Origin of the sequence: Bifidobacterium choloepi, from assembly GCF_010667615.1 — a bacterium.
In the GTDB taxonomy this organism is placed as follows: Bacteria; Actinomycetota; Actinomycetes; order Actinomycetales; family Bifidobacteriaceae; genus Bifidobacterium; species Bifidobacterium choloepi.
Genome location: NZ_VYSG01000002.1, coordinates 115,343 through 173,013, shown reverse-complemented (window position 1 = coordinate 173,013; position 57,671 = coordinate 115,343). Strand labels below are relative to the sequence as shown.

42 protein-coding genes and 1 other RNA gene (2 of these 43 running past the window's edge) are annotated in these 57,671 nt (G+C 66.4%); 5 read left to right on the top strand and 38 right to left on the bottom strand.

Features of this window, described 5'->3' with window-relative positions:
* Positions 1 to 270: the final stretch of a DUF4491 family protein gene (locus F6S87_RS05905; RefSeq protein WP_163227730.1), read on the top strand. 318 nt of this gene lie to the left of the window's left edge; 270 of the gene's 588 nt are visible here — the last part of the coding sequence; its start codon lies off the left edge, out of view; its stop codon occupies positions 268 to 270.
* A 74-nt stretch (positions 271 to 344) separates the two neighbouring features.
* Here F6S87_RS05905 and trpD read toward each other — a convergent pair whose 3' ends face one another.
* The 3 genes from trpD to hpf all read right to left on the bottom strand — a co-directional run bounded on the left by trpD (position 345) and on the right by hpf (position 5,523).
* Positions 345 to 1,403 carry an anthranilate phosphoribosyltransferase gene (gene trpD / locus F6S87_RS05900; protein ID WP_163227729.1) on the bottom strand — a complete coding sequence of 353 codons (1,059 nt, stop codon included), beginning with the start codon at positions 1,401 to 1,403 and terminating at the stop codon, positions 345 to 347.
* Between the two features lie 242 nt (positions 1,404 to 1,645).
* Positions 1,646 to 4,594: a preprotein translocase subunit SecA gene (gene secA, locus F6S87_RS05895; RefSeq protein ID WP_163227728.1), complete on the bottom strand. Its 2,949-nt coding sequence runs from the start codon at positions 4,592 to 4,594 to the stop codon at positions 1,646 to 1,648.
* Between the two features lie 245 nt (positions 4,595 to 4,839).
* Positions 4,840 to 5,523 (bottom strand): ribosome hibernation-promoting factor, HPF/YfiA family, encoded by a 684-nt coding sequence (gene hpf / locus F6S87_RS05890; protein ID WP_163227727.1) that lies wholly within the window; start codon positions 5,521 to 5,523, stop codon positions 4,840 to 4,842.
* Between the two features lie 191 nt (positions 5,524 to 5,714).
* Here hpf and rnpB point away from each other — a divergent pair.
* Positions 5,715 to 6,099, top strand: an RNA gene (gene rnpB, locus F6S87_RS05885) — RNase P RNA component class A.
* 149 nt (positions 6,100 to 6,248) lie between these two features.
* Here rnpB and F6S87_RS05880 read toward each other — a convergent pair.
* From F6S87_RS05880 to F6S87_RS05820, 13 genes are all read right to left on the bottom strand, one after another.
* Complete coding sequence (locus F6S87_RS05880; RefSeq protein WP_163227726.1) at positions 6,249 to 6,923, bottom strand: regulatory protein RecX; 675 nt, start codon at positions 6,921 to 6,923, stop codon at positions 6,249 to 6,251.
* 7 nt (positions 6,924 to 6,930) lie between these two features.
* Positions 6,931 to 8,103 (bottom strand): recombinase RecA, encoded by a 1,173-nt coding sequence (recA, locus tag F6S87_RS05875; protein WP_163227725.1) that lies wholly within the window; start codon positions 8,101 to 8,103, stop codon positions 6,931 to 6,933.
* Between the two features lie 255 nt (positions 8,104 to 8,358).
* Positions 8,359 to 8,598 carry a DUF3046 domain-containing protein gene (locus F6S87_RS05870; protein WP_163227724.1) on the bottom strand — a complete coding sequence of 80 codons (240 nt, stop codon included), beginning with the start codon at positions 8,596 to 8,598 and terminating at the stop codon, positions 8,359 to 8,361.
* A gap of 191 nt (positions 8,599 to 8,789) precedes the next feature.
* Complete coding sequence (locus F6S87_RS05865) at positions 8,790 to 9,320, bottom strand: helix-turn-helix domain-containing protein (protein ID WP_163227723.1); 531 nt, start codon at positions 9,318 to 9,320, stop codon at positions 8,790 to 8,792.
* 56 nt (positions 9,321 to 9,376) lie between these two features.
* The gene (locus F6S87_RS05860) at positions 9,377 to 9,955 is read right to left on the bottom strand and encodes a CinA family protein (RefSeq protein WP_163227856.1); all 579 of its coding nucleotides are present in this window, start codon (positions 9,953 to 9,955) and stop codon (positions 9,377 to 9,379) included.
* Between the two features lie 144 nt (positions 9,956 to 10,099).
* Positions 10,100 to 10,747: a CDP-diacylglycerol--glycerol-3-phosphate 3-phosphatidyltransferase gene (pgsA, locus tag F6S87_RS05855; protein WP_163227855.1), complete on the bottom strand. Its 648-nt coding sequence runs from the start codon at positions 10,745 to 10,747 to the stop codon at positions 10,100 to 10,102.
* A gap of 212 nt (positions 10,748 to 10,959) precedes the next feature.
* A complete protein-coding gene (locus tag F6S87_RS05850; RefSeq protein ID WP_163227722.1) occupies positions 10,960 to 13,938 on the bottom strand; it encodes a DNA translocase FtsK in 2,979 nt (992 codons plus the stop codon).
* A 164-nt stretch (positions 13,939 to 14,102) separates the two neighbouring features.
* Positions 14,103 to 14,879: a Fic/DOC family protein gene (locus tag F6S87_RS05845; RefSeq protein ID WP_407925112.1), complete on the bottom strand. Its 777-nt coding sequence runs from the start codon at positions 14,877 to 14,879 to the stop codon at positions 14,103 to 14,105.
* Between the two features lie 174 nt (positions 14,880 to 15,053).
* Complete coding sequence (miaA, locus tag F6S87_RS05840) at positions 15,054 to 16,043, bottom strand: tRNA (adenosine(37)-N6)-dimethylallyltransferase MiaA (protein WP_163227720.1); 990 nt, start codon at positions 16,041 to 16,043, stop codon at positions 15,054 to 15,056.
* A 49-nt stretch (positions 16,044 to 16,092) separates the two neighbouring features.
* On the bottom strand, positions 16,093 to 17,541 hold the full coding sequence (gene miaB, locus F6S87_RS05835; RefSeq protein ID WP_163227719.1) for a tRNA (N6-isopentenyl adenosine(37)-C2)-methylthiotransferase MiaB: 1,449 nt from the start codon (positions 17,539 to 17,541) through the stop codon (positions 16,093 to 16,095).
* A gap of 112 nt (positions 17,542 to 17,653) precedes the next feature.
* Complete coding sequence (locus F6S87_RS05830; RefSeq protein ID WP_163227718.1) at positions 17,654 to 18,421, bottom strand: GTP pyrophosphokinase; 768 nt, start codon at positions 18,419 to 18,421, stop codon at positions 17,654 to 17,656.
* Positions 18,422 to 18,571: 150 nt separating this feature from the next.
* A complete protein-coding gene (locus tag F6S87_RS05825; protein ID WP_163227717.1) occupies positions 18,572 to 19,471 on the bottom strand; it encodes a Bax inhibitor-1/YccA family protein in 900 nt (299 codons plus the stop codon).
* A gap of 396 nt (positions 19,472 to 19,867) precedes the next feature.
* On the bottom strand, positions 19,868 to 20,419 hold the full coding sequence (locus F6S87_RS05820; protein ID WP_163227716.1) for a GNAT family N-acetyltransferase: 552 nt from the start codon (positions 20,417 to 20,419) through the stop codon (positions 19,868 to 19,870).
* A 336-nt stretch (positions 20,420 to 20,755) separates the two neighbouring features.
* Here F6S87_RS05820 and F6S87_RS05815 point away from each other — a divergent pair, with 336 nt between their 5' ends.
* The gene (locus F6S87_RS05815; RefSeq protein WP_163227715.1) at positions 20,756 to 21,595 is read left to right on the top strand and encodes an endonuclease domain-containing protein; all 840 of its coding nucleotides are present in this window, start codon (positions 20,756 to 20,758) and stop codon (positions 21,593 to 21,595) included.
* A 172-nt stretch (positions 21,596 to 21,767) separates the two neighbouring features.
* Here F6S87_RS05815 and F6S87_RS05810 read toward each other — a convergent pair whose 3' ends face one another.
* From F6S87_RS05810 to F6S87_RS05720, 19 genes are all read right to left on the bottom strand, one after another.
* Positions 21,768 to 22,526 carry a response regulator transcription factor gene (locus tag F6S87_RS05810; protein ID WP_163227714.1) on the bottom strand — a complete coding sequence of 253 codons (759 nt, stop codon included), beginning with the start codon at positions 22,524 to 22,526 and terminating at the stop codon, positions 21,768 to 21,770.
* Between the two features lie 57 nt (positions 22,527 to 22,583).
* Positions 22,584 to 23,807: a sensor histidine kinase gene (locus F6S87_RS05805; protein WP_163227713.1), complete on the bottom strand. Its 1,224-nt coding sequence runs from the start codon at positions 23,805 to 23,807 to the stop codon at positions 22,584 to 22,586.
* Positions 23,808 to 23,897: 90 nt separating this feature from the next.
* Entirely contained in the window at positions 23,898 to 25,448 is a 1,551-nt protein-coding gene (locus F6S87_RS05800; RefSeq protein ID WP_163227712.1) for an ABC transporter permease, read from the bottom strand.
* Positions 25,435 to 26,742, bottom strand: a complete 1,308-nt coding sequence (locus tag F6S87_RS05795) for an ABC transporter permease (RefSeq protein ID WP_163227711.1) — start codon at positions 26,740 to 26,742, stop codon at positions 25,435 to 25,437. Before F6S87_RS05795 ends, F6S87_RS05800 begins: the two co-directional genes overlap by 14 nt.
* A gap of 39 nt (positions 26,743 to 26,781) precedes the next feature.
* Positions 26,782 to 27,750 (bottom strand): ABC transporter ATP-binding protein, encoded by a 969-nt coding sequence (locus tag F6S87_RS05790; protein WP_231129402.1) that lies wholly within the window; start codon positions 27,748 to 27,750, stop codon positions 26,782 to 26,784.
* A 211-nt stretch (positions 27,751 to 27,961) separates the two neighbouring features.
* Positions 27,962 to 30,733 carry a glycoside hydrolase family 31 protein gene (locus F6S87_RS05785; protein ID WP_231129401.1) on the bottom strand — a complete coding sequence of 924 codons (2,772 nt, stop codon included), beginning with the start codon at positions 30,731 to 30,733 and terminating at the stop codon, positions 27,962 to 27,964.
* A gap of 191 nt (positions 30,734 to 30,924) precedes the next feature.
* Positions 30,925 to 33,132: a GmrSD restriction endonuclease domain-containing protein gene (locus F6S87_RS05780; protein WP_163227709.1), complete on the bottom strand. Its 2,208-nt coding sequence runs from the start codon at positions 33,130 to 33,132 to the stop codon at positions 30,925 to 30,927.
* Positions 33,133 to 33,371: 239 nt separating this feature from the next.
* Positions 33,372 to 36,095 carry an aconitate hydratase AcnA gene (gene acnA, locus F6S87_RS05775; protein ID WP_163227708.1) on the bottom strand — a complete coding sequence of 908 codons (2,724 nt, stop codon included), beginning with the start codon at positions 36,093 to 36,095 and terminating at the stop codon, positions 33,372 to 33,374.
* 154 nt (positions 36,096 to 36,249) lie between these two features.
* Entirely contained in the window at positions 36,250 to 39,003 is a 2,754-nt protein-coding gene (locus F6S87_RS05770) for an HAD-IC family P-type ATPase (protein ID WP_163227707.1), read from the bottom strand.
* Positions 39,004 to 39,148: 145 nt separating this feature from the next.
* Positions 39,149 to 39,784 carry a hypothetical protein gene (locus tag F6S87_RS05765; protein ID WP_163227706.1) on the bottom strand — a complete coding sequence of 212 codons (636 nt, stop codon included), beginning with the start codon at positions 39,782 to 39,784 and terminating at the stop codon, positions 39,149 to 39,151.
* Between the two features lie 7 nt (positions 39,785 to 39,791).
* Positions 39,792 to 41,129, bottom strand: a complete 1,338-nt coding sequence (locus F6S87_RS05760; RefSeq protein ID WP_163227705.1) for a class I SAM-dependent RNA methyltransferase — start codon at positions 41,127 to 41,129, stop codon at positions 39,792 to 39,794.
* Positions 41,130 to 41,137: 8 nt separating this feature from the next.
* Entirely contained in the window at positions 41,138 to 42,025 is an 888-nt protein-coding gene (locus tag F6S87_RS05755) for a DUF3159 domain-containing protein (protein ID WP_163227704.1), read from the bottom strand.
* Between the two features lie 55 nt (positions 42,026 to 42,080).
* Complete coding sequence (locus tag F6S87_RS05750) at positions 42,081 to 42,986, bottom strand: DUF3710 domain-containing protein (RefSeq protein ID WP_163227703.1); 906 nt, start codon at positions 42,984 to 42,986, stop codon at positions 42,081 to 42,083.
* Between the two features lie 288 nt (positions 42,987 to 43,274).
* The gene (locus tag F6S87_RS05745) at positions 43,275 to 44,135 is read right to left on the bottom strand and encodes an exodeoxyribonuclease III (RefSeq protein WP_163227702.1); all 861 of its coding nucleotides are present in this window, start codon (positions 44,133 to 44,135) and stop codon (positions 43,275 to 43,277) included.
* A gap of 191 nt (positions 44,136 to 44,326) precedes the next feature.
* On the bottom strand, positions 44,327 to 46,336 hold the full coding sequence (locus F6S87_RS05740; protein ID WP_231129417.1) for a dipeptide ABC transporter ATP-binding protein: 2,010 nt from the start codon (positions 46,334 to 46,336) through the stop codon (positions 44,327 to 44,329).
* A 45-nt stretch (positions 46,337 to 46,381) separates the two neighbouring features.
* Complete coding sequence (locus F6S87_RS05735) at positions 46,382 to 47,365, bottom strand: ABC transporter permease (RefSeq protein WP_163227700.1); 984 nt, start codon at positions 47,363 to 47,365, stop codon at positions 46,382 to 46,384.
* A 27-nt stretch (positions 47,366 to 47,392) separates the two neighbouring features.
* Positions 47,393 to 48,319: an ABC transporter permease gene (locus F6S87_RS05730; RefSeq protein ID WP_163227699.1), complete on the bottom strand. Its 927-nt coding sequence runs from the start codon at positions 48,317 to 48,319 to the stop codon at positions 47,393 to 47,395.
* A 445-nt stretch (positions 48,320 to 48,764) separates the two neighbouring features.
* On the bottom strand, positions 48,765 to 50,390 hold the full coding sequence (locus F6S87_RS05725; RefSeq protein ID WP_163227853.1) for a peptide ABC transporter substrate-binding protein: 1,626 nt from the start codon (positions 50,388 to 50,390) through the stop codon (positions 48,765 to 48,767).
* 630 nt (positions 50,391 to 51,020) lie between these two features.
* On the bottom strand, positions 51,021 to 52,049 hold the full coding sequence (locus F6S87_RS05720) for a tyrosine recombinase XerC (protein ID WP_163227698.1): 1,029 nt from the start codon (positions 52,047 to 52,049) through the stop codon (positions 51,021 to 51,023).
* Positions 52,050 to 52,184: 135 nt separating this feature from the next.
* Between F6S87_RS05720 and F6S87_RS05715 the strand changes: the two genes are divergently transcribed.
* Both F6S87_RS05715 and F6S87_RS05710 read left to right on the top strand, forming a co-directional pair.
* Positions 52,185 to 53,102 carry an ABC transporter ATP-binding protein gene (locus F6S87_RS05715; RefSeq protein WP_163227697.1) on the top strand — a complete coding sequence of 306 codons (918 nt, stop codon included), beginning with the start codon at positions 52,185 to 52,187 and terminating at the stop codon, positions 53,100 to 53,102.
* A gap of 1 nt (position 53,103) precedes the next feature.
* On the top strand, positions 53,104 to 55,989 hold the full coding sequence (locus F6S87_RS05710) for an ABC transporter permease (protein ID WP_163227696.1): 2,886 nt from the start codon (positions 53,104 to 53,106) through the stop codon (positions 55,987 to 55,989).
* Positions 55,990 to 56,159: 170 nt separating this feature from the next.
* Here the strand turns inward: F6S87_RS05710 and F6S87_RS05705 are convergent, their stop codons facing one another.
* The 3 genes in view from F6S87_RS05705 to F6S87_RS05695 are tightly spaced (at most 35 nt apart) and all read right to left on the bottom strand, a layout consistent with a single transcriptional unit that may run on beyond the window.
* A complete protein-coding gene (locus F6S87_RS05705) occupies positions 56,160 to 56,408 on the bottom strand; it encodes a DUF6725 family protein (RefSeq protein WP_163227695.1) in 249 nt (82 codons plus the stop codon).
* A gap of 5 nt (positions 56,409 to 56,413) precedes the next feature.
* Positions 56,414 to 57,511, bottom strand: coding sequence for a prephenate dehydrogenase (locus tag F6S87_RS05700; protein ID WP_163227694.1), 1,098 nt, complete (start codon positions 57,509 to 57,511; stop codon positions 56,414 to 56,416).
* A gap of 35 nt (positions 57,512 to 57,546) precedes the next feature.
* Positions 57,547 to 57,671: the final stretch of a prephenate dehydratase gene (locus F6S87_RS05695; RefSeq protein ID WP_163227693.1), read on the bottom strand. It continues 919 nt past the right edge of the window; only the last 125 of its 1,044 coding nucleotides appear in the window; its start codon lies beyond the right edge, outside the window — the gene reads right to left on this strand; it ends in the stop codon at positions 57,547 to 57,549.

Here is a 57,671-nt window from a genome sequence, read left to right as displayed (position 1 = left end):
ACCGACGACGTCATGGACCGCTACGGCGAGGACTTCACGCCGCCGAATCCGTCGATCGGGCACGTCTCCCCCGGCCGCGTGGTGCTGTGGATCCTGTTCGTCGCCGGCATCCTCGGCATCATCGCCTCGACGCTGGTGCCGTCGCTCGCCTCGGTGCTCGGCGTGATCTTCGGCCTGTGCCTGATCGTCGGCGCCGGCGGCCTGTTCGCCACTCACCGGGGCCACGACGACACGAAGCGCGACGAGGACGACGACGGCGCGAGAGTGTGAGTGCAGGAGCGTCAATAAAAAATCCCTCCCTGGAGGAGGGATTTTTTTATTGGCTTATTGGCGTATTGACCGGCTCACTCGCCGTCCATTGCCTTCGCCGCCCCGATCCAGCGGTCGAGCAGCGCGCGGGCGCGGCCGGAGTCGACGGCCTCCTGGGCCTGCAGGTAGGCGTCGCGGAAGCGCTCGGCGAGCATGGCTCCGCCGTCGACGTGGCGGCCGTCGGCGACGATCGCCGACGCGGCGTTCAGGATGGCGGTCGTGCGGAACGGCACGTCCTCGCCGTCGAGGAAGTCGAGCATCGCCCTGGCGTTGACGGACGGCTCGCCTCCGCGCAGGTCGTCGACGGTGACCGGATCGAGGTCGAGCTCGGTGATCGGGTCGAACTCCTGCTCGACGATTTCCCTGCCGTGACGGAATTCCCAGACGGTGATCGGACCGGTCGGCGCCATCTCGTCGAGGCCTTCCCTCGACGTGTAGACCATGCCGGTCTGGCCGCGCGACGCGTAGACCTCGGCCATCAGCGGGCTCAGCCGCCGGTCGGCGCAGCCGATCGCGACATGGGCCGGATGGGCCGGATTCGTCAGCGGGCCCAGCACGTTGAAGACGCACGGAATGCCGAGCGCCGCGCGGACCGGTCCGACGAAGCGCATGGCCGGGTGGAACGTCTTCGCGTACGCGAACGTGATGCCGACCTCGTCGGCGATGGCGGCGACGGCCTCGGGCTTCAGGTCGAGCGGCAGTCCGAGTTCCTCGAGGACGTCGGCGGCGCCGCACTTCGACGAGGCGGCGCGGTTGCCGTGCTTGACGATCTTCACGCCGGCGGCGGCCGCGACGACGGCGCCCATCGTCGACAGGTTGACGGTGTGCGCACCGTCGCCGCCGGTGCCGACGATGTCGGTCGTCTCGCCGTCGACGTGCAGCGGCACGGCGTGGGCGACCATCGCCTTCGCCGCGCCGGCGATTTCCTGCGCCGTCAGACCGAGCTGCTGCTCGGTGGCCAGCACGGCGCCGACAGTGACGGGATTGGCGTTGCCTTTCATCAGGTCGTCGACGAACCACTGCGCTTCGTCCATATCGAGATGGTGCCCGTTGACGAGCTTGGTGAGAATCGACTTCCACATGATTTCAGCCATTTGTTCCCTCCTTCACTGTTGTTGCCCAGTGCTGGCCGATGAATAGTGTTCCCGTGCCGCCGTCGCCTCGCCGCGCTGTCCGCCGTCGGAGTTCCGGGCACGATTACTGCATCATTGTAGCGACGCGGCATGGTTGCGCGCCCCGGCGTCCACATGACGACAGGGGGCCGGCTTTTGCCTATCGCAAAAGCCGGCCCCCTGTCGAATAAACAACCCGCGTCAATCGCCGCGCTGGACGGCGATCAGGCCTTCTGTTCGTTCTGGCCGTGGCACAGCTTGTACTTGCGGCCGGAACCGCACGGGCACTGCGCGTTCTTCGGCGTGCCCTCGAACGTGCGGCCGTCGGCCCACGGCGTCTTGAGCTCCTCGGACTTCGGGCGCTTGAACGCCGGCACCTTGCCTTCGGCGTGCGTCAGGGGCTTGGGGCCCATGAGGCCGGACTTCGGGACGCGCTCGTAGTTCTTCTCGGCGGCCTTGACGGCGGCCTCGTTCTCGGCGGTGGCGACCTCGTCGGCCGTCTCGTCGTGGCGGGCGGGCTCGACCGGCTCGTGCAGGCGGGTCGGCACGTTCCTGATCGTGTCTTCCTCGCCGATGTCGTCGCCCATCCTGACCTCGGCGCTGTCGACGGCGGCGATGTCCTGCTCGATGGCGGCGTCGGTGGCCGGGGCGTTCGGATCCTCGGTATGGGCGACGGTCGTCACGTCGATGTTGAACAGCAGCTGGACGGTCTCCTCCTTGATGGCCTCGATCATCGAGTTGTACATCTGGTAGCCCTCGCGCTGGTACTCGACGAGCGGGTCGCGCTGGCCCATGCCACGCAGGCCGATGCCGTCCTTGAGGTAGTCCATCTCGTAGAGGTGCTCGCGCCACTTGCGGTCGAGCACGGCGAGCACCACGCGGCGCTCGAGCGTGCGCAGGTCCTCGTCGGAGAGCATCTCGAAGGCGGAGGCGTACTGGTCCTGCGCGTCCTCGACGAGCACGCGGCGGACGGCGTCCATCGCCTTGTCGCCCTTGAGGCCCTTCGTCGCCAGCTTGACGTCGTCTTCCTCGATCGCCATCGGGTACAGGCCGCGCACGGCCTTGAACAGGCCGTCCCAGTCCCAGTCCTTCGGACGGTCGGAGCCGTTGTTGGCGCCGTGGATGTAGCTGACGAGCGTGTCGTCGATGAACTTCTCGACGTCGTCGTGGATGTCCTCGCCCTTCAGGACGGCCTGGCGCTCGGCGTAGATGACGGTGCGCTGCTTGTTCATGACGTCGTCGTACTTGAGGACGTTCTTGCGGATCTCGAAGTTGCGGGACTCGACGGACTTCTGCGCGGTGCGCACGCCCTTCGAGACGCTCTTCGACTCGATCGGCTCGCCCTCCGGCATGCCCTTGGCCATGACGCGGGCGACGAGCTGCGTGTTGAACAGGCGCATCAGGTCATCCTCGAGGCTCAGGTAGAAGCGGGATTCGCCCGGGTCGCCCTGGCGTCCGGAACGGCCGCGCAGCTGGTTGTCGATGCGGCGCGATTCGTGGCGTTCGGTGCCGAGCACGTACAGGCCGCCGAGCTTGACGACTTCCTCGTGCTCGTCCTTGACCTGCTCCTTGATCTCGGCGAGCGTCGCCGGCCACAGCTTCTCGTATTCTTCCGGCGTGTCTTCCGGCGAGTAGCCCTCGCGCTTGAGCTTGGCGTCGGCGAGGAACTCGACGTTGCCGCCGAGCATGATGTCGGTGCCTCGGCCGGCCATGTTCGTCGCGACGGTGACGGCGCCCTTGCGTCCGGCGACGGCGACGACGGCGGCTTCCTGCTCGTGCTGCTTGGCGTTGAGGACCTTGTGCTCGATGCCGACGACGTCGAGCAGCGACGAGACGACTTCGGACGATTCGACCGACGCGGTGCCGAGCAGGACCGGCTGGCCCTTCTTGTGGCGCTCGGCGACGTCCTTGACGATCGCCGCGAGCTTTTCCTTCTTCGTGCGGTAGATCAGGTCGTCCTTGTCCTGGCGGATCATCGGCTTGTTCGTCGGAATCGGCAGCACGCCGAGCTTGTAGGTGCCCATGAACTCGGCGGCCTCGGTCTCGGCCGTGCCGGTCATGCCGGCGAGCTTGTCGTACATGCGGAAGTAGTTCTGCAGCGTGATCGTCGCGAACGTCTGGTTCTCGGCCTTGACCTCGACGTTCTCCTTCGCCTCGATGGCCTGGTGCAGGCCCTCGTTGTAGCGGCGGCCCGGCAGGATTCGGCCGGTGTGCTCGTCGACGATGAGGACCTCGCCGTTCGTGACGACGTAGTCGCGGTCGCGCAGGAACAGTTCCTTGGCCTTGATGGCGTTGTTGAGGTAGCCGATCAGCGCCGTGTTCGTCGGCTCGTAGAGGTTGTCGATGCCGAGGTAGTCCTCGACCTTCGTGATGCCCGGATCGAGGATGCCGACGACCTTCTTCTTCTCGTCGACCTCGTAGTCGTCGTCGCGGGTGAGCTTGGTGACGAGGCGCGCGAACTGGCGGTACCAGCGCGTCACGTCGCCCTCGGCCGGACCGGAGATGATCAGCGGCGTGCGGGCCTCGTCGATGAGGATGGAGTCGACCTCGTCGACGATGGCGAAGTTGTGGCCGCGCTGGACAAGCTCGCCCTTCTCCCACGCCATGTTGTCGCGCAGGTAGTCGAAGCCGAACTCGTTGTTCGTGCCGTACGTGATGTCGGCGTTGTACTGCTTGCGGCGCTCGGCCGGCTTCTGGTTCGTGATGATGCAGCCGACGTTCATGCCGAGGAAGCGGTAGATGCGGCCCATCAGCTCGCTCTGGTAGCTGGCGAGGTAGTCGTTGACGGTGATGACGTGGACGCCCTTGCCGGTCAGCGCGTTGAGGTAGCTCGGCAGCGTGGCGACCAGCGTCTTGCCCTCACCGGTCTTCATTTCGGCGATGTTGCCCCAGTGCAGCGCGGCGCCGCCCATGAGCTGGACGTCGAAGTGGCGCTGGCCCAGCGTGCGCTTCGAGACCTCGCGCACCGTGGCGAACGCCTCGGCCATGATGTCGTCGAGCGAGGCGCCGTTGTCGAGCTTCTGCTTGAACTTGGCGGTCTGGCCCTTGAGGTCCTCGTCGCTCAGCGCGGAGATCTCGTCCTCGAGCGCGTTGACGGCCTTGGCCACGTCCTCGAGCTTCTTGATCTGGCGGCCCTCGCCCATGCGCAGGGCCTTGTCCACGATATCTACCACTGTCACTCCCTTAGTGTCATGTGCGTCATCGGTCTGTTGGAAAAAGTCTCAACAGTGCAGAGCATAGCGCCTCGGCGACGATCCAGCCTGAGAATTCGTCCATTTTACGTAAATTTTGGAAGAATCATTACAACACCGGCAAAACAAACGGGAGTCCGGCAACATGCCGGACTCCCGAACGACCTTTCACGGCCGGAATGTCGATTCACGACCGCGCTGTCGGTTCACGACGGAATGCCAGGACCTCAGGCCTTCTCCTCCTCGAGCTTCTTGACGTTCTCCGGAGTGTCGATCTCGAAGACGCCGTAGCTCCAGCCGTGACGGTGGTAGACGACCGACGGACGGTTCGTCTCCTTGTTGACGAACAGGAAGAAGTCGTGGCCGATCAGCTCCATCTCGTACAGCGCCTCGTCGATGCTCATCGGCTCGGCGACGTGCAGCTTGCGACGGATGACGATCGGGGTGTCCCCAACCTGGACCTCGACCGACTCGCCCGGGGCGAGTTCCGAAGCGACGGCGGCCTGCGGGCTGTCCATCGGCTCGTCGTTGATGTCGGCTTCCTCCTCGGCCGGCGGGACGACCTTGCCCTCGTCGAACGGAGTGGTGGCCGGCGCGTAGCCCTTGCGATGGTCCTTGCGACGGTCGCGGGCGCGGCGCAGACGCAGCGTCAGCTTGTCGAGCGCCAGGTCCAGGGCCGTGTACATGTCGGCGCTGGACGCTTCGGCGCGCACGACGGTGCTGCCTGCGATCACGGTGATTTCCACGCGCTGGGCCGTGTCGGCCATGCGCGGGTTGCCCTCGTGCGACACCACGATCTGGATGCGCTGCGTGTCGGGGGCGATAGCGGTCACACGATTCATCTTGCTTTCGACGACGTCACGGAACCTCTGCTTGATTTGAGTGTGGCGCCCGGTGATGACGATTTCCATGTGGACCTCCCTAGACTCAAGCGGGTACTACCCGCTATATACGGATCGGATGGGGTTACCCCCAACCGAATATCTAACATTGTAACCGACGATAGCGCAATCGCCCACAAAAAGACCGCCATTCCCAGCAATTGCGAAAACGGCAGTTTCATGGGCGTTTTGCGGTCATCCGTTTGCTATAGTTGGCACTTTGAGACCCCTCGATGGCCGCGGCCTCGTCCCCTGGTTCCAGGAAGACGAGGCTGAGGAACTTCCGGGCTCCGCAGAGCACGATGGCGGATAACGTCCGCCCAGGGCGACCTGAGAGATAGCGCAGCAGAGAACAGACCGCCCCGCTCCTTCGGGAGCGGAGCAAGGGTGAAACGGCGGTGCAAGAGACCACCGGGCCGCTGGTAACAGTCGGTCGCATGGCAAGCCTCATCGGGAGCAAGGCCAAGCAGAAGGCGCACATGGGCTGCTCGTCCATTGCCTTCGGGTAGGCCGCTAGAGCCTGGCAGCAATGTCAGGTCGAGATGGATGGCCATCCGTGCCGGTTCGCCGGCATGACAAAACCCGGGGTATGAGGGGTCTCATTTTTTCTTTCTTTGTGCTTCTCCCCCAAGACGTGTCCATGACGTCCAATGCGGTGACGTCCAGCGCGGGATTCGGGACCGGCAGCTACATTTCGGTGTCGCCGTCCCGCAAAGCGGATTCCAGGACGGCGACACCGGCACGAAGGACAGGTCCTAGTCGTCACGGCCGGAGAACAGCGTGGCGGCGACATCGGCAAGGTCGGCGCCGTCGTGGCCCTTGCGTCCGCCGGCGGCCCAGAAGCGCCGGCGCCGCACGCCGGGGTCGAGGCCTGCCGTCTTCTTCGCGACGGCGCGGCCAAGTTGCCAGGCGGCGTCGACGAAGACGCCCTGTTCCTCGGCCTCGCGCACCACCCGTTGCGCTGTCGCGCGGTCGACGCCCCTGCGGCGCAGCTCGAACTCGGTGCCGCGCCGCCCCATCATCCGGTTGGCACACACGCGCGTCACCGACTCGGCGTAGAGGCGGTCGTCGAGCAGGTGCAGTTCGAGCAGCCGGTCGATCGTCGCGTCGATCGTCGCCGGCTCGTAGCCGCGTTCGGCGAGCTTGTCGCGCAGCGTGCCCGTCGAGCGGGCCGCCGCGTCGAGCAGGCGCAGCGCCGCCTCGCGGCATTCGTCGGCGTCGTCGGGGTGCGCGGCCTGCGCGCAGCGGAACGACCCCCGCCTCGGCGTCGCCCCGCGGGCGCGGGGCCGGCCCTTCTCCCCGGCCGTCGCCTCTCCGGCCGTCGCCTCTCCATCCCTTGTCTTCACGTCCTCCGTCCCCACGTCCTTCGTCTCGCCGTCGTCGACGATGACGGGACGGTGACCGGCGAGAAAGTCCTCGGCGGAGATCATCGGCGGATCACTTTCCGTCGCCGGCCGGCTCGGCCGGGGCGGCACCGGCGGCCGTGGCAACACCGTCGACGGACGCATCGTCGGCGATGACGCCGTCGGCATCGACGCCGTCGTCGACCCCTTCGGTCAGTTCGGACTCGTCGCTGTCGCTCAGCGCGATGCGGACCTTCTCGGAGATCTCGTCGGCGAGCGCCGGATTGTCCTTGAGATACTGGCGCACCTTCTCGCGGCCCTGGCCAAGCTGGTCACCCTCGTACGTGAACCACGAGCCCGACTTCTTGACGACGTCGGCCTGAAGCGCCATGTCGATGATCGAGCCTTCCTTCGAGATGCCCTCGCCGTAGAGCGTGTCGAACTCGGCGGTGCGGAACGGCGGCGCCATCTTGTTCTTGACGACCTTGACGCGCGTACGGTTGCCGATGGCCTGGTCGCCGTCCTTGAGCGTGGTGCCGCGGCGGATATCGAGGCGGACCGACGCGTAGAACTTCAGCGCGTTGCCGCCGGTCGTCGTCTCCGGGTTGCCGAAGAACACGCCGATCTTCTCGCGCAGCTGGTTGATGAAGATGGCGGTGGTGTTGGCCTGGGCCAGCGCTCCGGTCATCTTGCGCAGCGCCTGGCTCATCAGCCTGGCCTGCAGGCCGACGTGGCTGTCGCCCATGTCGCCCTCGATCTCGGCCTTCGGCACGAGCGCGGCGACCGAGTCGATGACGACGACGTCGAGCGCGCCGGAACGGATGAGCATGTCGGCGATCTCGAGCGCCTGCTCGCCATTGTCGGGCTGGGAGACGATCAGCGAGTCGGTGTCGACGCCGAGCTTGCGGGCGTAGACCGGGTCGAGCGCGTGTTCGGCGTCGATAAACGCGGCGACGCCGCCGGCCTTCTGCGCGTTGGCGACGACGTGGAGCGCCAGCGTCGTCTTGCCGGACGATTCGGGACCGTAGATCTCGACGACGCGGCCGCGCGGCAGGCCGCCGATGCCGAGCGCCATGTCGAGGGCCAGCGAGCCGGTCGGAATGACCTCGACATCCTGGACCGGCTTGGCGCCGAGGCGCATGGCCGAGCCCTTGCCGAAGCTCTTCTCCACCTGCTGGAGCGCGGTCTTCAGCGCCGTCTGGCGCTGCGCGTCGATTCCGGGAATGGTGTACTCGTCGTCTTTTTTCTTCGCAGACTTCGCCGCCATGCTTCCTCCTCCATATATATATAAGGTCCGGATGTCCACGTTCGATGGGTCCGTCCCCACGCTAGCCGCGTCCGGCCCGTGACGCCAAGCCGGACATGCGGTGTGGACGGACGCCGCCGATTCCACCGGTTGTCCCGGTAGCGGATGTCATCATGTGTCCTGCCAGCCAGTATACACCACAATCGAACACCTGTTCGAAATTGCGACGAAGCTGTCCAGATTCTTCACCGGCCGGCGTTCCCCCGCGCGAATCGTTCAGCGAAAGTCGACGGGCAGCGGCGGCGCGGCGTGATCCTTGCCCCACCGTTCGGCATCCGGCACGTCCATCTGGTCGCACAGCACGTTCCAGACGACGCGCGGCTCCTCGCCGGCGTCCAGCGCCTCGACGACCGTCATGTTGCCGAGCTTCGTCAGCCGCTGGTCATGGGCCAGCGACCGGCCGTAGGTCCGTCCGAATTCTTCCTCGAGCAACTGCCAGAATTCCCGTTCGCGCATGTCCCCCAGCATACGCGAAAACCCGCCGTTCCCCTCAACGGCGGGTTTTCAAGTCCGCAAGCGGATGACGATCGAGAACACCATGATCATGCTGTTTTCATCCGTACGGCGCAGTGTGTTGCAGTCACGGTCCGCTCGCGCGGCCCGGCTGGTTGTCGCACCCAGGCAATGATGGAACTTGACGGAAAGGCTCAGACCTCGACGGAATCGAGGTAGTCGGCGACGAGACGCAGCATCTGCGACGTCGTCAGGCCGAGGGCCTCGGAGATCGACGCGAGCAGTTCGGAGCTCGCTTCCTTCTGGCCACGCTCCACTTCGGACAGGTAGCCGAGCGAGACGCCCGCCTTCTCGGAGACCTCGCGCAGCGTCTTGTGATCGCGCGTGCGCAGTTCGCGCAGCACATGGCCGATCGCTTCCCTGAGCGACGCCTCCTTGACTTCGCCACCGACGACCTCGCGCTTGTGGACAATGGAACGCGGACGCGTCGTCTCGGCGTCCTCCTCCTGCCACATGCGCGCCAGCGCCGCCTGGCGTTCGTCCTTGGCCTTCTTGGCCGCCCGCGCACGCAGCACCTGCTGCTGGGCGAACATCACGGCACGGCGCTGGGCCGGCGTGAGCTCGCGCATGCGGGCACCGCCCATGCGGACCGAGGTGGAATGTTCCCCAACCTTTTTCACCTCGGACACGGTCTGTTCATCATTGGCAAGTGTAATGGATGCCATTTTCGCCACCCCTTTCATGTTCGACGAAATATCCAATAACTGCTTACAGGACCACACTACACGGGGTTATTCTGAGAGCTTTCTGAGAGTCGACTCAGCGTTCTCAAAACACACCGGACCGTCCCGCGTCTAATTATCTCTCTCGATCCTTGCAATTCCAACTTGATCGTCGGGTTGAGCCTAGGAAATAAATCACGAAAAATACCCGGCAACGACACGCCGATGTATACCAATCCAGCGGGCTTGTCACCGTCCGGACCGGGCCCGGCGACGCCTGTTGTCGAGACACCGATGACGCTATCGCCGTATTCGGGCTGGGCGAACAATTCAGCCGTGCGCCGCGCCATTTGTCTGGCCACTTCGGGGTGAACCGCACCTTCGCGGTCCAGCAGGTCGCGGTCGACGCCGAGCACGCTCGCCTTCGCGGCGATGTCGTAGGTGACGGCCGAGCCGAGAAAGACCCGGGACGCGCCGGGAATCCTGACGAACGCGTCGGCCAGCAGTCCGCCGGTCAGCGACTCGGCGGCGGCGATCTTCAGGCCGCGGCCGGCGCACCAGTCGAGGACGCCGGCGGCCAGCCGGTCGCACTCGCGCCGGATGTCGTCTCCGGTCTCGCCGGCGCCGTTGCCGGGCATTGTCGCGATGCCGTCCGTGAATGCTTCGGTGAATGCTTCCATGGGCACGATTCTACCGTCTCCGGACATGCCACGGCCGCCATGTCCGACCGAATGGTCATGGCATGGCGGCCGCGGAGGTCTGTCAGTTGCGAAGGACGGTCGTCAGTTCCTGGCGGCCGTGCGTCCGAACGTGTTGCGCAGGTATTCCCAGCCGGAGTACAGGCACAGGATCAGCGAGAAGTAGATGAGCGCGTAGGTGACGACGAAGTAGATCGACAGCCAGACGGGCTCGGTGCCCGCCGGCGCGAACGTCCACACCGGCAGCATCAGCATGCCGAGGCCGATGCACTGCGTCAGCGTCTTGTACTTGCCGGCCTGCGAGGCGGCGATGACCTTGCCGCCCGGATGTTCGAGCACGAAGAAGCGCATGACGGTGATGCCGATCTCGCGCACGAGGAACAGGATCGTCACGACCCAGCCGAGCACGGCGTTGCCGAATTCGTTGAAGCAGGCGGCGACGACGAGCGTGCCGAGCGTCAGCAGCTTGTCGGCGATCGGATCCATCAGTTTGCCGAGTTCGGTGACCTGGTTGTACTTGCGGGCCATCCAGCCGTCGATCTTATCGGTGGAGGCCGCGATGATGAAGATGATGCCGGCGGCCCAGCGCATGCCTTCGTTCTTCAAGCCCCACGGACCGGCGCCGATGTAGAGGCCGAGGAAGACGATCACGAGGATGATGCGGCTGAACGTCACGAGGTTCGGCGGGGCGTTCCAGCCGTCCCACAACGAACGCTTTTCCTGCTGATCCATGCTCACGAGTGATTCCCTTTGCTTGGTGGTTCAATGCCTGTGCCGTTCCCTCGCGCCGCGCACGGCTCCTGCGCCCGCGGTTCGCCCCGGGAACGCCGGACACGCCTTCCATGGCCAGTCCGGACGATCGTACAAGACATCCGAGTTTGTTTTAATTCCCCATAGTAGCCGCAGCGCCCCCAAAAATGGACACCGTGCCTGTCATGACGGCGCTACATCGCGAGTTCCTGCGATCCGGACGCCGGCTGCGCGGCGGCCGCGGCGTCGGCCGTCAGCGAATCGGCGTCGCCGCGGATGAACGCGAGCACCTGTGGCAAATCGGCCGGCTGGACGAGGACCTCGCGGGCCTTCGAGCCTTCCGACGGGCCGACGACGCCGCGCGACTCGAGCAGGTCCATCAGCCTGCCGGCCTTCGCGAAGCCGACACGCAGCTTGCGCTGCAGCATCGACGTCGAGCCGAACTGGCTGGTGACGACGAGCTCGGCGGCCTGCAGCAGCACGTCCATGTCGCCGCCGATGTCCTCGGTCGGATCGACCTTGTGCTCGTCCTCCTTCTTCGCCATCTCCTCGATGTCCTCGCGGTAGTGCGGCTTGCGCTGCTGCCGGACGAACTCGACGGCGTCGCGGATCTCGGACTCGTTGACCCACGAGCCCTGCACGCGCAGCGGCTTGGCCATGCCCATCGGCAGGAACAGGCCGTCGCCCTGACCGATCAGCGACTCGGCGCCGGTCGTGTCGAGGATGACGCGCGAATCGGTCGCCGATGACGTCGCGAACGCCAGGCGGGATGGAATGTTCGCCTTGATCAGGCCGGTGACGACGTCGACCGACGGGCGCTGCGTCGCCAGCACGAGGTGGACGCCGGCCGCTCGCGCCAGCTGCGTGATGCGCTGGATGGAGCTCTCGACGTCGTTCTTCGCGACGAGCATCAGGTCGGCCATCTCGTCGACGACGACGAGCAGGTACGGATACGGGGCGACCTTGCGCTTCGAGCCGGCCGGCGCGTGCACCTTGCCGGCGCGCACGGCCTCGTTGAAGTCCTTGACGTGCCTGAAGCCGAAGAACTCGAGATCCGAGTAGCGCGCGTCCATTTCCTTGACCACCCATTCGAGGGCCTGCGCGGCCTTCTTCGGGTCGGTGATGATCGGCGTGAGCAGGTGCGGAATGCCGGCGTAGGCGGTCAGCTCGACGTGCTTCGGATCGACCATGATCATCCTGACCTGGTCGGGCGTGGCCCGCATGATGATCGACGTCAGCATCGAGTTGATGAAGCTCGACTTGCCGGAGCCGGTCGCGCCGGCGACGAGCAGGTGCGGCATCTTCGTCAGGTCGGCCGTCACGACATGGCCCTCGACGTCCTTGCCCAGGCCGACGAGCATCGGGTTCGTGTCCTGGCGGGCGTGCGGGTCGCGCAGCACGTCGCCGAGCTGGACGATCTCGCGCTCGCGGTTCGGGATCTCGACGCCGATCGCCGACTTGCCGGGGATCGGCGACAGGATGCGGACGCGGTCGTCGGCGACGGCGTAGGCGATGTTCTTCTGGAGGTTCGTCACCTTCTCGACCTTGACGCCGGGACCGAGCTCGATCTCGTACTGCGTGACGGACGGGCCGCGCAGGAAGCCGACGACGCGCGCGTCGACCTTGAATTCCTGGAATGTCGTCGTCAGCGCGCGGATGATGCGGTCGTTCTCCGGCGTGCGCTGGGCGTGCGGCTTGCCGGGCTTGAGCAGGTCGAGGCTCGGCAGGCGGTACGGCTGGCTCTCGTCGATCTCGGCGATCGTGCCGGTCTGCGTGCCGCCCTCGCCGCCGGCATTGGCCGTGCCCGCGGACAGCGCCGCGGCGGCGGCCGTTCCCGCGGCGGCGGCCGTGGCCGCACGGGACGATCCGTCCGCCGGAGCCGGCATCGAGCCGGAGGCCGGTCCGACGATCTCGCCGGTTTCGGTGTTGACGACGACGGTGCGGTCGACTTCGGGCTGTTCGGTCGACTCGAGGCCGATCGTCGCCCACGGGTCGGCGCCCCCTGTCGCGGCGGCATTGTCCGGTGCCGTTCCGGACAGGGCTGCCAGGCCGGTGGCGTGCGCGCCGAACGACCCCGACGGCATCGCCGTCGTGTGGCCGTCGCGGCCGTCCGTCGCGTCGACGACGGGCGACTGGCCGGAGGAGGCGGAGAACGTGCCGCTCGTCAACGCCTCGGTCAGTTCTTCGTAGCTGTCGCGGTAGGCGTCGCCGCGGGGACCGTCGAGCCTTGTCTCCTGCGAGCGGCCGTGGCGCGCGGCGCCGTTGAGGAACGCCTCGTCGCCGGCATAGCGGTCGAGCCGTTCGGCGTCGACGTACTTGCCGTGCTTCGAGAACAGGCCGCGCAGCCTGTCGAACAGCGACGGCCTGGCGGACGAATCGTCGCCGGTCTCGTCGCTGCCGTCGTGCAGCGGCACGCCGTCGGCGAACGCGAGCGTGGAGTCACCGGCCTGCATTTCGTTCGGGAACTGCGATTCGCCGGACGAATCGTTCCGATCCCGCTGCCGTCCCATCACCGAGGCGACCTTGTCCGGCAACTCGGTGACGTGCGTGCGGGTGAGCAGCAGCACCGAGAACAGCGCGGCGATGACGAAGACGATGATCGCGAACGTCTGCGACAGGCCCCACGCGAGCGGCGAGCCGATGACGAAGCCGAGCAGGCCGCCGGCCTGCTGCAGGTTCGCCCAGCTGAACGCGCGGCTGTCGGAGGCCATGATGACGTCGATGATCGAGCAGACCGACCACAGCAGCATGATCCAGCCGACGATGACGCGCGGATTGTCGGAACTCTTGCCGGCGTTCCGGATAAGCCGGATGGCGATGACGACGAGCAGGACCGGCAGCACGACCGACATGACGCCGAACACGCTCGACGCGAGCACGTGCAGTCCCTGGCCGAGCGGTCCGGAGACGCGGAACCATTCGGAGGCGCAGAAGAAAATCGCGAGCACGATCAGGAAGAAGCACAGGCCGTCGCGACGGTACGCCGGATCGTATTCGCCGACGCTGATCGTCCTGACGAGCGAGCCGAACGCGCGCGGAATCGCGAGCGCCGCGCGCTTGAACAGCGACTCGTCGGCGCGGCTGTCCGCGGCGTCGCCGCCGGAACCCGAACGCGCCGTGCGCGGCGCCTTACCGCCGCCGGACCTGGAATTCGAAGAAGTAGATCGTGCCATAACAGATACGATTCTACCGGCTGCCGGCGCCGACGCCAGTCTTCGTTTCGCCGGTTTGGTGACGGTTCGGCGGCGACGGCGCCTTCATGACGACGACGCGGCGACGCCACAATGCCATCACAGTACCGCCACAATGCCGTCACAGTGCCGTCGCGGCGACCCGGTCAGTGCGCCGGACCCTGGTCCCAGCCGGCGACGAGGAAGACGCGGCTCGGGTTGGCCGGCCGCACGATCCTGTCGAACATCGCCTCGAATCCGGCCGTGTCGCCGGCGTAGGCGCGCTGCTTGGCGGCCCTGTATTCGTCGCGGCTCACGAGGCCCCAGTCGAGATCCCAGCCGGCGAAGTGCGACAGGCGGCTCGCGAACATGCGCAGCACCGACGCGTTGCCGCCGAGGAACGGATGCAGGTAGCCGAGCTCGTCGTAGATCGTCGCGAGCGCCCGGACGAAGTCGGGACGGTCGAGTGCCTTGAGATTGCGCTGCTCGGCGAGCTGCGACGACAGGTTCGCGGCGCCGGTCTCGATGAGCTGGGCCGGGAAGAACGACATCGGCGTGCCGGCGGCGTGCGCCGACGAGCCGACGCGCGGCGCGTCCTCGGTGCGCAGGCGGCCGGCGTCGGCGAAGACGCCGTCGTAGAGCGCCGCGTGGATGGCGACGAGCTCGTCGAGGTCGCCGCTGCCCTTCCAGCCATGTTCGGCGAGCGCGACGGTGTTCGCGAAGACGCGGTCGGCGCGCACGGTGCGGGCGTCGATACCTGCCTTGCCGCTGGCGGCCCCCTCGCCGCCGGCGTGTTCCCTGCCGGCGGCGGACGATCCGGCGACATCGCCGGTGGCGTCCGCTTCGGCGCGTTCGTTCCGGGCGAAGTCGACCAAGGCGTCCACGCCGGCATGGCCGGCCTCGTGGGATGCGGCGAGCGCCATCATCCCGTCGGACGGCGCCAGCCCTTCCAGTGCGCAGTTCCGGATGGCAAATGCGACTGCGCTCGCACGTTCCGCAGGAGTCATATCGTGTAGTGTAGCAGCATTCCCCCGTCGCGGGGGTCCCGATCGCTCCCTGAACGATATCCGGACGCTTCCCGGACGCTTTCCGAACGTCGCTTGGACGCTCCCCGAACGTTACTCGAGCTCGCCGAGGTGATGCTGGACATAGTCGTCGGCGCGCTCGTCGATGGCATCGTAGTCGCCGGCGTCGGCGTGGTCGATGACGGCCATCGCGTTGTCGACGAGCGCCGGGTTGAGTGCGCTGAGCCAGTGGATGCGCGGGTCGCGGCCGAACCAGCCCATCTGCTTGCGGGCGAGCCGCTTCGTCTTCTGCGCGATCAGCGCCGTCGTCTCGCCGAGCGACATCATGCCGTCGAGGTAGTCGGCGACCTGCTGGTAGCCGAGCGCGCGGGCGGCTGTCGGGCCCAGGCGCGGCCGCAGCCGCTCGACCTCGTCGACGAAGCCGTCTTCCATCATCTGCGCGGTGCGCCGGTCGATGAGCCGGTCGAGATCCTCGCGCGGCAGGTCGAGGCCGATCTGTACCGACGGGATGACGTAGCGGTAGCGCGGCAGCGTCGCCGAATACGGACGGCCGGTCAACTCGATGACCTCGAGCGCGCGGATGGTGCGACGCGGGTTGCGGGCATCCATGTGCGCGGCGGCCTCGGGATCCTTCCGCTCGAGTTCGGCGAACAGCGCGGCGCCGCCCTCGGTCCGTTCGCGTTCCTCGAGGCGCCTGCGGATGTCCGGGTCGGTGCCCGGGAACGAGATGTCGTCGATGGCCGCGCGGGCGTACAGGCCGGAGCCGCCGACGAGGATCGGACGGATGCCGTCGGCCTGCAGTTCGGCGATCTTGTCGCGGGCGAGCTGCTGGAACCAGGCGACCGTCATCGTCTCGGTCGGCTCGACGATGTCGATCAGGTGATGCCTGACGGCGGCGCGTTCCTCCGCGCTCGCCTTGGCCGTGCCGATGTCCATGCCGCGGTACATCTGGTAGGCGTCGGCGTTGACGATCTCGGCCCGCTCGCCGCGCGCGGCGAGGCGCTGCGCGACGGCGATGCCGAGTCCGGTCTTGCCGGACGCCGTCGGCCCGACAATCGAGACGACGCGTGGTTGCGACGACATGATGGAACATCCTTTCTCCCGGCTCCCTCCCCGAAGGGCGCCAAGTCCGTCAGTGACGGATTGCGTACGTCTGTCCTGCGGCCAGGTCGGGATCGGCGATCAGGTTGTGGCGACCGGCGTGCGTGACGGTGACGGTGACGACGTCGCCGATCGACGGCGTCTCGCAACCGTCCGGCACACCGATGTGGACGAGCTGGCCGGTGCGCTCGCGACCGGTGTAGCGGTGCGTATCGGCGTCCTTCTTGCCGGTCGAGCCGGTGATGAGCACCTCGACGTCGCGGCCCTCGAACTTCGCGAGCTCCTCGGCCGTGATTTCCTCCTGCAGCGCGACGAGCCGGTTGAGGCGGTCCAGCGAGACCTCGTACGGTATCTGTTCCATCTCGGCGGCCGGCGTGCCCGGGCGCGGCGAGTAGATGAACGTGAACGCCGACGAGAATCGCGCCTGGCGCACGATGTCGAGCGTCTGCTGGAAGTCCTCCTCGGTCTCCCCCGGGAAGCCGACGATGATGTCGGTGGAGATCTGGGCGTCCGGCATCGCCTCGCGGATCCTGCCGAGAATCGTCATGAACTTCGACGTGCGGTAGGAACGGCGCATGGCCCTGAGAATCCTGTCGGAACCCGACTGCAGCGGGAAATGCAGCTGGTGCATGACGTTCGGCGTCTCGGCCATCGCGGCGATGACGTCGTCGGTGAACGCGGCCGGATGCGGCGACGTGAAGCGCACGCGCTCCAGACCATCGATCGTGCCGCAGGCGCGCAGCAGCTTCGAGAACGCGTAGCGGTCGCCGTGACCGTAGCCGAACGAGTTGACGTTCTGGCCGAGCAGCGTCACTTCCTTGGCGCCATCGTCGACACACTGCCGGATCTCGGCGAGGATGTCGCCGGGGCGGCGATCGTGTTCCTTGCCGCGCGTCGTCGGCACTATGCAGAACGTGCACGTGTTGTTGCAGCCGACAGAGATCGCCACCCAGTCGGAGACACGCGAGGCGCGGTCGACCGGCAGGTCGCTCGGGAAATGCTTGAAGTCGTTGTTGATGTCGACCTGCGGCTCGCCGGTCATGCGCGCCTGCTCGAGTAGCCGTGGCAGCGATTCGATGTTCTTCGTGCCGAACACGGCGTCGACCCACGGCGCCTTGTGCGCGATCTTCTCGCGGTCGAGCTGCGCCATGCAGCCGCCGATCGCGATCTGCAGGTTCGGGCGCTCGCGCTTCATCTTGGCCCACAGGCCGATCGTGCCGTACATGCGTTCGGCGGCGTTCTCCCTGACGGCGCAGGTGTTCATGACGATCAGGTCGATGTCGTGCGTCAGGTACTGTTCCTCGGTGGCGGGAACGTAGCCGGCCTGCTCGAGGACGCCGGCAATGCGTTCGGAATCATGCACGTTCATCTGGCAGCCCAGCGTGTGCACGTAGAACACGCCGTTGCCACGGTCGCCGGACTCCCGTTCGTCGCCGACCGTCGTCAGGCGCTCTTCTTCCGTCATCATCTCTTCGTTCATAACGGACCATCCTACCGGCCAGCCGTCCCAGACGGCGGCCTTGCGGGGCGCCGCGGAAGCCATGCACGATTCCTCCGCGTCGGGGCGGATGCGGGAAGCGGAACCGGCGCCTTCAGTTCAGCGGGACGGCGCTGTGCGTGTGCGGCGGCTCGGCGACCTGCGGGGCGCCGTTGATGTCGCGGTGGATCGACTGCATCTGCGTCTCGACGTTCTGCAGCGAACGCGCGCAGTCGAGCAGCGTCTGCGCGTGCTCGGCGTACTTGTCGTCCTCGAGGTCGGTCTTGTAGCGCAGCGCATGCTCGAGCGACGCCCAGTAGTCCATTGCAATGGTCCTGAACTGCACCTCGACCGGCGTGTAGTGGGCGCCGCTCGACAGGAACACCGGGACGGCGTAGATGACGTGCAGCGAACGGTAGCCGTTCTGCTTGGGATTCTTGATGTAGTCCTTGACGCGCAGGACCTGGATGTCGCTCTGCGCCGACAGGTAGTTCGAGACCGAGTAGACGTCGTCGCGGTAGTTGCAGATGACGCGGATGCCGGCGACGTCGAACAGGTTGTCGCGGATGGAATTGATCGAGACCGGCAGCCCCTTGCGCTGCAGCTTCTCGAGGATGGAGTCGACCGACTTGAGGCGGCGTTCCATGTGATGGATCGGATCGTGCGAGAACCTCACCTGGAATTCGCTGTCGAGAATCTCGAGCTTCGTGCTCAGCTCGTACATCGCCCCTTCGTAGACCTGCATCTGGTTGATGAAGTCGATGACCTCCTCGCCCGGCGTCTCCCCCGAGTCGGGTGCGAAACGGTTGACGAGTTGGTTCAGGCGGGCCCGGAGCTCGGCGCTGTTGATTCGGCTTTGTCGGTCAAGTATCACGTTCCCCATTGTACGCAGGGCACCCCGATCCGGCTAGGAAACGGTTGAAAGTCGTCGGGAAAATGCCCTGCGGCCGCAAACGGCGGCGCCCGCGCCGCCGGGGGCGGACGCGGGCACCGGGAAGAATCGTTCTTCTGTCCTTCTATTTCCTGGTCGCCGTCAACGACGGTCGCCGAAGATCTGCAGCAGGTAGAGGAACATGTTGACGAAGTCAAGGTACAGGTTCAGCGCGCAGATGATCGAGATCTTCTTGATCGTCTCCGGGTCGGCGTTGCGATACTGCGCGAAGATCTTCTTCGTGAACTGGCCGTCATAGATCGTCATGCCGGCGAACAGGATGACGCCGAGCGCGGAGATCAGCATGAGGTTCGTGGCCGTCGGCGCGAAGATGTAGATGAGCAGCTCCGCGACGATCAGCACGATCAGGCCGACCATCAGCACGGTGCCGAACTTCATCAGGTTAATCTTCGTCGTCATGCCGAGCATCGTCAGGACGAAGAAGAAGCCGGCGCAGACGAGCAGCGTGATGCCGATCGTGCCGAGATCATAAGCCACGAAGATCGTGCTCAGCGTCACGCCCATCAACGCCGCGAAGACATAGAACATCACGCGTGCCGTGCTCGCCTTCATCTGCATGATGCGGGCGCCCAGATAGATGGCCAGGCCGATCTGGACGATCGCGAAGATCCAGCAACCGATGCCGCCGGTTGCGGCAGCAAAACTGAGATACCAACCGGAAGCCTGCGTCAGGATGGCGACGACGGCGGTGACCAGCAGGCCGAGCGTCATCTCGCCATAGGCGCGCGTCACCGAGACGCGCTGCGCCTGCTCGCGGGCGTAGACGGCCTGCGTGTCCACCGGCGCGCCACCGTTGCCATACGGGTTGTACGGCTGGCCATAGCCCGGCTGCTGGTAACCGTTGTAGCCCTGCTGGTAGCCGTTGTTGTAGTACTGGTTGCCGTTGTACTGGCCGTTATTGTACTGATTGCCATTGCTGTAATACTGAGGCGAGCCGTTGTTCCGGGAGCCGTTCCCGTTCGGCTGCTGACCATACGTCATCTGGACTCCTTCTATTCCGGGACCGTCGTGCCGACGCCCCCGACCCTTCGCATCCGCATGCGGACAAGTCTGCGATCAAGTCTATGGAAAGTCTATCGCCGCTTCCGGCCCATCTTGGGAGATGAACCTCGATGTTGCCTTGGAACCCGGCGGCTTTCACAATACCCACACCAATAGCGGGGCCGGCTGTTCTATTCCCGGCCGCCAAAAGGTCTCGCGCAAGGCGAAAAAGGAAGGCCTCCGCACTTTCCGGAAGGTCATTTGGAAAGTGCGAAGGTCTTCCTCTTTCCGTCATCCCCAAGGACTCATTTTCCGAAGAAATGACCCTGTGAAAATGTCCCTCTCCGGGAAGAATCTTCGCACTTTCCCAATGCCACTTTGGAAAGTGCGAAGTCGTTACTTCCCCAATTCGATCCAGTACCTCTTCATGACGGTTCCGTCGTCCTCGGCAACCTCGTTTTCCAGGGCGCCGCCGTTGGCCTCGATGACCTTGGCCGACGCGACATTGTCACGGGCGCAGGTGACGAGGATGCGGTCGAGTCCCCAGTCATGGCCGATGGCCTTCGCCTCGTCGAGCATCGCCGTGGCGTAGCCCCGGCGCCTTTCTTCCGGCAGCACCGAATAGCCGATGTGGCCGCCAAACCGGAACAGGAAATCGTTGAGTTCATGCCGGAAGTCGAGAAATCCGACCAGCCGCTCGGCACCGTCGTCGCCGGTCGCGACGGCCAGGAACGTCGTCGACGGCATGTAGCCGTCACCGTACGCCCGCCGTCCGCGACCTTCGAAATCGACCCATTCGTCGAAACTCGCGCAGTCCTGCAGGTCGGCGGTGCCGTCGAGATATTCGCCGCTGGCCACCGAATAGTCACGGGCGGCCAGGACCGCCTGCTTCAAGTCTTGAGAAATGCTGTCGTTCGCCTCGACGAGACGCAGGGTTTCGCTGGTCATGTCATTCCTTTCCGAATGTGCCGAATATGTCTTCAATTCAAAGAGGGGCTGCAGTGCCTGCAGCCGCTGTCGACGGTACTCGCCGTTGAGGGTATCCGCGCATGGCAGGTCCGAAATGAGGACTTCGCACTTTCCAAATGCCCCTCCGGAAAGTGCGAAGCGTCATGAGACGAGGCATAAGAAAATCCCTGGAATCCCGGCACTCCAATACTCTCGTGCCGCATCATGTCGGAAGAATCGTTCGCACTTTCCAAATGCTCCTCTGGAAAGTGCGGCATTCGTCCACAAGTCTCCCGCGAATTATGTCAGCGTCTTTCTGCCATCTAGCGTGGGATCATGAGTGCAATCATGGAAGAAGAGGCCATCAGTCGGCACCTGCGCATGAAGGCGGAATTTGAGGCGTTCGCGAGACGCGCGAAGTTCACACCGGTGTTTTCGCATCGTTCGGCCATGGAATTCTACGGGTACCCGATCCCGGAATCGTGTCCTGCTACTTCATCGCCGCCGCATCTGGCATTTTCGACACGTAATGCCCGTCATGCCATGCGAGGCTCCGTCAGCCACTTGTGGTCGGCGTCGATGGACACCATCGAGGTCGACCAGCATGATCCGCAGGAAATACATTATGAAGTGGTCACGCCTGTCGTCGCATGGGCCCAGATGGCGACCTGCATGACGGAAGAGGACCTGGCGGTGCTGGGATGCTCGCTGACCTGTCGAAATCGCAGGCTGCATGCGTGCACCGTCGAGACTCTCGAGGAGTATGTCGAGAACAACCCTCATTTTCATGGTCGCCAGCGCTGCCGCAAGGCGCTCGAATGGATTGTGAATGGGACCGATTCACCACCGGAAGCCGTCCTGTACGGCGTGCTCAAGAGAAACGGGCTGAACGATTTTGTCCCCAATGTAGAGGTGAAGACACCCCGCGGAACTTATCGGATCGACCTTGCATGGCCCAGATTGAAAGTCGGTCTGGAATATCAGGGCTCCTATCATGCCGAAACGATGCAGATGCGCCGCGACATTCAGCGCGATCACGACCTCAAGATGGCAGGCTGGCAGATTATCTACGTCTGCAAGGACGACTTGTCCACTGACCAGTCCAGGACGACCTTGCTGAGGTTGATTCGCCGGATTATTGAAGCCCAGCGGGCAACCTTGGTGTTTCTGGCATAGCTGACTTCGCACTTTTCAGATGGTCATTTGAAAAGTGCGAAAGATTCTTCCCGGACAATGCGTCGCAAGAGTAGTCAAGTGCTGGAATCCAAGGATTTCCATGTCGTACCGGCGACCTGCCTTGTCGGGCTTGTTCGCACTTTCCAAATGACCTTCCGGAAAGTGCGAAACCTTACATGTAGACATTCCATTCCAGGGCCAGCTGGGTGCGAGTCTTGAGGTTGGTTTTGGCGAGGATGCCGGAAAGACGGTTGCGGACGGTGCCTTCGCTCAGGTTCAGTTTCATGGCGATGGACCGGTTGTCGAGGCCTTCGGCGACCAGCTCGGCAATATCGTGTTCGCGGGGTGTCAGGAACGCGAAACGTTCGCCGCCGCTCGTGTCCCCGTTGCCGTCGGCGCCGCGCGGTTCCCGGGCGTCTGCGTTGGCTTTCCCGCGCACGCTGTCGGGAGTGCACGATTCCGCTTTCTTGCCGGCGCCGCCAAGTCGGACACGGCTCGCATCGTTGTTTCTCTCCCGACCTACGCCGCCTGTAATCTTGTCGAGAATTTCGGAACCGAGGACGATCTGACCGGCGGCGACGGACTGGACGGCGGGGATGACGGAGGCGACATCCTGCTTGATCAGGTAGCCTCGCGTGCCGAGCTGCACAGCGCGGGCGATGTAGTCGGCGTCGGCGAATGTCGTGAGGACAAGGATCTTTGCGTCCGGATGGGTCCCGAGAATGGCGCCGGCTGCCGTCAGGCCGTCCATGCCGGGCATCTGGACGTCGAGGAGCAGGACATCGGGGGCAATCCGCCCGTATTTGGCGACGGCGTCGGCGCCATCGTTGGCCGTCCAGACGACGTCGGCCGTGGCCGTGGTCTCGAGGATGGTCCTGATCGAGGAGCAGACGATCGGATCGTCATCGGCAATGGCGACAGTGAGAGTCATGTGGCACGATTCCTTTCAGGATGGACGATGGCGGTCCATAATGACAGACGGCAGCCATCAGGTTTCCGGCGGTTTCGGAATGCCGACGAAGACACGCCAGCCGGCGCCATTGGGACCGCAGGTTGCCGAGCCGTCAAGCATGCGGACGCGCTCCTCGATGCCGATGATGCCGATGCCGTCGAATGCCCCGTCATGGCAGGCGACAACCGCCGGCCCTCCTGCCGGTACCACCGCCCCGTTATCCTGCACGACGAGCTGCCAGAGTGTCGGCAGGTCGCGCAACGTCACGGTGACGCGGGTCACCGCCGGACCGTGCTTGCGCACGTTGGTCAACGATTCGCGGATGGTCGTGGCCAGCACATGACAGACGGAGGCCGGCGGCGCGTCATGAATGCCGTTGGCGAGGACGATGTCGAAATGGTCGTCGGGACTGCCGGCCGCCGCTTCGGCAATCTGGTCCGCGAAGTCGGTACCGCGTTCGTTGAGGTCGTGGACGGAACGGCGCACCATCGTCATCGCCTCGTCGAGCGTGACGCCCATCTGCTCGACCAGCCCGACATGCACGGCATCGGCGTCGCCGGCGTCCATGACCACACGGGCGGCCTGCGCCTGCATGATCGCGCGGGTCAGCAAGTGCCCGACACTGTCATGGATGTCGCGGGCGATGCGGGTGCGCTCCTGCAGCTGGGCGTGGCGGACCTGCTGGGCACGGTCCTCCTCGACGACGGCGACCTGGTGGTGCATCCGGCGTAGCTGTTCACGGCGGATGTCGACAATGGCGCGATAGTCATCGCACCGGGCCATCAGGCCGGCCAGGACCGCCGTCATGCCTGTCGCGGCGACCGTCAGCATGACGACGAGCCATCCGACGAGACCATCGGTATTGTCCAGCGTGATGTCCGGCAGTGGGCCCGTGGCGACCACGGCGCCAATCAGCGCGGCCACCGTCGGCAGCGCCATGGCCAGCACGCCGGCCGTCCTCCGTGACCGGACACGCCACAGGTCCATGCCGGCCAGCACGGAAGGCACGGCGACGGCTGGCAGGAACAGTGTCACGGCAGGCCAGGCCGCCGAGCCGGCGACGAGGACGACCGGCCCCGCCAGCCGCGTCATGACGGAGACCGGCAGGATCGAGACGGCAAGAATGACGACAGTGACCAGCGCCGCGCCGATCAGGCCACGGGTCACGTCGCCGGCGAGCAGGACTCCGAGCAGCACGCCGATCACGAGCAGCCCGAGGCTGATGGCTGCCGTGATGGCCCGGCGAAGGTCATGAGTCATGGTGTTCAGCGTAGCAGTCTTCGCACTTTTGGAACAGGCATTTGAAAAGTGCGAAGATTTAGGCCGGAAATGCTGCCATTGATGAGATTATTAGGCACGATTCTTCCCACTTTCCAGTTGTCCCTGCGAAAAGTGCGAAGGTCCCACTGTCGTCGCCCGCGTATGCAGCGCATCCACGGCCAGCGCACAGGACAGGAAAGCGACGGCGTAGAGGACAACCAGTCCGGTGGACGCCATCCACTCTCCCATGTTCGCCACGCCGGAGCCGGCGTCGCCCGAGCCGGCGTAGGAGCCAATGCCCATCACCGCGTCGATGGCCCGGCAGTACCACCAGGCGGGCAGGCACTTGCCGATGGCGATCATGATGTCCGGCATCAGCGACGCATCGAATGCCGTGCCGCTCGTGAACATCAGCAGCAGGCCGACGACGTTGACCACGCCGTTGAGAGCCGAATCGTTCATGTTGATCATGCTCAGCAGGAAGCCGAATGTCATCGACGCCAACGCGTAGACGAAGATGGCCAGCCAGCAGGCGGCGACGGGGGCGGCTGTCAGGAAACCGAGTGGCACGCCGGCGACCGCGCAGAAGACGACGACGATGCCGAACACGAAGACGCTGACGGCCATCGCGAAGCCGACCAGCACCGTCCACTGTCCGAGGTTGTCCAGCCACTCTCTCCGCGGCGCGATGGTGAGTCGCGCCCGCAAGTCCCGCTGCCGGAACGACTTGAGCACGACGGCCGTCACGATCGCCATGACCATGAACACCGGGTAGGAGGCGACCTTGACCGGATAGGCGAACGATTCGGCCGACAGTTGCCTTGACGCCTCCGCCTTCGTCTCGCTGGTGCCGCCGGTCGCGCCGGCGTCCTCGTCGTCGGCGTAGGCGACGCCGATGGACGGCGACGTGCCGTCGGCCCGCGATGCGTCGACGGCGCCGGCGGCCGCGTCGGCGAGCGTTGTCAGCGTCACCGACGACGTTGCGGAATCCGACGGACTCGTCCCGTCCTTCGCGCCGGTTGCCGCCGTGTCCGCCGTGCCGTCCGTCGCGACGTTCCCGGTGCCGGCAGCCGCGCCGACAGCCTCCAGCCTCGTCAGCGACAGGAAGTCGTTGACTTCGAGCTCGGCGAGCGAGCCGCGGGCGGACGTGTAGCTCGTCACCGTCTCGAGTTGCGGGGCGTCGCCGGTCGCCGACGTGCCGCCCGCTCTCCCGGAAGCACTTCCGGACGCGCTCCCGTCGGCATTTCCGTCGATACTTTCCGTCATGTCCCCGGCAGCGACTCCGTCGAGATAGGCGACCATGTCGTCGGCGAAGCCGTCCGGCACGATGACGATGAGGTCGACGTAGTTGGAGGCGACGGCCTCTTCCATGGCCTGGCGGTTGTCCTCCAGCGTGTCGAAGTCGCAGGTCGACTCGAGGAACTCGCGCATCGACGTCGACAGCGATGCGCGGTCGCCGTCGCGGTCGACGATGGCGACGACAGGTCGTTCCGGCTCGTAGGTCGTCACGCGCGACGTCTCGACACTCGACAGCACGCCGGCGCTCAGTGCCAGCACCATGACGACGAGAAAGCCCAGGTAGACGGCCAGGTAGACCTTCTGCCGCAGCAGGATCAGGAACGTGGCCTTACAGGTGGTCATGGCGGGTCCTCCTCAGGATCAGCGACGCGAGCACGACGAAGACGGCGGCCATGACGGCCAGCACGCCGCAGGTGCGCGCGAAGGGGACGAGCGAATCGTAGTAGAGCAGGTCGTAGAACAGGTTGGTGATCTGCTGGGCGGGATTGACGAGCGCCAGCAGCGGCGCGTGACGGATGATGGCGTCGCTCAGCTCCATCGCGAACGAGCCGTACAGGCCGGAGAACAGCGACAGCAGGCAGGCCACCGCCGAACACAGCGATTCCTTGACGGCCAGCGATGCCCGTGGCAGCGCGCCGAGCAGCGTGCCGAGCGCCGTCGTCGTCAGCGTCGCCATGACGGCGGCGAGCGCCGCGCCCCACTCTCTTCCGCCGATCGGCACGTCGCAGCCGTAGCGCACGTAGGCGACGCCAACGAGCAGCGAGACGGCGGCGACAAGCCAGCTGGCGAGGAAACCGCCGGCCACCTGCCTGATCTTCGAGACCGGCGCCAGCGACCGGCGCATGCCGAGCGCCGAGAAGTTGGCCTGGATGCGCGAGACACTGACCACGGCGCCGGACATCGTCATCAGCGCGGCCATGCCGAGCAGCGCGTAGAAGTAGCGGGCGACGGGATCGGGCTGGAAGTTGGTGAGCGTGACCTGCCGGGTAAGGGACTCGCCGACGGGGCTGGCGGCCAGCAGCGCGGTGAACGACGGCGAGGCCAGTGCGGCCGGGTTGGCGGCGACGATGTCGGCGATGGCGACGTTGCGCCGGTTGAACATGCCGAGGATGCCGTCGAGGACGCTGATTGCCATGCCGCCGTCGCTCGACTCGCCGGTACTGTTGATCGACGCGAATGTCGCATCGCTGATCGTCATCGAGAGGGTTCCGTCGGCGTCGGCGGCGAGAATGAGCTCTTCGCCGGCGCCGGCGTCGAACAGCAGCCGCCTCGCGTCGGCCATCGTCGGTACTTCCGTGACATTGAGCAGCGCAGATACGGTCGTGCTGGACGATTCGTCCGTCGCTTCGTCTGTCGCTTCGTCTGTCGATTCGTCCGTCGATGGGGCGGAGCCGGCGGTGTCAGTGGCGGACGAATCGTTCGAACTCAGCGCATCCACAAGGGCTTGCTGCGCCGACGTCCAGTTGCTGTCGGCAACGACAATGGCGTTGAGCGGCCGAAGATTGTAGAAGGAACCAAAGTCGCCAAACATGCCATGAAACATCGTCGCGAGAATGACCGGGAACGCGACGGACCAGAACAGCAGGCTCGGCGTGCGCAGCTGGGTGCGCAGCGTGACGAGAAATGACTGGAACATGGGATCTCTTCGTTCTCTCTGGAAGGCGTGGCGGAAACGTCAGTCGCGCAGGGCGGTGCCGGTCAGCTCGAGGAAGACGTCGTTCAATGTCGGCGGACGGGACGTCAGGTGACCGAACGGAACGTTCAGGTCGGTCAGGACGGTAAGGACGACGACGGTGTTGCTCTCGCCGCGACCGCACTGGACGTCGAGCTGCGTGCCGTCGAACGTGACGGCCGCGACTTCCGGAAGGTCGCGAAGCCTGCCGATTACCCGGTCGCGCAGGCCGTCGTCGATGGCGAGCGCCGGCGTCTCGACGACAATCCGCTCGCCGGCGTCGACCATCCGCTTCAATTCGTCGTCGGTACCGAGCGCGATCTTGCGGCCGTGGTCGATGATCTCGATGCGGTCGCAGATCTGCTCGACCTCCTCCATGTAGTGGCTCGTGTACACGATGGTCGCGCCATCGCGGTTGAGCTGCTGGATGCCCTCGAGGATGGCGTTGCGCGACTGCGGGTCGACGGCGACGGTCGGCTCGTCGAAGAAGATGAGGTCCGGCCGGTGCACGATGCCGCAGGCGATGTTGAGTCGTCGTTTCAGGCCGCCGGACAGCTGCTTCGGCCGGTTCTTGCGGTAATCGCCCAGCCCGACGAACTCAATGGCGTCCTCGACGAGCAACTTCCGGCGCTTCTTGTCGGCGATATGCAGCGAGCAGAAGTACATGATGTTCTCGGTGACGTTGAGTTCCTCGAATACGGCGACGTCCTGCGGAACGACGCCGATGCGGCGCTTCAGGCCGTAGTTCGACGGCGTCAGCTGCTCGCCGAAGACAGTGATGGTGCCGGCATCATAGGTGAGCAGGCCGAGAATGCAGTTGATCGCCGTCGTCTTGCCGGAGCCGTTCGGGCCGAGCAGGCCGAAAACCTCGCCCTCGCGGATGTCGAGCTCGAGGTGGTCGAGGGCCATGCGTTCGCCGTAACGCTTGACGAGGCCGGCGACATGGACAGCAGTGGTGGTTGTAGTGGTCATGGTCACCATTGAACCAAGGCGACAGGGGACGAAATGGTGACGTTTGTCATGGTGACTTCGCACTTTCCAAGGGGGCATTTGGAAAGTGCGAACAATTCTTGCCGGTACAGGAGACGACAGGCAGAACAGGGTCCGGAATATCAGGGTTCCCTCATGCGTGGCCGGAAGGACTTCTTCGCACTTTCCAAATGCTCCTCCAGAAAGTGCGAAGTCAACTCCTCAATACAATTTCACTGACCGCCCCGGCCACGTCTTCGGGCAGCCAGGTTCCCCGCATGTTCTCGTCCACGCCGGCGCCGGCCTCGAGCGTGGCGAACGCGGCGATCGCGCGCGGCCCCTGCTCCCTGACCATCTGGAAGACCTGTTCCTTCGTCATGTTCGGCATCTGGGCGTGCAGCAGCAGGTCCTCGACATCGGCGACGACCGGGTTGTCGGCGAAGCGCAGCGTGCCCGGCGCGAACCGGATGGAGAACGCCGACGCCGACGGCACGGCGTCGGCCAGCTCGACGGTCAGGCTCATCGTCGGCTCGTCGTAACGCACCGAGAACGGGACAGCACCGGACGGCGTGCTGTCGCTGGAGGGCGCACTGTCGGAAGCGGACGGCGTACTGACAACGGCGTCTGACTGGCCGTCGACGAGGACGGTCACCTCTTCGGCAACGACCGGCGCGACGCCCCGGAACGTCACGGACCAGCGGCGTCCGGCGGGCACGGCGGCGATGGCCGCGGGATCGGCACTGCGGACGGCGTCGACGGCGAACTCGGCGACCTCGCCGTCGTTCCAGTGGAACGTCATCGCGGTGTCGGCGGACGGCGAGCCGTATTCGCCGTCATCCTCGCGCAGCACGAAGCGGCCGTCGGCGCCGGGGAACACGACGACGGACAGGCGTTCGGGATTCGCGATCGCGTTGACGTCGGGGCCGGATTCGGCGACCGGCTGCATCGGCACGATCGCGCCGGCCTTCGCGAACACCGGAATGCGGTCGAGTCCGCGCCAGACGGCCATCGACCGGCCATCGGACGCGCCGGCGAAGAACGACGGAGCGCCGTCGGATCCGCCGGCCGGCGCACTCGAGCCGGAGGCATCGTACCGGCGACCGTCGAAGAAGTCGAACCACTGGCCGGCCGGCAGCCAGACGTCGGCGCGGCCACGCAGCGACGCCGCGCCGTTCGGCCTCGTGACCGGCGCGACGACGAGCTCGGTGCCGAACCAGTACTCGTCCGGCACGTCGTAGGCGGCGCGCACGTCCGGTGCCGACCAGTACATCGGCTCGACGAGCGGCATCGACTGTTCGGCGGCGCGGTAGTTCATCGAGTAGAGGTACGGGATCAGCGCGTGGCGCAGCCGCAGCGCGCCGGTCATCGCCTGCCGGGCGGCCGGGCCGAAGTTCCACGGTTCCTTGCCGCTGAATGGCGAGCAGCTCGAGTGGAGGCGGTTGATCGGGCTGAACGCGCCGAGCTGGTACCAGCGCGCCTCGAGTTCGTCGTCGCGTTCGCCGAGCATGTGGCCGCCGATGTCGTGGCTCCACCAGCCGTAGCCGATGTTGCTCGCCGTCGCCGTGAACTCGGGCTGGAACGCCAGCGATTTCCAGCTCATGATCGAGTCGCCGGAGAAGCCGATCGAGTAGCGTTGCGAGCCGGGGCCGGCGTAGCGGGAGAACGTCAGCGGCCAGCGGCGGCGCGTCGTCGTCTCGCCGGTCTCCGGGTCGGTGACGGTCTCGTGGCGACCGGAGTCGAGATAGTGCAGGTGGTTGAGCATCCACAACGGGTCGAGGCCGGGCTGCCGGCTCGTGCCTCCCTGCTGCCAGTCGAGCCACCAGAAGTCGACGCCATCGTCCTCGAGTGCATGGTGGACGGCGAGGCTCGCGTCCATGAACGCCGGGTCGGCGACGTCGAACGCCAGCGGCTCCCCCGCCATGATCGACATGTCGTCGCGCCCCATCCTGCGGGCGGCCTCGTCGTAGTGGTCTTCGAACGCGCGGATGCCGTCGCGCGGATGGTCGTTGACGGTCGTCTTCAGTCCGCGCGCGTGCAGTCCGTCGAGCAGCCTCCCCGGTTCCGGCAGCAGCTCGCGATTCCACGAGTAGCCGGTCCAGCTGGAGCCGTACTTGCGGTCGACGTTGGTGACATGCCAGTCCATGTCGAGCACGGCCGTCGTGAACGGGATACCCTCGGCCTTGAACCGGTCCATCAGCGCGAGGTATTCGTCCTGGCGGTACGGATAGTAGCGGCTCCACCAGTTGCCGAGCGCGAAACGCGGCAGCAGCGGCGTGCCGCCCGTCAGCCGCTGGAAGTCGGCGACGGCGTCGGCATAGCGGTGCCCGTAGCCGAAGAAATAGAAGTCCCGTTCGCGACTGGCCCGCGGCGCCGTCCACTGGCCGAACGGGTTGCGGTGCGCATTGGAGGACGATTCGTCCGTCGATTGCGTCGCCGCGGGCGAATCGTCCAGCGGGGACGATTCGCCCGTCGGAACGAGCACGTTGGAGGACGAATCGTCAAGGATGGCCCAGCCTTCGTGCGAGATGACGCCGTCTTCGAGCTCGCAGCGGCCGTCGACCTCGTCGAGCGTGCGCGCGGTGCCCTTGAGGTTGCCGCCGGGGCCATGCCCTTCGGAGCTGTCGCCGTAGGTCCACGTGTTGGCCCAGAAGTCGAGGCCGTTGATCGTGACCGACAGGCCTTCCCTCGAGAATGGCTTGCCGTCGTAGACGATTGTCAGCTGGCCGGTGTCGATGACGACGTTGCCGTGCTCGTCACGGCGCACCGTATAGTCGGGCGTCTCGCCGAAGTCGCGCACGAGCGCCGTCTGCGTCGGCAGGTCCTCGAATTCGCCGGAATCCGACCATTCGAAGCGGACGAGCGAGTCGGTGATCAGCCCGATTCGCCAATGGTCGCCTTGCACGACGGCATCGTCGCGCATGGCCGGGCTGGTCGCCAACACGAAGTCGGCGGGATCGGAATACCGGGAAAAAGCGTCGTTACTCATGCGGACCACTGTAGCCGGACACCATCCTGCCAGCGCCGCCCCGGCACGTCGCCGTTCCCGCCGTGGCCTCCGGCTCGCTCCCCGATCAGTTCCGCCGTGATGTCGCAAACCCGGGCTGGTAGCCCGGGTTTGCGACATCCACAGAGAGCGGGTACCGTCGGGAACAATTCGGGATCTGGCCGGGAACCCGTTCAGTGGTACTTGCGCACCAGGCGCCAGATGTCGGCGAGGCTCTTGCCGTCGCTGACGCGCTTCCAGGCGTCGAGCTTGGCGGAGGCGCCGGGACAGACGGCCTTGGCGGCGGCGGTCGGCGACGAGACGACCGAGCCGTCGGGCAGGCGCAAGCCGTCCTCGGTGACGGTGATTTCCCAGCGTTCGTGCTTGCGTGGCCGTTCCCAGGCGAGAGTCTCGCCGACGGCCAGCAGGCCGGAGCTGACGGCCTGGGCTACGGTGACGCGCCGCGAGTTGATCCTGGCGCGGTGCGACGAACCGTGGCCGCCGCCGGCGGCGGCCGCCTGGTTGGCCATTGACGTCGACGGGCTGGTCACGAGTGCCTGCTCGTCGTAGCGGATCTGCCAGACGGCGGCGATGAGCTTGATCGTCTCCTCCTGCCGCGCCTGCAGCGCTTCGGGCGTCAGCGCCGACAGTTCGGACAGCTGCGCCGTCAGCGGGAAGCGCCGCGAGCTCGCGCTCTTGAGGATCCGGTCGCGTCGCTCGTCGAAGTCGTCGAGGTTCGCCATCGACTTGCCGCTCGCCTGCGTCAGCGCGTAGTTGCCAATCCGGTCCACCCAGTAGTCGCACAGGTCGGCCGGCCAGTCGGCGAACGTCGACTTCGGGCCAACCTGTTCCGGCAGCAGCCGCACGGCGTTGAGGCTGCGGGGACGGACGATGCCCTCCCCCGCGCGCTGCTCGTTGGCGCGGATGAGCAGCAGCCGCTTCATGTCGTCGCTTAGCGCGAGCTCGCCGCGCAGGTGCATCATTGCCGTGCGCTGTTCCTCGGCGGAGACGACGAAGCCGCCGATGCGCTGCAGCGACAGTCCCTTCCTGAGGTCGCGGATGGCGCCGCAGGCGCGCGTGCGTCGCTTGAGCGCGCCCTCGCCGTTGAGCACGTCGATGCCGGCGACGCGGTCGAGCGCGGCCAGCATTCCGGTCAGCCGTGAAACGTCGTGGAACATCGGCGGCACGGCCGGCGCGCTGCGCTCCGTCGCCGCGTGGTCGGGCTTGCGGGATGTCGCGCGGTCGGCGCGGGCGGACGGATCGTCGCCGGCGAGCGCCGCCGCGGCGTCCGGATCGTCGATGTTCGAGACCGAGTGGACGATTCCCCACATCGCGACGGGACGCCAGTCGTCGTTCGGATAGTCGTTGAGGCCGGTCAGCAGCCGCTTGACGTCGTCGGCGAACATGCTTTCGCCGGGATGGTCGAGGATGCGCCAGGCGCAGGCGTACGGCCGCAGCACGTCGTCGATGAAGTCGATCGCGTCGCCGCGGTGGAAGTAGGGAGCGAGCACGTCGGCGGAGAAGTCGGCGAGCAGCTGCTCGCACATCGGCCGGCCGGTCAGGATGAGATGGAGGTCGGCGAAGAACCGCTCGATTCGTCCGGCGTCGTCGCCGAACGGTTCCATGATGTCGTCCCAGCAGCGGGCGTAGGCGTCGCGGGCGCCGGGCGAGATCGACGAGACGACCTTGGCCTTGAACACGTCGGAGGCGGTGAGCGGCACGCCACGCATGTTCATGACGTCGAAGATGCGGTAGGCGCCGGACAGGTCGCCGGTCTCGACGATGACGAGCATGACGTCGTTGACGAGGTAGGTGGCGAAGCGGTGGCGGTCCTCGGCGCTCATGCGGCCGAGCTCGTCGAAGGCGTAGCGCGCGTTGTCGAGCATGTTGCGCTGCGCCTGCGTCTCGCAGTCGGATTCGCGCAGGTCGAACAGCATCTCGAGGTTGCCCTGCTGGACGTATTCGCGGAAGAAGACGGCGTCCTTGTCGCGCAGTTTCAGGCGCGGTTCGGGCTCGATGCCGCGCAGCTTGTCGCCGGCCTCGATGACGAGGCCGTCGAGGCTCGCCGTCAGCTGGTCGTCGTCCTCGAGATATTCGAGCACGGCGAACAGGATCGTCAGCGAGACGAGCCGCTGCTGGCCGTCGATGACCTGGCAGACCTGCGGGCGGCCGGCGACGGCGTCGCGGCGGCCGGCGACGGGCGAATCGTCCTCGCGCACGAGGATCAGCGAGCCGAGGAAGTAGGGGCCGGTGGACGATCCGCACGCGTCGATGATGTCCCCGACCAGTTGCGCCATCTGCTCGCGGCGCCACTGGTAGGCCCGCTGGAACGTCGGAATGACGAACCGGTAGTCCGACGTGAACACCCGGGACAGGGCCTTTTCCGACGCGCTGATCGCCATGACGAACTCCCTTTGATGAACGACCGTTTTCCAATGACCAACAGTACAGCAAAAAGCTCCCTGGAAGGGAGCTGTCGGCGAAGCCGACTGAGGGTCGACCGCACGACCGCCGAAGGCGGAGTGCGCGCCGGAACGCAAGGTCACCTTCCAGCGCGCACTCGTCGCTTCGCGACATCGTGCGGTCGACCCTCAGTCTCGCTGCGCTCGACAGCTCCCTTCCAGGGAGCCGGGATCGTGCTCTACTTCATCAGGTTGCGCAGGACGTACTGGAGGATGCCGCCGTTGCGGTAGTAGTCCGCCTCGCCGGGAGTGTCGATGCGGACGACGGCCTCGAATTCGGTCTTCGTGCCGTCGGCGTGCGTCGCCTCGACGTGCACGGTTTCGGGCGTGACGCCGCTGTTGAGTCCGGCGATGCCGGTGATCGAGTACGTCTCGGTGCCATCGAGGCCGAGCGATTCGGCCGATTCGCCTTCCGGGAACTGCAGCGGCAGCACGCCCATGCCGATCAGGTTGGAGCGGTGGATGCGCTCGAAGCTCTCGGTGATGACGGCCCTGACGCCGAGCATCGCGGTGCCCTTGGCGGCCCAGTCGCGCGACGAGCCGGTGCCGTATTCCTTGCCGGCGATGATGACGAGCGGGACGTCGTCGGCGATGTAGTCGCGGGACGCCTCGAAGATCGTCGTCGGCTTCATCGACTCGAAGTCGTAGGTGTAGCCGCCGGGCGTCACCTCGCAGCCTGCGGAGGCGAGCAGCATGTTGCGCAGGCGGATGTTGCCGAACGTGCCGCGGACCATGACCTCGTGATTGCCGCGGCGGGAACCGTAGGAGTTGAAGTCCTTCGGCGCCACGCCGTGTTCGACGAGGTATTCGCCGGCCGGGCTCGATGCCTTGAACGCGCCCGCCGGGGAGATGTGGTCGGTCGTCACCGAGTCGCCAAGGAAGGCGAGGACGCGGGCGTCGCGGATGTCGGTCACCGGGGCCGGCGTCGCCGTCATGCCGTCGAAGAACGTCTGCCGGCGCACGTACGTCGAGTCGGGGTTCCACGCGAACAGTTCGCCTTCGGGCACGTCGAGGCCCTTCCAGCGGGCGTCGCCGTCGAACACCGACATGTAGTCGGCGACGAACATGTCGCGGTCGAGGTTCGCGGCGACGGTCGCCTCGACGTCGGCGTTCGTCGGCCAGATGTCGCGCAGGAACACCGGCTTGCCCTCGCCGTCGGTGCCGAGCGGCTCCGTCTCGAAGTCGAAGTCCATCGTGCCGGCGAGCGCGTAGGCGATGACGAGCGGCGGCGACGCGAGATAATTCATCTTGACGTCCGGCGAGATGCGTCCCTCGAAGTTGCGGTTGCCGGACAGCACGGCCGTGACGGTCAGGTCGTTGTCGTTGATGGCCTGCGAGATCTCCGGCAGCAGCGGGCCGGAATTGCCGATGCAGGTGGCGCAGCCGAAGCCGACGAGCTGGAAGCCCAGGGCGTCGAGGTCGTCCTGCAGGCCGGCCTTGGCCAGGTAGTCGGCGACGACCTGCGAGCCCGGCGCCAGCGACGTCTTGACCCACGGCTTCGGCTTGAGGCCCTTGGCAACCGCGTTGCGGGCGATCAGGCCGGCGGCGACCATGACCGACGGATTCGACGTGTTCGTGCACGAGGTGATCGAGGCGATGGCGACGTCGCCGTTGTTCAGATCGAAGTCGCCGCGGAAACCGGTGGACACGGCGATCGGTTCGCGCGCGGTCTTCTCGGTGACGTAGCCGGGCAGCGTCTCCTCGAACGTCTTCTTCGAGGCGGCGAGCTCGATGCGGTCCTGCGGCCGCTTCGGTCCGGCGATCGACGGGACGACGGTCGACAGGTCGAGCTTGAGATACTCGGAGTATTGCGGCTCGACGTAGTCCGGATCGTTCACGTCGTGCCACAGCCTGTTCGCCTTCGCATAGGCCTCGACGAGCGCAACCTGCTCGTCGGAACGGCCGGTCAGGCGCAGGTAGTCGAGCGTCACGTCGTCGATCGGGAAGATGCCGCAGGTCGAGCCGAACTCCGGGCTCATGTTGCCGATCGTCGCGCGGTTGGCCAGCGGAATGTTGGCGATGCCCTCGCCGTAGAACTCGACGAACTTGCCGACGACGCCGTGCCGGCGCAGCATGTCGGTGATCGTCAGCACGACGTCGGTCGCCGTGACGCCCTCGGGAATCGAGCCGACGAGCTTGAAGCCGACGACGCGCGGCACCAGCATCGAGATCGGCTGGCCGAGCATCGCGGCCTCGGCCTCGATGCCGCCGACGCCCCAGCCGAGCACGCCGAGGCCGTTGACCGTCGTCGTGTGCGAATCGGTGCCGACGCACGAATCGAGATAGGCCAGCGTCTTCGCGGACGAATCGCTGGAATCATTGCGCGATTCTTCCTTCTTCGTCATGACGACGGACGCGAGGTATTCGATGTTGACCTGATGAATGATGCCGGTTCCCGGCGGCACGACGCGGAAGTTCTCGAACGCCTGCTGGCCCCAGCGCAGGAACTGGTAGCGCTCGCCGTTGCGCTGGTATTCGATGTCCATGTTGGCCTCGACGGCGTCGGCGACGCCGTACTTGTCGATCTGCACCGAGTGGTCGATGATCATGTCCGACTGGACCTGCGGGTTGATGACCTCCGGGTCGCCGCCGAGCGCCTTGACGGCGTCGCGCATCGTGGCCAGGTCGACGATGCATGGCACGCCGGTGAAGTCCTGCATGACCACGCGGGACGGCGTGAACTGAATTTCGCGGCTCGGATCGGCGGCCGGATCCCAGTCGAGCAGCGCCTTGACGTGCTCGTCGGTGATGTTCGCGCCGTCCTCGTTGCGCACGAGGTTCTCGACGAGCACCTTGAGCGAATACGGCAGGTGGTCGATGCCGGGCAGGTCGGCAATGCGGTAGTAGTCGTAAGCGGCGTCTCCGACACGGAGCACGTCGAGCTGGTCGTCGCGCAGGGCCATTGAGGTTCCTCCAAACTGGGCGGGCAAACGGCGCACGCCAATCCATTCGGGTGCGATGCCCACACTCTGCTCACACTACAGTTCGGGGGGTGACGCGCTTGTTACGGGTTCTGTCATGCGAGACGGCAGACGAGCCTTCCGTCTCGCAACCGGTTCATGACTTGGCGATGTGCTTCGTGCCGTCGTCGTCCTTGATCCACGGAAACGGATCGTTGCGCGGCAGGATGCGGGGCATCAGCCACAGGAACAGGAAGAACAGCGCGGCCGAGCCGACAAGGGCGAGGCCGGTGGCGGCGAGCAGCTTGCCGCCGGGAATGAACAGCTGGAAGAAATGCGAGACGAACGGGATGAACGGGCCGGCGATGCCGATCGCGGCGAACGCGGCGACGAGCAGGCCGCGCCACGAGTTGAGCGGCCGGGCGACGCGGCCGAGCACGAAGACGCCCATGACGAACAGGATCATCGCGCAGCACGAGCGCAGCTGCGTCAGGTCGGCGGCCGACTGGTCGATGTTCCAGTGCATCGCCATCGGGATGGTCCACGCCGTCAGCAGCACCGACAGCGCCGTCGCGATGCCGCACGGCAATGCGAACGCGAAGACGCGCTTGAGGAAGCCGGGACGGTAGCGGCGCGTGTTCGGCGCGAGCGCGAGGATGAACGCCGGAATGCCGATCGTCAGCGCGCCGATATAGCTGATGTGGCGCGGCAGGTACGGGTAGGAAATGCCGGTGAGCACCACGCCGAACGAGATCAGCGCCGAATAGACGGTCTTCGTCAGGAACAGCGACGCGACGCGTTCCATGTTCGCCATGACCTGGCGGCCGCGGGCGACGACGTCGGGCAGGTGCGAGAACCTCGAGTCGACGAGGACGACCTCGGCGACGGCCTTCGTGGCCGGCGCGGCGTTGCCCATCGCGATGCCGAGGTCGGCTTCCTTGATCGCGAGCGTGTCGTTGACGCCGTCGCCGGTCATCGCGACGGTGTGGCCACGGGCGTGCAGCGCCTCGACGATCGCCTTCTTCTGGTCGGGCAGCACGCGGCCGAGCACGTCGATGTCGTCGATGACCTTCGCGAGCTCGCCGATGTCCTTCGGCAGGTCGCGGGCGTCCATCGCGCGCGGCTCCCGGTCGCCGGTCAGCTTGACCTTCGCGGCGATCGCGCCGACGGTGACCGGATTGTCGCCGGAAATGACGCGGCAGCGCACGCCCTGCGACCGGAACCAGGCAAGCGTCTTCTCGGCGTCGTCGCGGATGTGTTCGGAGCACAGCACGATTGCCATCGGGATGGCCTTCGCCGACAGTCGCGGATGGTCGGCGAAGTCGGCGGGAATCGTGCCGCCGTTCATGGCGGAGTACGGCTCGTAGGCGACGAGCAGCACGCGGCTGCCGTGGCCGGCGTAGTCGTTGACGCGTTCGAGCAGCGCCCTGTGATCGCCGGCGATCGTCGACAGCAGCACCTCGGGCGCGCCCATCGTCCAGATGCCGGCTGCCGTCGGGAATTCTTGTGGCAGGTAGGCGACGGCGCTCCACTTGCGGGCGCTCGAGAACGGCACGCGCACGTGGACGTGGCCGGCCGCGAATCCGCGGGATTTCAGGCCGTCGAGGACGGCCTGGCCGGTGCCGTTCGGCTGGCCTTCGTTGGCGAGGTCGTACAGCGCCTGCTTGATCTCGCGTTCGCCGGGCAGCGTCGCCGCGGCAACGGCCGTTGCGGATGCCGCGCCGGTCGCGGAAGAATCGTGCGAGCCACTGCCGTCGGTCGGCAGCTTCTCGAAGACGACGGCCGGGTCGGCGGAGACGAGGCGGACGTTGTCGGCGAGCAGGTCGGCCGGCGTCTCGGCGTCGGCGAGCGCCGGCACGCCGGAATCGGCAGCGGCGCCGTGCGGCAGCAGGTGCAGCGAGTCGAACTGGATTGTGCCGTCGGTGATCGTGCCGGTCTTGTCGAGGTTGAGCGCGTCGACGCGGGCGAGCGTCTCGACCGAGTCGAGATCCTGGACGAGCGTGTTCTTGCGGGCCAGGCGGATGGCGGCGAGCGCGAAGTTCAGCGACGTCAGCAGCACGAGGCCTTCCGGAATCATGCCGACGACGCCGGCGACCGACGAGACGACGGCTTCGCGCCACGCGCCCGTCGCGATGGCCTCGCTCCAGCCGCCGACGGTGCCCATCTGCGAGCAGATGAGCAGGATGCACAGCGGCACGACGAGGAACGTCATGAACTTGAGGATGGCGTTGATGCCCCTGTTGAGGTCGGAAATGTTCTTCTTGTAGACCTTCGCCTGCGCCGTCAGCTCGGCGGCGTACGAATGCGCGCCGACGGCCGTCACCTTCGCGAGCGCGAGGCCGGAGACGACGGTCGAGCCGCTGTAGACGCCGTCGCCGGGCCGCTTGCGGATGGTCCTCGACTCGCCGGTGATCATCGATTCGTCGAGCTCGACGCCCCAGCTGTCGACGATCGTCGCGTCGGACGGCACCTGGTCGCCGGCCTTGAGCCACAGCAGGTCGCCGAGGACGATGTCGTTGTGGTCGACGTCGATGTTGTGACCGCCGCGGCGCACCGTGTATGTCGACTCGACGAGGATGGAGAGCCTGTCGAGCGTGTGCTTGGCGCGCAGCTCGGTGGCGATGCCGATGCCGGTGTTGACGAGGATGACGAAGCCGAAGACGGCGTCCTTCCACGAGCCGGTGAGCAGCACGAAGACCATCGCCGTGAAGATGATGCCATTGAACAGCGTGAAGATGTTCTCGCGGAGGATGTGGGCCAGCGACCGCGACGGCTTGTCCTTGACGGCGTTCGTCTGGCCGGCGGCGATCAGGTCGGCGACGGCGGCGTCGGACAGCCCCGCCTCGGCGACGTCGGGCAGCGTCGCCCGCGGTGAAGTCGGCGTCGTCGGCGCAGCTGCTGGAGAAGTCATGCTCCCCACCCTAGTGGACAATGATGGATTTCAGCTCCGTGTCGGCGAAATTGGGCACGATTCGTCCGGTAAATCATCCCCGGGAATGAGGTGCGCCCCGGCGCGGCCCGGTCCATGTTGTCCGGCTCCCCGCCGCGAGTGGCAGTCAGTCCGCCGAGGCGTACCCGTTGAGCTTCGTGTTCTTGTCCGGGTCGGTCGTCACGGTCAGGTCACGCTCGTGGGGGTAGTCGCGCACGACGTCGTCGATCGCCGTGGAGATCGGCATTGCGCCGGACGAATCGCCAACGGTCAGCACGGCGGCGTAGAGGTCGGGGTCGGATGGCGTGTCGGTCGGGGCGACGAGGACGACGGCGATGCCGGCGTTGCGCAGGTCGGTCAGCGACGTCGTCCACATGTCGCGGTTGGCGTCGGTCAGTGTCAGGTTGCACAGCATGACGGCGTGGACGTGACGGTGAATGTAGTCGGCGATGGCCTGCCGGGCGACGGTGTCGGGATCGGCGACGTCCTGCAGCGACGTGTAGACGGCGGCCATGCCGTAGTCGGTCAGGGCAGTCGCGATCGCCGAGTCGGTCTGCCGTTCGGTTTCGCTGTCCTGTGCGGTGCCAATGATGCCGACGGTGATGCGGGCGCCCTGGACACTGTCGTGCGCCGGGCTCGCCGTCGTCGACTGCGTGTCGCCGACGGCCGCGCCGTTCGGCGCGCAGCCGGCGAGCGCCGGCGCGAGCAGCGCGGCGAGCGCGAGCAGCGTGGCGGCGATTCGGCGGCGATTCGGGCACATCATCGGCCGGTCACCTGACGAACAGCGCAACGGTCTCGACATGGTGCGTGTTCGGATAGATGTCGAACGCGCGCACGTCGGCGAGGCGGAAGTCGAGGTCATGGGTCAGTGTCGCCGTGTCGCGCGCCAGCGACGTCGGGTCGCAGGCGATGTAGACGACGGCGCGGGCGCCACTGTCGGCGATCTGGCGGCAGACGCGGGCCTTCGCGCCGGCGCGCGGCGGGTCGAGGACGACGACGTCGGGATGGGCGAACGGCCGCGGCACGTGGTGCGCGAGCGTCCTGGCGACGTCGCCGCAGAAGCTCTCGACGTTGTCGAGGCCGGCGTCGTAGGCGTTGTGCCGGGCGTGGTGGACGGCCGCCTTCGCGCCCTCGACGGTGAACACGCGGGCGTGCTCGCCGGCGAGCGTGGCCAGCGGCAGCGTGAACAGGCCGGAGCCAGAGTACAGGTCCCAGATGACGGGCCGGTCGGTGCGGCCGATCCGCTCGAGCTGGCCGCGCACGAGCGAGAGCACGTAGGCGGGCAGCACCTGCGGGGCCTGCCGATGGATCTGCCAGAAGCCGGACGCCGCCACCCCGTACGCGAAGTCGTGGCCGTCGACGGTGACATGTTCGGTCAGGTCGTCGCTGCCGGCGAACAGCTGGCCGTCGACGAGGATGGCGTAGTTGTCGCCGACGGCCGCGAGGATGCGCTGGACGTCGTCGGGATTGGCGAGGTCGAGCGCCGACGTGTCGAGGTCGCGCGGCTCGGGCACGGCGATGCGGATCTGCGCGCCGGGCTCGAAATGGACGGTGTCCCAGATGCCGTTGGCCGTCGCGACGGCGAGGACGGCCTTCGTCGCGAGCGGCATCGTGTCCAGCGGCACGCGCACGTGCGTGCCGCGGCGGCGCATCGACGGGTGGCCGTTGTCGTCGGCGATCATCTCGATGCGCGTGCGCCAGTGCAGGCCGTCGAGCGCCTCGTCGCCGGCGATGCGCTCGACCGGCACGGCCGGCAGCGTGGCGTCGACGTGGCCGAGCCGCTTCATCTGGTCGGTGATCGTCGCCGACTTCCAGGCCAGCTGGCCGGGCAGCGAGACGTGGACGAGGTCGGCGCCGCCGACGCCACCGCCCATCGCGAGCGGGCCGGCGAGCGGCCATGCCGGTTCGGCGAGCCGGTCGGGCGACGGTTCGAGGACGTCGACGACTTCGCCGGTCCAGAAGCGGTCCTCGCGGTTCGCCGGCTCGTCGAGCCGGACGCGGACGCGCTCCCCCGGCAGCGCGAACCTGACGAAGACGACGCGGCCGTCGATATGGCCGACGCAGCGTCCCTGGTCGGCGTAGCGTTCAATGGTCAGTTCGGTCTCCACCGTGGCCTTCACTTCCTGCCGGCAGGCGTCGCCTGCGGCGTTTCCGACGGTTGGGCGTGTTCGGACAGTCCGGTAGTCATGGACGATTCAGACGATTCAGTGGCCGGGAAATTCCGGGACGATCCGGACGATTCCTCCCCCTCGATCGCCTCGAGCTCGAGTTCGGCGCCTTCCTGCTCGGCGGCGCGCTTCTCGGCAAGCCGGTGCCGGTGCAGCGGCGTAGCGACGACGAGGTACGAAATCCAGATGCACAGCGCCCACAGCGGGATGCCCATGAGCAGCCTGGCCGTGCCGAGCCAGCCGACGTGGTCGGACGAGTACAGCGGCAGCTGCACGACGAGTCGCACGCAGAACAGCGCGATCCACAGCCACGTGATCTCGACATACGCGCGGTACAGCGCCCGGTCGCCTCTCCAGTTGTCGAGCCAGCGGCGGAAATGCGACGTCGGCATCGACCGGACGAACTCGACGACGACGCCGAGGCCCGGCACGCGGCAGATCACCGTGACGAGCAGCACGGCGGCGTAGGCGGCGTTCGTGATGAAGCCGAACGTGTAGTAGTTGCGGGCCTCGCCGCTGCGCCACGCCCAGATCAGGCAGATCGCGACGGCGAGCAGGCCGGAAACGGCGCCCATCGTCGACTGGCGCTGGCACAGCCGGACGACGACCTGCAGCAGCGCCCAGGCGGCCGAGACGACGATCGTCAGCGTCAGGTCGCCGGTCACGAGGAACAGGACGATGAACAGGACGCCGGGAATCATCGATTCGACGACGCCGCGGACGCCGCCGATCGCCTGGATGACGGAGAAATCGTCGTCGCCGGCGTCGGCGAGCGCCTGGATGCCGGTCCTGCCGGGCTTGCCGGCGTTCGGCTTCGTAGTGGAATTGGTGGCCATGCCTGCTTCCGATATTCCGATAGATCGGTCTGGATACGGTCTGGATGTCGCGGCGTCAGCGCACTTCGGAGAACATCGGGCCGCGCGACAGCGTGGTCTTCGTCTCGGTTTCGTGGTCGGAGCTCAGCGGGCCGTCGGGGCGCTTGAGCTTCGAGGCGGCGTCGCCGTCCTCCTGCTCGCCGTCGACCTCGGCCTCGGCGGCGTCGCGACGCTGCGACGGCGTCAGCGGGGCGTGCATCGGGATCAGGTCGCGCGGGGCGAGCGGTTCCTCGCCGCGCTCGACGACGATGTCGGCGAAGAAGTCGTTGAGCGTGGCCGCTTCCTCGCTGTCGGGATCGGCCGCGGCGGTGCCGGAGAAGATGCCGCGCAGCATCCAGCGCGGGCCGTCGACGCCGACGATGCGCGTCATGACGACGTTGCCGCTCTTGACCTTGACCGGCAGCAGCACCTCGGCGCCAAACACGCCGGCGACTTCCTTCGCGGCCGGGTTGGCTTCCAGCAGGTCGGCGCGCACGTCGTCCCACAGGCCCATCGTCTTCGGGGCGGCGAACGCCTCGACCTCGACGCTCGACTTGCCGAGCGTCATCGTCGTGCCGAGGATCTCGCGCGTGGCGCGGCTCGCCTTGACGCGCAGCGACATGCCCTTGACAAACGGCAGGTAATAGGAGCCGAGCGACAGGTACTCGTCGTAGTCGGGCACGTTCTCGTCGTCGACGTCCCACGGACCGGCGATCTCGCCGCGGCCCTCGTAGTCCATCGTCAGTTCGACGTCGTCGTCGGCCTCGTCACCGGACTCGTCGATGACGGACGAATCGTCGCCGGCTTCCTCGCCGGCCGCGACGGCCTCGTCGTCGACGTCGTCGGCCTCGCCGGCGGCCTTGTCGGCGGTTTCCTCGGCGATTTCGTCAGCTTCGGTCTCGTCGGCCTGCTTCTTCTTCCTGCCGAATCCGAACAGTCCCATGCGTCCTCGTTTCCGTGGTCTCTTTACGTGGAAAATTTCATTGTCGTTTCCAACAGAGTAACACTACTCGCCGCCGGTCACCGGAAACGACGGAACCGGCCGCCGGGTGGGGGCCCGGCGGCCGGTTCCAGTGAAAGGGGTTGGCCATTGCACGATCCGTCCGCCGCAAGCGGACGCCCGGCCAATGGCTGCCGGGGTGGCCGGTCCGAAGCCGGCCGCGGACGACGCCTCGCCGGTCGCGGCTTGGGGAACCGCGGCCGGCGGACACGTCCGCCGACGCGACACCAATCAGATGTCGTACGTGATCGTGAGCGGCGCGTGGTCGCTCCAGCGGCTGTACCAGTGCGCGGTGCGGTCGATGTCGAAGGCGGTGGCCTTTCCGGCGATGCCCGGCGTGGCGAACTGGTAGTCGATGCGCCAACCGGCGTCGTTCTCGTAGGCGTGACCGCGCGGAGTCCACCACGTGTACGGTCCCTGCACGTCGCCGGCGAGCTTGCGCGTGACGTCGACGTAGTGCAGGTCGTCGACGATCCTGTCGACATAGGCGCGTTCGCGCGGCGTGAAGCCGTTGCGCTCCTCGTTCGCTGCGGCGTCCTTGATGTCGAGGGCGGTGTGGGCGATGTTGAAGTCGCCGGCGACGACGACCTGGTTGCCGCCGTCCGCCGCGGCGTCGGCGAGCTCCTTCATGCGCACCATGACGGCGTCGAGGAAGCGGTACTTGGCGTCCATCTTCTCCGGCGACGCAATGTCGCCGGCATGGTCGTAGATGCAGACGACGGTCAGCGGCGTGCCGTTGGCGACGACGTCGGCCTCGATCCAGCGGCCCGTGTCCACCGGCGCCGGATCGAGTCCCGGCAGGCCGTAGCGCTTGGCCGTCACGTCGAGGTCGGTGACGATGGCCACGCCGGCGCGGCCCTTGATGTCGCTGACCTGGTCGAGCGTGCCGAGCCGGTCGGCCGACGCGATCTTGCCGGCCGCCTCGTAGTCTTTCGCATACTGCGCGAAGAAGCCGTCGATGATGTCCTGCGGGGCGCGCAGCTCCTGCATGCACATCACGTCCGGCACATGCCTGGCCACCCACTTCTCGAAGCCCTTGCGCTCCGAGGCACGGATGCCGTTCAGATTGGAAGTCGTAATCGTTATCGTCATGACCCCGAGAATACCGCAGTTGGCCAGCGTGAGGTGTTCACCGAGGGTTAAGCAACTCGCCCCATATCGCGTGCCTGCCTCGCACGCGCTCCTGAAATGGACCGGATAACCGGGCCCATATGCAGGCATGCCACCAACCCGGGCCGGAAAGCCCTGGCTGGTGGCATGCCTGGAGGGTCGCGCAGCTTGCCTTACAGGTCGAGGCCGAGCTCGAGCTTGCCGCCGGGGATGGCGTCGAGCAGGTCGCGGGTGTACTGCTTCTGCGGGTTGTTGAAGACCTCGTCGGTGGTGCCGTGCTCGACGAGCTTGCCGTGCTGCATGACGACGACGTCGTCGGCGATCTGGCGGACGACCGCGAGATCGTGCGTGATGAACAGGTAGCTCAGTCCGCGCTCGGCCTGCAGGTCGTTGAGCAGCTGGAGGACCTGGTCCTGCACCAGCACGTCGAGGGCCGAGACGGCCTCGTCGCAGACGATGACGTCGGGGTTCAGGGCCATCGCGCGCGCGATCGCGATGCGCTGGCGCTGGCCGCCGGACAGCTCGTTCGGATAGCGCTGCATGACCGATTCCGGCAGCTCGACCATCTCGAGCAGCTCCTTGACGCGGGCCGCGCGGGACTTCTTGTCGCCGATGTGGTGGATGCGCAGCGGCTCCTCGATCGAGCGGAAGATCGAGTACATCGGGTCCAGCGAACCGTACGGGTTCTGGAAGACCGGCTGCACGTGGCGGCGGAAGTCGAGCAGGCTGTGGCCCTTGAAGCCGGCGATGTCCTGGCCCTCGTAGAGGACCTTGCCGCCGGTCGGCTCAAGGAGCTTGAGGCACATGTTGGCGACGGTCGACTTGCCCGAGCCGGACTCGCCGACGATGGCCAGCGTGGTGCCGCGCTTGACCTGGAAGCTGACGTCGTCGACGGCCTTGAACAGCTCCTTCTTGCGCGGGAGCTTGAACTCCTTGGTCAGGTGCTCGACGTCGATGATCGTGTCCGACGTCTTGAGCTTCTTCTCGTCAACGCGGTGCTCCATGACGACGGCGTTCTCCTCGCCGTGGGCCTTCGCCGAGATGATGCGCTGCGAGGCCAGCGACGGGGCGGCCGCGACGAGGCGCTTCGTGTACGGGTGCTGCGGGTGCTGGAGCACCTCGAGCGACGGGCCGGACTCGACGACCTGGCCCTTGTACATGACGACGATGTGCTGGGCGCGCTCGGCGGCGAGGCCGAGGTCGTGCGTGATGAACAGCACGGCGGTGCCCAGGGAGTCGGTCAGCATCTGCAGGTGGTCGAGGATCTTCTTCTGGACCGTCACGTCGAGGGCCGAGGTCGGCTCGTCGGCGATGAGCAGTTCCGGGCGGCATGCCAGGCCGATGGCGATCAGCGCGCGCTGGCGCATGCCGCCGGAGAACTCGTGCGGGAACTGGCGGGCGCGCGTGGCGGCGTCCGGCAGGCCGGCCTCGGACAGCAGGCCGGCGATGCGGTCCTCCATCGACGAGCCGGTGACGTACTTCTTGGCGAGGTACCAGGCGTCCTCGTCCTTGACGCCGGCCTTGATGAGGTCGGAGGCGACGCGCCAGCGGGTCTCGGAGCCCGGGACCCATTCCTCGCGGAACTTCGCCATCGTCTTCTCGAGCTTCGTGCCGGTGACGCCGAGCTCGACGAGCTGCTTCTCGGCGGCCTCGAGCAGGTCCGGCAGCTCCTTCGAGCCGATGAACGTCTCGTCGCCCTCGGTCTTGACCTCGACTTCGGAGCCGGCCAGCGCCTTCGAGAGCTTCGAGCGCTTCTCGTGGGAGACGTCCATGTTGTTGGCGATCAGCGCTTCCTTGACCTGCGTGCCGATGCGCCACACCGGGTTGAGGTTGCTCATCGGGTCCTGCGGGACCAGGCCCATCTTCGAGCCGCGCAGGTGGACGAACTGCTTCGGCTTGTAGTAGGCGATCTCCTCGCCGTCGAGCTTGATCGAGCCGCCGACGACATGGCCGGTGCCCGGCAGCAACCCGAGGCAGGCCATCGCGGACGTCGACTTGCCGGAGCCGGACTCGCCGACGATCGCGACCCACTGGCCCGGATAGACGGAGAACGACGAGTCGCGCACGGCGTGGATGGCCTTGCCGCGGTCGGACGTGAAGTCCACCTGCAGGTCCTTGACTTCCAGCAGCGGCCCGGACTTGAGCTGCTGCTCGCGCATCGCGTCGGCGGACGAATCGTTCATGGTTGTCTTCTTTTCGTCAGTCATTGTGTTCGATTCCTCCGTAACTCACGCCGTGCGGGACTTCGGGTCGAGCGCGTCCTTGACGGCGTCGCCCATCATGATGAACGCGAGGACGGTGATCGCCAGCGCGCACGACGGGTAGAACAGGACCATCGGGTCGGTACGCAGCAGCGACTGGGCGCTCGAGATGTCGCCGCCCCAGCTGACCGTCGTCGACGGCAGGCCGATGCCCAGGAACGACAGCGTCGCCTCCGAGACGATGTAGGAGCCGAGCGACGTCGTCGCGATGACGATGATCGGCGCGAGCGAGTTCGGAATGATGTGGCGGAACAGGTTGCGCATCGGCGTGGAGCCGAGGGCCGTCGACGCGGTGTTGAACTCGAGGTTCTTCGAGCTCAGGACGGCGCCGCGGGCAATACGCGCGGTCGAGACCCAGCCGAACAGGGCCAGGACGAGGACGACCTTCCAGACCGAGCCGGTCGTCTTGAACATCTGCAGGACGACGATGGCGCCGAGCAGCAGCGGGATGGCCATGAAGATGTCGACGAGGCGCGAGAGGACCGAATCGATCCAGCCGCCGCAGAAGCCGGCGATGGCGCCGACGAGCGCGCCGACGACGACGACGATGATCGTCGTCAGGATGCCGACCGACAGCGAGGCGCGGGTGCCGTAGATGACGCGCGAGTAGATGTCGCAGCCCTGCAGGTCGTAGCCGAACGGATGGCCGGCGCTCGAGCCGTCAAGCGAGTACTCGAGCGAGCAGTACGTCGGGTTGTTCTTCGTGAACAGGCTCGGGAACAGCGCGACGACGATGATGAACAGGATCAGGATGCCGGAGATGATGAACAGCGGGTTGCGGCGCAGCGTGCGCCACGCGTCGGCCCACATCGACGTGGCCGGGGCGGCCTCGTCGACCGAGTCGACCTGCTGCAGCGGCGTTTCCTCGAGCGGCGCGACGTAGCGTTCCTGACCGGGAAGGGTCTCGAGCGGCTTCTCTTTCGTGATAGCCGAATTTGCATTCTCTGCCATGGTGGTCTTCTTTTCCCTCTCCTAGCCTCACGCGTACCGGATGCGCGGATCCATCAGCGCATACAGCATGTCGACGATCAGGTTGCAGACGACGAACACGAGCGTGAGCAGCGTGACGACGGAGACGACGGTGTTGGCTTCGCCCTTGAGGATGGACTGGTAGGTCAGGTAGCCGACGCCATGGATGTTGAAGATCTGCTCGGTGATCATCGCGCCGCCCATCAGGGCGCCAAGGTCCTGGCCGAGGTACGTGACGACCGGGATCATCGAGTTGCGCAGAATGTGGCGGAACGTGACCTTCGTGTTGCTCATGCCCTTCGCGCGGGCAGTGCGCACGTAGTCGAGCGCGATGTTCGTGGAGATTTCCGAGCGGGACAGGCGGATGATGTAGGCCATCGAGACGGAGCCAAGCACCATTGCCGGCATCAACAGGTCGAGGAAGCCGGGGTTGGAGCCTGCGGTGACCGGGAAGATCCTCCACTCGACGCCGAGGAAGTACTGGGCGACGAAGCCGGTGACGAACGTCGGGACCGAGATGAGCAGCAGCGAGACGATCAGGATGACCGAGTCGTACCACTTGCCCTTCTTCAGGCCGGAGATCGCGCCGAAGATCACGCCGAAGATCGCCTCGAAGCAGAACGCCATGACGGCGAGCTTGATGGTGACCGGGAACGCGCGCGCAATCTGGCTGATCACCGGCTGGCCGGAGAACGTGTTGCCGAAGTTCAGCGTCAGCGCGTTCTTCAAGAACAGCAGGTACTGGACGATGAACGGTTTGTCCAGGTTGTATTCTGCGCGGATCTGGGCAGCAACTGCTTCGTTGACTGGCTTATCGCCGAACATGGCCGCGACCGGATCACCCGGCAGCGCGAACACGAGCGCGTAAACCAACAGCGTCGTACCAAGAACCACGGGGATCATCTGCAAAATGCGGTGCAGAAGATACTTACCCATTGGTTGCTCCTTATTCCCATTGACCGTCCGGCTGTTTTCCTTCGTAAAAAAACCTCGCCGGCCTCCTTGTCACGGGAAGTCGGCGGCTTAGCCGAAAACGGTCGTAAAGTTCCCCGCCAGTGTACTCCAAGGGTGGAATTAACGGCCCTCGTTCTTGCAACTCCGTTACAAAAAGCTACCCAAACCTCACTATTTGGAACGATTTGGGACGATTCACGGGGCCAAAACGTTTTGCCATGATCAATTGGCAACGGGGGAATCGACATCTGATACACGGTTGTCGAGGGCGATGGGCCGCGGCGAAATGCCGGGGCCGCGTTCGCCCGCGTGAATCGTGCACGATCCGGCGAACCGTGCACGACATGCGAAAAGTGGCGGCCATGGCCGCCACTTTCCAGGGGTCATGCGCACGCCGCGAGAGGCGGTGCGCCGGTCTCTACGCCGCTCAGCTCTTGACGAGCTCGGTGTAGATCGGGACGTTCTGCCAGTTCATCTCGAAGCCCGAGATGTCCTTGGCGGCGACGCCGTCGGCGTTCGAGTAGTACAGCGGGACGGCCGGCAGCTGCTCGAGCAGGATTTCCTCGGCCTGCTGGTACAGCTTGATCGCCTCGTCGGTGCTGGTGGCCGCGGCGGCCTGCGAGCACAGCTTGTCGAAGTCGTCGTTCTTGAAGTCGCCGTCGTTCGAGCCCTTGCCGTCGGCGGCGGCGGAATCGAACAGCGGGTACAGGTAGTTCTGGATCGACGGGTAGTCCGGCTGCCAGCCGGTGCGGAACGCGCCGGTCATCTTGCGGTCGGTGATGTCGGAACGGAACTCCGAGAACGTGGCGATCGGGTTCGTCGTCGCGTTGATGTCCAGCACGTTGTTGATCGAGTTGACGATCGCGTCGTAGACGGCCTTGGCGCCGCCGTCGGAGTTGTACGTGAACGTCAGGCCGCCGTCGTACTTCGAGATCGCGTCGGCCTTGGCCCACAGTTCCTTGGCCTTGTCGGCGTCGTACTTGAGGTTGTCGGCGCCGGTCAGGTCCTTCGAGTAGCCGTCGATGACCGGGGACGTGAAGTCGGTGGCCACGGTGGCGACGCCGCCGAGGACCTTGTCGACGATCGACTGGCGGTCGATGGCCATCGAGATGGCCTGACGACGGTAGTTGCCTTCCTCGGTGCCGCAGACGAAGTGCTCGAGCGAGCACGGGATGGTGAACGTCTGGATGACGGAGCCGGCCTTGTTGTAGGCGTTGACGGAGGAGTCGGACTCGAACGTCTTCGTCGCCGAGGTCGGGACGGTGTTCATGACGTCGAGGTTGCCGGCCTGGACGTCAGCGTAGGCGGACTCGGTGTCGGTGTAGATCTTGAACGTGACGCCGTTGTTCTTGGCGACGTTGTTGCCGGCGTAGTCGTCGTTCTTCGTCAGGACGATCTGGGAGTTGTGATCCCAGCTGACGAACTTGTACGGACCGTTGCCGACCGGGCTCTCGCCGAACGCGGACGGATCCTTGTAGAAGGACTCCGGCAGCGGCGAGAATGCCGAGTAGCCGATCTCGACCGGGAAGGCCGAATCAGGCGACGTCAGCGTGACGGTGAACGTGTGGTCGTCGACGACCTTGAGGCCGGACAGCTGGGCGTCGGAGGCGACGCCGTCCTTCTGCAGGTCGTCGTAGCCCTCGATGCCGGAGAAGAACGAGGCGTTGAGCTGGGCGTTCGTCACGTTGGCGGTGTAGCTCCAGGCCTTCGTGAACGATTCGGCCGTCACGTCGGTGCCGTCAGTGAACTTCCAGCCGTCCTTGATCTTGATCGTGTAGACGGTGGCGTCGGAGTTCGGCGTGATCGACTCGGCGACTTCGTTCTGCGCGGTGCCGTCGGCCTTGAAGGACACCAGTCGGCTGAACAGCAGGTCGATGACCTGGCCGCCGCCGGTCTCGTTCGTGTTGCCCGGGATCAGCGGGTTCTGCGGCTCCGAACCGTAGGCGGTGATGATGCCGTCGTCGGAGGACGAGCTGCTGCTCGAGCCGCAGCCGGCCAGGCCCATGCCCAGCGCGGCGACCGCGGCCACGAGGGCGACAGCCTTCTTCTTCATACTCATCTTGAGTTTCTCCTTATTCCTTATGGACAGGCGCTATGCCGACCGCTTCCCGCGGGACCGGGTCCCCTTTCCCGGCAGGTCCGGTTCGTTCCGGCGCGGGCACCGCCCGGCGACCACTGGTATGGCGCCGGCGCCGTGCGCGGTCTCGTCACAGGCGATTCGAACGAGGGAGCGTCGGACTTGTGGTCCGTCCACTCCCTCGTCGAAACCTGCAGACTATTTTGCCGCAATTCTAATGGATTGGCCATAGAACGTTGACGAAACCGGCGGATTTGTCCAGCATACCGTCATCGAACGGTCAGCTCTTTCCGTTGCCGTCACTGGGTTTGCCGGGACCGTCCACCGATTTGTCTTGATTTTCCCAGCAAGCCGGACAATTCCGAGTGCTGAGACGGACGGGGGCGCCGCCGCCGTTTCACGGGGGTGCCGGTCGCCGATCGGGTTCCACGATTGTTTCGGGAATGTTTCACGCCGATGGGAAATATCCCGAAAATCTCACTATATGTTCGCTTCGCATCGGCACTGTTCGCCTTCGGCATAACTTGTCGCCGCCGCATGCCATCGGTCGACGCCTGCGCGTCTTCTGTCCATGTCGCCGGGAATCACGGGACGGGACGGAAGCCGTCAGGCCCGCGGAAAGGCCTGGCGGTAGCGGGTCTTGAGCTGCTCGATCGAGACGTGCGTGTACCGCTGCGTCGTCTGCAGCGACGAGTGGCCGAGCATTTCCTGCACCTCGCGCAGGTCGGCGCCGCCGTCGAGCATGTGCGTGGCGGCCGAGTGGCGCAGCGCGTGCGGACCGATATCGGGCACCCCGGCGCGGGCGGCCTCGCGGTGGACGATCCCGCGCACGATCCGCTGGTCGATCCGTCCTCCCCTCGCGCCGACGAACAGCGCCCGGCCGCTGCGCCCGTTCGCGAGCGCCGCGCGTCCGTCGTCGCCGTCGGTCCAGTGTCCGAGCGCGCGGGCGGCCGGCGCGCCGAACGGCACGGTGCGCTGCTTGTCGCCCTTGCCGGTCACGCGGACGGTGCGGTTGGCCCAGTCGACGTCGTCCAGATCGAGGCCGACGAGCTCGGCGACGCGGATGCCGGTCGCGTACAGCAGCTCGACGATCGCGCAGTCGCGCACGGCCGCCGCGTGCCGCGCCGGCGACTGCCCGCGGGTGTCGTCGCTCTCCCCCGCCGACCCGTTCCCGCGGCGGTCCGCCGTCCGGCCCGCGTTGCCGTCGCGGGCATCGTTCGGGCGCACGCCGCCGGCTTCGGCGTCGACGTCGTCCATTAGCCGTGCCGCCTGCGATTCGTTGAGGACGACGGGCAATGTTTCCGGAATCTTCGGGATGGCGAGGCTGGCGGCGGGGTTCGACGGCGAGCGGCCGTGGTCGGCGGCCCAGTCGAAGAACCGGCGCACCGACACGGTCTTGCGGGCCAGCGAGCTGCGGCCGACGGCACGCGACTCGACGGCCATCCAGCCGCGCAGGTCGTCGAGCGTGACGTCGGCGAGCGACGTCGCGCCGGCGACGCCGGCGAGCCACTCGAGGCACTGGCCGACATCCGACACGTACGCGCGGCACGTATGCTCCGACAGTCCCCGGTTCGCGAGCAGGTAGCGCCGGTAGTCGTCCAGCAGCCGTTCGATCCATACCGTCACGTCGTTCATGCTCTCCACTCTAGGCCGTCCCGCTCCTGTCCGGTGTCGCGGATCCGAGCTGCAAGCCAGGGTTTGTGCCATCGAAAACAGACAGGGTAGGCTGGATAGTTGTCACTGCAAACTATCGGCATCGGGAGGGCGGCCATGACGGGACATTCGGCACGACATCGCAGGGTTCGGCAGGGAGACGCCGTCGGGCACGATTCGTCCGGCCCGGTCGTCGCGCGCGCCATTCACCTGCACAAGCAGTACGGCGAAGGCGAATCGGAAGTCGTGGCGCTGGACGACATCGACGTCGAGTTCCGCCGCGGCCAGATGACGGCGATCATGGGACCGTCCGGCTCCGGCAAGTCCACGCTGATGCACTGCATGGCCGGCCTCGACACCCCGACGTCCGGCCAGGTCTTCGTCGAGGGGCGCGAGGTCAGCGCGATGGGCCAGAAGCAGCTGACGAACCTGCGCCGCAACGAGATCGGCTTCATTTTCCAGTCGTTCAACCTCGTGCCGACGTTGTCGGCCGAGGAGAACATTCTCCTTCCCCTCCAGATTGCGCACAAGCCGATCGACCGCGACTGGTTCGACAGGATCGTCCATGTCGTCGGTCTCGGGAACCGGCTCGGTCACCGGCCGAGCCAGCTGTCGGGCGGCCAGCAGCAGCGCGTCGCCTGCGCCCGCGCGATGATGCAGCGGCCGAGCGTCATCTTCGCCGACGAGCCGACCGGCAACCTCGACTCGCGCTCGAGCAAGGAAGTGCTCGAGTTCCTGCGCCGTTCGGTGCGCGACTATGGCCAGTCGATCGTCATGGTCACGCACGATCCGCGCGCCGCCAGCTTCGCCGACCGCGTCCTCGTCCTCGCCGACGGCTCGATCACGCTCGACATGGATCATCCGGACTACGAGGAGATCCTCGACGTGTTCGCCGACAACGGTGACGGCGACACTGCCGCCGAGATGGCCGCGGCCGAGGAGACCGTCGAGGCCATCGAGGACGACCCGAAGGTAGACGGACCGGCTTCGGATGCCGGAATCGTGCAGGATCCCGACGACGGCGAGGTGCAGTGAGATGATCCGCATTGGCCTGCGGGACGCGAAGTCCCACCTGCGGCGGTTCGTCATGTCGATCGTCGCGATCGCGCTCGGCGTCGCGTTCGTCGTCGGCTCGTTCTGCTTCCGCGCCATGCTCGACAGCCAGGTCGAGAGCATGATGGCGACGAACACCGACGCCGACGTCTACGTGCGCGGCGCCACCGCCCAGAAGAACGACGATTCGTCCGATTCGGCCGCCATGCCGTCGGACGAGTCGTCCGGCTCCTCCGGCGACGACACGACCCGGTACAATCTCGTCGATCCCGACCTGATGACGACGATTGACGGCGTCGACGGCGTGGCCGAATCCCGCATTCTCTACAACGTGTCCAACGTCGTCCTCGTCGGCGCCGACGGCGACGCGACGTCGACGCTCGGCGGCTCGACGATGACGGTCGGCCTGGGCGACGGGACGACGTGGCGGTCGACGTCGCTGACCGACGGCCGCTGGCCGACTGCCGACGACGAGATCGCCCTGCTCGACGATTCGGCCGGGACGGCCGGACTGAAGGTCGGCGACACGACGACGATCGTCTATCCCGACGGCCCGAAGGACGTCAAGGTCGTCGGCGAGTTCTCCTGTTCGTCGGCGCAGGCCGGCACGATCATCGTCGCGATTCCGGTCTCGCTCGCCAAGTCGTACTACCAGCAGCAAAACGACACGACCGACGTCGACGAGATCGGCGTCTACGGCTCGATGACGACGGCGCTGAGCGAGGCCGAACAGCAGGATCTGGCCGACAGGATCAACGCGGCGCTGCCGGCCGACTCCGACGCGACGGCCGTCACCGGCGACTCGGTGCGCGAGGAATCGACGAAGTCGACGCAGGAACAGCTCGGCTTCATCCAGCCGCTGATCCTGATCTTCGCCGTCATCGCGCTGTTCGTCGGCTCGTTCATCATCGCGAACACGTTCTCGATGATCGTGCGCGACTCGATGCGCGGCTACGCGCTGCTGCGCTCGATCGGCGCCTCCCCCGCGCAGATCTTCATGACCGTCATCATCCAGGCGATCGTCCTCGGCGTCATCGGCTCGGTCATCGGCATCTTCCTCAGCTGGGGCATGCTCGCGCTGATCGCCGCCGGCCTGGGACAGATGGGCATGTCGCTGTCCGGATCGGTGACGCCGTCGTGGTCCGACTGCCTGGTCGGCCTGGTCGTCGGCCTGGTCGTCACGCTGGTCGGCGCGACGTGGCCGGCCCGCACGGCCGCCACGGCCCCGCCGATCCAGGCGATGAACGAGACCGTCAACCCCGAGAAGCCGGTACGGCCGCGCGCCGTGCTCGGCGGCGTCATGACGATCCTCGGCGCCGGCTGCTGGTGGTTCACCGTGCTGCTCGCCAACGCGAAGGCCGCCGGCGACGGCGGCCCGACGCCGTGGGACGCCGTCAACGACATGTCGGTCGGCTGGCCACTCGGCGTCGGCGCCGGCCTCGTCGTGCTCGGCATCATCGTGCTCGCCCCGGCACTCGTCGTGCCGGCGCAGGCCGTCCTCGGCTGGATTCCGTCGCATGTCTGGCCGGTGACCGGCCGGCTGGCGACCCGCAACATCTCGCGGGCCAAGCGGCGCACGGCCAACACGGCGACGGCGCTGTTCGTCGGCGTCGCGATCGTCTCCTGCCTCGGCGTCGTCGCCGCGTCGGCGAAGACGTCGGTCAATTCGCTCGTCGACACCGGCTTCAAGGGCGACTTCGTCGTCATGAACGCCGCGAACGGCCAGATCACCGAGGAGGAAATCGACGCCGTCAAGAGCGTCAAGGACATCGACGTCGTCTCGCCGATCAGCATGATCATGGGCGTCAAGTACGGCGGCGAACGGATCCAGGGCATGACGATGACGGCCGAATCGAACCTGTTCACCGACATCTTCGAGCCGACGACGACGGCCGGCAATGCCGTGACGGCACTGGACGACGGCGAGCTCGTCGTCGGGTCCAAAGTCGCCGAACGGCAGGGCTGGACGGTCGGCGAGACCGTCGACGTCTCGGCCGACCAGATCGAAGTCGACGAGGACGCCACGCAGGCCGCGATCGAGGCGTACCGGCAGCAAGTGCAGCAGCAGGTGACGCAACTGCAGGCCGAGGCGCAGCAGCTGCTCGCCGCCGGCGACACGGCCGGCGCGCAGGCCAAGGCCGACGAGGCGACGAAGACTGCCGACGAGGCGCAGGATGTCGACCAGTCGCAGTTCGTCAAGACGAAGACGACGACGGTCACGAAGCAACTCGTCGTCGGCGCGATCATCGACAACTCCGTCTACCAGAACTACGTCTTCGTCAACGAGGATCTCGGCGGCGAGCTCGGCACCGAGCAGACGACGTTCACGATGGTCATGTACCTCAACGCCGCGGCCGGCGCCGACCTGGCGACGGTGCAGACGGACCTCGAGAAGGCCGTGAAGCCGTACTACGTGCTGACGGTGATGAATCGCGACGAATTCAAGTCGACGGTGAGCTCGATGATCGACCAGGTGCTGATGATCCTGTACGCGTTGCTCGCGCTGTCGATCCTGATCGCCATTTTCGGCATCGTCAACACGCTGGCCCTCAACGTCTCCGAGCGCACGCGCGAGATCGGGCTGCTGCGCGCAATCGGCACGTCGCGCGGACAGGTGCGCGGCATGCTCGGCATCGAGGCGGCGATCATCTCGGTATTCGGCACGCTGCTCGGCATTGTCGTCGGCGTCGGCGCCGGCGCCGTCATCCGCGCCGCCTACCAGGCCAACGGACTCAACACGCTGTCGATTCCATGGTCGATGCTCGCCTGGTTCCTCGTGCTGTCGATCGTCGTTGGCCTGGTCGCCTCGGTCAGCCCCGCCAGCCGCGCCCTGAAACAGCCGATTCTGGACGCAGTAGCGTCCGAGTAGGGACCGCCCTGTAACTCCCTCCCTGGAGGGAGTCGAAAACGCGAAGCGTTTTCGGTGGGAGTTCCGGCGCGTCCGGGAACGTGACGGTACTCGAATAACGTCACGTCCCGGCGGACTTGCGAACTCCCACCGACTCGGCTTCGCCTCGTCGACTCCCTCCAAGGAGGGAGTCAGTATTTCCGTTCCGGGACGGGCTTGAGGCGGACAATCGTTGCCATCTTGATCGTCACGCGCTCGGCGGGGCGCCTGCCGTTTGCGGAGGCGTCCCGGTCGAGGACGAGCTCGCCGGCGGACGGGTCCCACGAGACCACGTGGCCGACAAAATCCCGGAATGTCGTCCGTCCGGTCCGTTCGTCCGTGCCGTCGTCGGTGCGCACGACAATGCGCGCGCCCGCGGGAATGATTCCGGGCAATGGCATGGCGCTCACACCCGCGGCAACTGTTCGGCGATGGCGCGGTGGGCGGACGTGAAGCGGACAATGTGCTCGCCGCGCTGGGCGGAACGCAGGAAGTCGCCGCGCCAGTCGTCGGCGGAGATCGCGAGCGACGAGAAGATCGTCTCGGTCGCCTCGTTGTCGCCGGCGCGGTCGAGCGACGCCTTGAAGTCGCGGAACGGGTCGCCCTCGGCGAAGAAGCGGTCGAGCGCCGCCCGGTCGCCGTCGTCGAGCGCCGTCGCCACGGCGGCCAGCCGGTCGGCGATGTCGCGCAGCAGGCCGGCGACGTTGCCGGCGTTCTCCTCCACCATCGCCTCGGTGCGCTTCGGATCGGTCAGCGCCACGCGCGTCATGTCCCGCCACGAGCCGGCGGCGAGCGCCGCCTCGATGTTGCGGTTCTCGTCGGCCGACATCATGTTGATGAGTGCCGTCGACGCGACGTGCGGCATGTGGGAGATCATCGCAGCGGCGCGGTCGTGCGTGGCGTCGTCGACGACGATGAGCCGGTTCGTGCAGGCACGCGTGACGAGGTCGGCAACCTGCAGCAGCCGGCCGTAGTCGGTACGTTCGTCGTAGGTCAGCGCCCATAGCGCGCCGTCGAAGAGCCGCGGGTCGGCGGCCTGCCATCCGGAGCGCTCGTTGCCGGCCATCGGGTGGGCTCCGACGTACGAATCGTCCAGTCCGGCGGCCGTGACCTGCTCGCGCACGAGGCCCTTGACCGACCCGACGTCGGTCAGCGTCGTCGCCGCCGGGTCGAACGCCGGCCTGAGTCCGGCGAGGACGTCCGGCATGCTGCGCAGCGGGTTGCACAGCACGAGCACTTCGGGCTTTTCCCCGGCCAGCGCCGTCAGCGAGTCCACGCAGCGGATGCCGTGGCGGCGCGCCTGACGGTACGGATGGTCGCGGTGGTTCCAGGCGACGACGTCGCAGCCGGCGTTGGCGAGCCGGCACGCCAGCGAGCCGCCGATCAGTCCGAGGCCGACGATGCCGACGCGCCTTGGCGCCGGCGGTCCGGCCGTCGCCGTCGCCGGCGTGGCCGACGTCGCGGCCACCCAGTCCCCTACCGTTTCGGTGCGGTCATGTCCCATGTCGGCCTCCTTCTGCATGCGCGGATCCTGTTTCCTCACCATAGCAACTCGATGGCGGCAGTGGCGTCGGCGGTATCGCGCACGCCGCCGTTCGGCAGCATCCATTCGCTGACCGGCGGGTGCGGCCGTTCGCGGCGCGGGTAGACGGCGAGCGTCTTCG

Bases quoted from the DNA above. Each gene is read 5' to 3' on its own strand.
- trpD (WP_163227729.1), bottom strand. From the start codon at position 1,403: ATGGCTGAAATCATGTGGAAGTCGATTCTCACCAAGCTCGTCAACGGG.
- hpf (WP_163227727.1), bottom strand. From the start codon at position 5,523: ATGGAAATCGTCATCACCGGGCGCCACACTCAAATCAAGCAGAGGTTC.
- F6S87_RS05880 (WP_163227726.1), bottom strand. From the start codon at position 6,923: ATGATCTCCGCCGAGGACTTTCTCGCCGGTCACCGTCCCGTCATCGTC.
- recA (WP_163227725.1), bottom strand. From the start codon at position 8,103: ATGGCGGCGAAGTCTGCGAAGAAAAAAGACGACGAGTACACCATTCCC.
- F6S87_RS05870 (WP_163227724.1), bottom strand. From the start codon at position 8,598: ATGCGCGAACGGGAATTCTGGCAGTTGCTCGAGGAAGAATTCGGACGG.
- F6S87_RS05865 (WP_163227723.1), bottom strand. From the start codon at position 9,320: ATGGCATCCATTACACTTGCCAATGATGAACAGACCGTGTCCGAGGTG.
- F6S87_RS05860 (WP_163227856.1), bottom strand. From the start codon at position 9,955: ATGCCCGGCAACGGCGCCGGCGAGACCGGAGACGACATCCGGCGCGAG.
- pgsA (WP_163227855.1), bottom strand. From the start codon at position 10,747: ATGGATCAGCAGGAAAAGCGTTCGTTGTGGGACGGCTGGAACGCCCCG.
- F6S87_RS05850 (WP_163227722.1), bottom strand. From the start codon at position 13,938: ATGGCACGATCTACTTCTTCGAATTCCAGGTCCGGCGGCGGTAAGGCG.
- miaA (WP_163227720.1), bottom strand. From the start codon at position 16,043: ATGTCGTCGCAACCACGCGTCGTCTCGATTGTCGGGCCGACGGCGTCC.
- miaB (WP_163227719.1), bottom strand. From the start codon at position 17,541: ATGAACGAAGAGATGATGACGGAAGAAGAGCGCCTGACGACGGTCGGC.
- F6S87_RS05830 (WP_163227718.1), bottom strand. From the start codon at position 18,421: ATGGGGAACGTGATACTTGACCGACAAAGCCGAATCAACAGCGCCGAG.
- F6S87_RS05825 (WP_163227717.1), bottom strand. From the start codon at position 19,471: ATGACGTATGGTCAGCAGCCGAACGGGAACGGCTCCCGGAACAACGGC.
- F6S87_RS05820 (WP_163227716.1), bottom strand. From the start codon at position 20,419: ATGACCAGCGAAACCCTGCGTCTCGTCGAGGCGAACGACAGCATTTCT.
- F6S87_RS05815 (WP_163227715.1), top strand. From the start codon at position 20,756: ATGAGTGCAATCATGGAAGAAGAGGCCATCAGTCGGCACCTGCGCATG.
- F6S87_RS05810 (WP_163227714.1), bottom strand. From the start codon at position 22,526: ATGACTCTCACTGTCGCCATTGCCGATGACGATCCGATCGTCTGCTCC.
- F6S87_RS05805 (WP_163227713.1), bottom strand. From the start codon at position 23,807: ATGACTCATGACCTTCGCCGGGCCATCACGGCAGCCATCAGCCTCGGG.
- F6S87_RS05800 (WP_163227712.1), bottom strand. From the start codon at position 25,448: ATGACCACCTGTAAGGCCACGTTCCTGATCCTGCTGCGGCAGAAGGTC.
- F6S87_RS05795 (WP_163227711.1), bottom strand. From the start codon at position 26,742: ATGTTCCAGTCATTTCTCGTCACGCTGCGCACCCAGCTGCGCACGCCG.
- F6S87_RS05790 (WP_231129402.1), bottom strand. From the start codon at position 27,750: ATGACCACTACAACCACCACTGCTGTCCATGTCGCCGGCCTCGTCAAG.
- F6S87_RS05785 (WP_231129401.1), bottom strand. From the start codon at position 30,733: ATGAGTAACGACGCTTTTTCCCGGTATTCCGATCCCGCCGACTTCGTG.
- F6S87_RS05780 (WP_163227709.1), bottom strand. From the start codon at position 33,132: ATGGCGATCAGCGCGTCGGAAAAGGCCCTGTCCCGGGTGTTCACGTCG.
- acnA (WP_163227708.1), bottom strand. From the start codon at position 36,095: ATGGCCCTGCGCGACGACCAGCTCGACGTGCTCCGTGTCGGAGACGCC.
- F6S87_RS05770 (WP_163227707.1), bottom strand. From the start codon at position 39,003: ATGACTTCTCCAGCAGCTGCGCCGACGACGCCGACTTCACCGCGGGCG.
- F6S87_RS05765 (WP_163227706.1), bottom strand. From the start codon at position 39,784: ATGATGTGCCCGAATCGCCGCCGAATCGCCGCCACGCTGCTCGCGCTC.
- F6S87_RS05755 (WP_163227704.1), bottom strand. From the start codon at position 42,025: ATGGCCACCAATTCCACTACGAAGCCGAACGCCGGCAAGCCCGGCAGG.
- F6S87_RS05750 (WP_163227703.1), bottom strand. From the start codon at position 42,986: ATGGGACTGTTCGGATTCGGCAGGAAGAAGAAGCAGGCCGACGAGACC.
- F6S87_RS05745 (WP_163227702.1), bottom strand. From the start codon at position 44,135: ATGACGATAACGATTACGACTTCCAATCTGAACGGCATCCGTGCCTCG.
- F6S87_RS05740 (WP_231129417.1), bottom strand. From the start codon at position 46,336: ATGAACGATTCGTCCGCCGACGCGATGCGCGAGCAGCAGCTCAAGTCC.
- F6S87_RS05735 (WP_163227700.1), bottom strand. From the start codon at position 47,365: ATGGCAGAGAATGCAAATTCGGCTATCACGAAAGAGAAGCCGCTCGAG.
- F6S87_RS05730 (WP_163227699.1), bottom strand. From the start codon at position 48,319: ATGGGTAAGTATCTTCTGCACCGCATTTTGCAGATGATCCCCGTGGTT.
- F6S87_RS05725 (WP_163227853.1), bottom strand. From the start codon at position 50,390: ATGAAGAAGAAGGCTGTCGCCCTCGTGGCCGCGGTCGCCGCGCTGGGC.
- F6S87_RS05720 (WP_163227698.1), bottom strand. From the start codon at position 52,049: ATGAACGACGTGACGGTATGGATCGAACGGCTGCTGGACGACTACCGG.
- F6S87_RS05715 (WP_163227697.1), top strand. From the start codon at position 52,185: ATGACGGGACATTCGGCACGACATCGCAGGGTTCGGCAGGGAGACGCC.
- F6S87_RS05710 (WP_163227696.1), top strand. From the start codon at position 53,104: ATGATCCGCATTGGCCTGCGGGACGCGAAGTCCCACCTGCGGCGGTTC.
- F6S87_RS05705 (WP_163227695.1), bottom strand. From the start codon at position 56,408: ATGCCATTGCCCGGAATCATTCCCGCGGGCGCGCGCATTGTCGTGCGC.
- F6S87_RS05700 (WP_163227694.1), bottom strand. From the start codon at position 57,511: ATGGGACATGACCGCACCGAAACGGTAGGGGACTGGGTGGCCGCGACG.